Here is a 57,671-nt window from a genome sequence, read left to right as displayed (position 1 = left end):
TTAACAGGAAGATTCCTAACACCAAAGGCCAACGCCGCTTTCGAGGTGACTTAGGCGATCGCTGTGGCAATGGTTGCAACTCTTGACTAGAATCAGTAACAGGAGGCTGTTCTATTTCAACGGGAACGCGAGAGTCAGGGAACTCAGAATGGGTCATCGTTTTTTCGTTTTGTGGATTTAAACTTGGGCAATCTACTTTTTGGCTAAAAAAGCATTATTGGAATCGTTTTTTAGCCTTTTCTCTCTATGTTGGTGACAAATATGTTTGGTATTTGGGCGATCGCTCACAATGTCTAGCACCTAAAACGCACAAATATCTTCTACCACCTGACGGTTAACTTGTACATTACTTAACTCCAATCAGTTTTTTTAATTGTAATTTATAAAACATTTTTAGTCAGTATAAACCCAGTGCCTTAGCTCCTAGAGAAAGCACGGTTTATCTTGTTGTTACAAGGGAATCAACTGAACATCCTGCCTCCTGCGTTGCAAACACCTTAGTTGCTGACTTTATCAAGCGGGGACAAGTTTGTGCCGTCCTTGATCCTAAGTTTTCCATGAGCGTTTGCAAGCGGTTGCTTGCAGATGTAAGTGCTTGCTTGCATTATAACCACATAGAAGAAAATATTCATATAACAGATGAGTTTATCGTTCTTGAGTGGTAGTCAATAGTTATCTTAGGGAAGAAAAGCCTCTGGAGGAATAGCACTAAGAAAAGACCAAAGGCTGATGTCGCCTCGTTTCCAGCCTCTGACTGGGAACGAGGTTTTAAAAGGGTTTTGGCTTAAGTTGACACCAATGAGCATTGCTATACCTCTACCATGTGTTGCATCCATAGATGCGTAGGGGCTACTCTGCGAGTTCTCCAACGGATTACCCGCTTACTTACGAGAACTGCTTTATTAATCAAGGTTGTGAGTTTCATCGACTTATCCTCACGAAAAACTACGTGCAATCATCAATCAGTGTTTTCTAGAATCCTATTTTTGAGTAGTCTCAACTTCCTACACTTAGTTCACCCAATCGGTTGATTTTTAAATCACCCATTTGGGTGATTTAATTTATCCTAATTAGGGTTTTGTTATATGCCCCATGCCCTTCAACCATCGACAACTGATTTTTTAGAATCCAATTTTGCTAAAATACCCACAGTTGGTTTTTGGTTAGCAACAATATCAGAAAACAGCCACTCATACCGATCAAGTGCTTGCTCCAAGGAATAGTTTTCTTCGGCAAACTGTCTTCCTGTCTTACCTAACTTTGCCCCTAGAGCCGGATTAGCATATAATTCATACACCGCAGAGGCCATTGCATCGGGTGATTCTGGCTCAACAATTATCCCACCACCACTGAGTTCGATTGCTTTAGCAGCAGTACCAGTGGCGGGAACTGAACCCACAATCGGGCGACCACTCGCCAACAGCAGTGGTATTTTTGAAGGCATATTGAACGAAATCACATTGCGCTTTTGCACAATTAGCCCGACATCAGATGCTGCTAGCATTTCGGGTATCTTTTCTCGCGGCTGCAACGGTAGCAGCAGAACATTATCGGCTCCATTTAATAGACAATATTCCTGCAACCTCTGCAATGCTATTGATTCGCCAACGATCACAAAAACAATCTCCCTAATATGACGTAAGCAAACTGCTGCGTCTATTACTGTCTCTAAACCTTGGGTGAGAGCAATGTTACCCGAATAAAGTACTACAAATTTCCCATCCAGTTGATGGCTAGATATCCAGGAGTTGTTCTGTTTCGGTAAAGGACGGATGAAATTTACATTCACCCAATTGGGAATACAAACGATTTTATTAACAGGTACTCCCTTATTCACTAAATTCTCACGAAACCCATCGGTGATCACACTAATAGTGTGTGCAGTCCGATATGCAAATTTCTCTAGGGCTGCAAGAGTTCGGATCATCCACTTATTTTTTAATAGCCCAATATTCACAGCAGCTTCTGGGAGAATATCTTGCACATTCAGAACTACTGGGCAGTTGTATAACCAACCAAATATTGTTGCTGGTAAAGTACCTAGTAGAGGTGGAATTGTTAAGATAATCACATCGGGACGTCTGCCTTTGAAGGCTTGAGGTAAGCTCGTGAAAACAAAGCTCAACTCCAATAAAAGCCGATCCACGAGGTTGGGTTTAGACTGAATCCGCAGGTAACTTCGTTGAATGGTTACGCCATTTTTTTGTTCAGTAACGTACCATTTACCCCGATAACCATCGTAAATCTCACGCTGAGGATAGTTGGGCATTCCGGTAATCACCCGCACTTGATGACCTCGCTTTACTAGTCCTTCTGCTAATTCAGTCATTAAGGGAGCAATTCCAATCGGCTCTGGATAATAGTTGTAGGAATAGATCAGAATATGCATGAGCTATTTATAATTATAAATTTTGTGAATACAGCCTGAGATGAGCGGATTTACTGCTAATTTCAGTAGGCGCTCTATTTTTATTGTTTAATTTAGGTTGTGAGCAGGTGATGATTTTTTAAATCACAATTGCAAGCAAGACTGTTTAGGACTTTTCTCGGTGGACTTTAATAGTTATTAGTTGTTAATTATTAATTATTAGTTATCAATTAGCAATTACCAGTGTTCACTGAGAATTGCTAATTGATTTAAGTTTCTTATCATATGCCTGATAAGTTTTCACTAATTTAAATGAGAATCTAATATTTAAATTTACACTTGGGAGATTGTAGCATTATATTTAATCTCGTGTATCAAACCTACATTCCAGCTTGTAAAGTGGCACATGAAGTATTTTTAACCAAGTGATCAGGATTGGATTCAATATTATTACTTAAACAACCTTTTTTGGTAAAAAATGCATACCATGATTAATTTGTACAGTGCGTAAGTCCGATGATTGTCATCGCTCGAATACTTATGTTAAAAAGTATTTCGAGCGATCGCAAACTGATAAGGTTGAATGATCAACTCACCAGTTCAGTGAACTATTGGGGCTAGAATAGAGATTCATTAAACTAAATTTGGCAACCTCTGACTAGGAAGCCCTACTTTCTAGCAAGAGGCTTGCTTTTTTTTCAAAGTTGAACCTAAACCCAACATCCCAAATGCTAGTAAACCCAGGATAGAAGCAGGTTCAGGGACTTTGGATACCTGAATAGAGCCGGAATTTTGATCTAGTTTTATTTCTTTTCCCTGTTGATTGACATCCTGACGTAATGCCAAAGAGTCGCCAACCTTTCCGTTGAAGAAATATTCTCCAATTACACCTGTTCCTCCTGCTATATCAAAGGGGCCAAACAATTTCTGAGTGGAAGTATCAAAGTTGAAAGTAAAGTACTGAGATTGTGACACCCCACCAGCAACGGTATTATAAGTTCCCAGAAGATTTTTAGATGGGTCTAAGAAGGAGACATTCAACGATTGTAAAAATTTGGTTGCTCCACTACCACTTTCTGAAATAATTGTCGGTGCTGTAGCCTCGTCGTAGCTGAATGAACCTACTGCTGAATAACCGGCATTACCTAGCCAGTTAAAGTTTAAATCAACAGCTTGGGCTGGGTTGTTAGCACCAGCAGCGATCGTTACACTAAGAACACTACTGGTTGCTGCGATCGTCGCAATTTTGGCGAAAATGTTTTTCATTGTGATCACTCCAAAGTAGATTGATACCATGCAGATATCAATCTATAAACAAAACTAACTTTACGATAGAAATATGTATAAGTAAATACTGCATGAAACTACGGTAGTAACTGTAAAAAATCAATGAAGAGAAATACTTTTTTGTGAAGTTTTGGAGAAAATGCCAAGTTTATCTAACAAACCTCAGCTCGACTTTATCGATAAAGATGTATCTTGCAAGGCTAACTAAAAATCACGAGCGATCGCCAGATAATAACTGATAAAGTTGAGCTACGCAAAGTTGAAAACAGTATCCTATGCCTGGGTTTTTATTAGAAGTTGGTACAGAAGAATTACCTGCAAGTTTTCTCAGTGATGCTTTAGTGCAATGGCAAAAGCGCATTCCCCAAAGCCTGGAAGCAAACAGTCTCAAGGGCGAAAGTGTCCAAGTGTACGGTACTCCCCGGCGGCTGGCGGTAGTAATTAAAGGTCTACCATCTCAGCAACCAGACCGAGAAGAAGAAATTAAAGGGCCACCCGCCCAAGCCGCCTTTAAAGATGGTCAGCCGACAGCAGCAGCAGCAGGCTTTGCCAAAAAGCAAGGCGTGGAAATAGATGCGCTGTTTCTTCGCCCCACTGACAAAGGGGAATTTGTATTTGTTCTCAAAAAAATTCCCGGTCGTCCTGTGGCGGAAATTTTGACAGAACTTATCCCCCAGTGGATTTGGGGTTTGGAAGGTAAGCGGTTGATGCGTTGGGGGAATGGGGATGCAAGGTTTTCCCGACCAATTCGTTGGCTGGTAGCTTTGTTAGATCAGACAGTGCTACCTCTAGAATTGGTGAATGGTTCTAAAACGATTAACAGCGATCGCATTTCTCAAGGTCATCGTGTTTTGCATCCTCAACCTGTGACAATTGCCCAAGCTACTGATTATGTTACCGCCCTCAAGTCTGCTTATGTCACCGTTGACCCAGAAGAACGGGCAAATCTGATCAAAGAGCAAGTAAATGCAGTAGCAGAGAATTTAGGCGGGTATACAGTAATTTACCCCGATTTGTTAGCGGAAGTAACCAACCTTGTAGAATATCCTTCCACAGTTGTCGGCAAATTTGAACCAGAATTTCTGGAATTACCAACTGAGGTAATTACTGAAGTTATGGTTACTCATCAACGTTATTTCCCTGTATTTAAACCAGGTAGTTTTGAGCAAGAATTATTGCCTAATTTCATCACTATTTCTAACGCTGATCCGAAGAAATCAGATATTGTTGCTGTCGGGAATGAAAGGGTAATTCGTGCCAGATTAGCTGATGGGAGATTTTTCTATGAAGCTGATTTAACTAAGCCAATAGAAAGCTTTTTACCCCAGTTAGAAAAAGTCACTTTTCAAGAAGAATTAGGTTCGGTGCGTGCCAAGGTAGATAGAGTAGTTAAGATTGCCGAGCAAATTAGCCGCCAATTAGAATTAGAGGAAAATCAAAGCCAAAGAATCCAACGTGCTGCTTTATTATGTAAAGCAGATTTGGTAACTCAAATGGTGTATGAATTCCCAGAATTACAAGGCATTATGGGAGAAAAATATGCCTTAGAGAGTGGTGAAGATGCCGAAGTCGCAAAGGCAATTTATCAACATTATTTGCCAACGGGAGCCGGTGACAATTTACCCGAAACACTCACGGGTCAAATTGTTGGCTTGGCAGATAGGTTAGATACATTGGTGAGTATCTTTGGTTTAGGTTTAATTCCCTCTGGTTCCTCTGATCCTTTTGCCTTGCGACGTGCTGCTAATGCTGTAGTTAAAATTGTTTGGTTTGAGAATTTACCGATAAATTTAGATGATTTATTGACGCAAATAGCAACAGACTTTGCAGCAACATATCACAAAGATCAGACAGCATTAACCGCAGCATTACAAGAGTTCTTCTTGCAACGCATTCGCACCTTACTGCAAGAAGAAAAGCAGATTGATTACGATTTGGTAAATGCAGTTTTGGGAGAAAATGACCCAGAATACACAGAACGGACGTTAAAGGATTTATTAGATGTCCGCGATCGCGCCTTATACTTACAACAAATCCGCAACGACAGTACCTTAGATAACATCTACGAAACTGTTAACCGTTCCACACGATTAGCCGCCCAAGGTGATTTGGATACAAAACAGCTAGAACCGACAACCGTAGTTCGTCAAGAACTATTTCAAAAGTCCTCTGAAGTCGCTTTGTATAATGCCCTAATCGAATCAGTACCCCAGACTCAAGCAGCACAGCAGACACGAAATTATCAACTATTAGTAGCAGCACTAACAAAAATTGCTCCAACAGTTAGTAACTTCTTTGATGGGCCAGATAGTGTTTTAGTTATGGACTCCGATCCAGAAATCAAGCGTAATCGATTATATCTGCTGGGATTGGTTCGCAATCATGCCCGTGTTTTAGCTGATTTTGGGGCGATCGTCAAAAATCTGTAGCGTAGGTCAACAAAAACCTGTGTAATTTTTGCCAATAAACGCTAATATAGGGACTGCTTAACCAGGGACACTCTGCTGCAATCTATGCCTAGAGCTTCTGTGATTGGATTGGGAAAGTCCGGTGTTGCTGCGGCGAGATTGTTGAAACGGGAAGGTTGGGAGGTGGAACTGAGCGATCGCAACACCTCCGAAACCCTCCTACAACAACAACAACAACTCGCTGCCGAGCAAATAACCGTTAAACTAGGCCAATCCCTAGAATTGAATGGTGCTAATTTACCGCAATTAATAGTCGTTAGTCCGGGTGTGCCTTGGGATATTCCTGTATTAGTTGAGGCACGCCAATTAGGTATTGAAACCATTGGGGAAATGGAACTCGCTTGGCGAAATTTGCGTAGGCGCAGCCAGCCGCAGGCATCGCTACCTTGGGTAGGAATTACAGGTACTAACGGCAAAACCACTACCACAGCTTTAATTGCTGCCATTTTCCAAGCAGCGAATTTAAATGCACCCGCCTGCGGTAATATTGGCTACGCTGCTTGTGAAGTTGCTTTATCTCAGGTGGGGAGGAGAGATGAGGGAGATGGGGGAGATAAGGGAGATGGGGGAGATGGGGGAGACAAGGGCGAAAATTTTACTTCATCATCCCCCTCATCCTCTTTACTCGATTGGGTAATTGCCGAAGTTAGCAGCTATCAAATAGAATCTTCAAGCTCTCTTGCTCCCCGTATTGGTGTTTGGACGACTTTCACACCAGATCACCTTAGTCGCCATCAGACTTTAGAGAACTATTACAACATCAAAGCTAAGTTATTACGTCAGTCCGAATTGCAAGTGTTCAATGGCGATGATGCTTACTTGAGGCAGCAAGGTTTAAGTAATTGGCCTGATGCTTATTGGACAAGTGTGAAAGGAAAAGATTTCCTGATTAGTGAAAAAGGCTTTTACATCGAAGACGACTGGGTTGTGGAAAAATTGACTGCAACCTCTGCACCAAAACCGATTGTGAAAGTATCTACTTTGCGGATGGTGGGAGAACATAACCAACAAAATCTCTTGATGGCAGTAGCAACGGCACGATTAGCGGGAATTAATCGTGATGCGATCGCGCGTGCTATTCTTGAATTCCCCGGTGTTGCCCATCGTTTGGAACATATCTGCACTTGGGAAAGTATTGATTTCATTAACGATAGCAAAGCTACCAATTATGATGCTGCTGAAGTTGGTTTAGCATCTGTAAAAAGTCCAGCGATTTTAATTGCTGGTGGAGAAGCCAAAGCAGGCGATGATACTGGTTGGCTAGCAAAAATTCACTCTCAAGCTGCTGCTGTGTTATTGATTGGCTCTGCTGCACCCGCATTTGCTAAACGTCTCCAAGAGGTAGGGTATTATTCTTACGAAATTGTAGAAACGATGGAAAGCGCAGTCCCCAGGTCGGCAGAATTAGCCAAGCAGTATCAAGCGCCTGTGGTGTTGCTATCTCCGGCTTGTGCGAGTTTCGATCAATATCCGAATTTTGAGGTGCGGGGCGATCGTTTCCGTCAGTTGTGCCTTGCTTGGCAGAAAGACTGGAAATATACCACAAGAGAAATTCTAGATGCACCAGTGGGTTAAATAAACCATCGACTATTAGGCTAGATCATTTGATGACAGTTCGGAAATCGCTGATTCAGCGTGAACTGGGTACATTGTCATCGGATATGCAAGATTTGATTGCTAAAATACTGTGCAAGTTATTGACATAGCGGTTCTCTCTTTGATGCAACAGGCGTTAGGGAATATTGCTGTACCCCTATGGTACGCTGGTTTGCTCAAGTCTCTTAACCCGCCCATGCGACTTGCTCCTGTATTGCACGCAACTAAAAACACAACAGCGATGACTCACTACATTTTAAAAGCTACTAAAGAAACTGTACATTTAGGTGGTTTCTCGCATCTACTAGAACCAGCACTGATTATTGACTCTGGCGATACCGTTGACGTAGAAACTTATACTGGTTACTACGTTTATGACAAAGCACCACCTGAGTTTCTCACACCAGAATTTCTCGACATCTGCCAAAATCTTCTACCAGAACGCAAAATTGCTGCGGGGCCGCATTTACTCACAGGGCCAATTTATGTGCGCGATGCCGAACCAGGGGATGTTTTAGAAGTACAATTAGATGCGATCGCGCCTAGTTTACCTGTCGGCTTCAATGCCATTCGTACAGGTTGGGGAGCATTACCACATCAGTTTCCTCAACCTGCTTTGAGATTCATTCCTCTAGATTTAGCAAATAATATCGCGGAATTTCCGGCGGGTGCTGGCATAAAAATTCCCCTCAAACCGTTTTTTGGGATTCTTGGTGTTGCTACTCCAGAAACCTCTCGAACTTCTGTCCCACCAGGTTCTTACGGCGGTAATATCGACAATCGGGAATTACAAGCTGGTTCTCGTTTATTTTTGCCGATTTTCGTACCAGGTGCATTATTTTCTATTGGTGATGGACATTCTGCACAGGGAGATGGCGAAGTAAACGTCACCGCCATTGAAACTTCTATGAATGGTAGAATCACCCTCAAACTTCGCAAGGATTTACAACTGACAACACCAATCGCCGAAACTCCAACTCATATCATCACAATGGGCTTTGCTCAAACCTTAGATGAAGCCTTAGAACTGGCTTTAAAAAATATGATTGATTTCTTGGAACGCTTCACCAATTTGTCGCCAGAAGATGCTTATGTATTGTGTAGTTTAGCTGTGAATTTTCACATTACTCAAGTTGTGAACAGTCCCCAAAAAGGTGTGCATGGAATGCTACCAAAATCAATTTTTTCCCAGAAAATTAATTTATCGAAACAGAATTCAGGAGTCAGGAGTCAGAATTCAGAATCAATTAGAGTCCGATTTCGTTAGCAGCGCACCAAAGATCATATTTTTGTTGGAGATTTAACCAAAGTTCAGGAGTAGTTTGCAAGGCGCTAGCCAAACGAAGCGCCATATTAGGCGTAACACTTGCTTGCTCGTTAACTATCTCAGATACAGTTTTACGAGACACATTAAGAATATCAGCAAAGTCAGTAATTGTGATATTTAGCGGTTCCAGGTACTGACGCTTGATTAATCCGCCAGGATGTCTAGGTTTTCTTTTTGTGATCATCGTTAACTCCTAATGATAGTCTTCGTAATTTACGTCGTAAGCATCTCCGTCTTGAAAAGTAAAGTTTAATTACAGGTGTTCATTATCTACTGAACACCTCAAGAGTTTAATTAAGCTTCAGCAATATCTTTGTTAAGCCATCGCCTAGCTTTTCAATAGATTCTTGCTGTTTCGGATCTTTTAATGTGCCATCAGCGTTAAAGGCTTCGTAAGCTTTGGGTACAGCTATTTGGTCGGGAAGTACTAAAACTTTGATGTTTCCGAGGATAGACCGCAGGTGAACCAACCCCCGCAAACCACCAAGAGCGCCTGGGGAAGCGCTCATAATGCTAGCAACCTTACCTGCAAAAGCAGCCAATGGTGCTTCATTTGGAGATGGACGGGATGCCCAGTCAATAGCGTTCTTCAAAACTGCTGTGAGTGAACTGTTATATTCAGGCGAAGCAATCAGCAATCCTTGATGAGAAATCATCAAATCCTTGAAAGTGCGGGCGTTGGCTGGTAGTCCTTCTTGAGCTTCCAAATCTTCATCAAACAGAGGTAGGGGCAAATCGCGGAGGTCTATATAAGTCACTTCTGCACCTGCTGTCTTAGCACCAGCCGCCGCGATTTTTACCAATTTTTTGTTGTAAGAATCAATCCGGGTGCTGCCAGCAAAGGCGAGGATTTTGGGTGTAGATGCCATAGTTCTAGGTTGAATGGGAAGCGATTGGCCAGTTCAGCTGCATTATCCTGTTTCCAGGCGATCGCTATTTGCTACCTTTAGATTTTCTTTACAAACTTTCTCTAAATTTGACACCCGCTAACAAAACCTGTATCTTCAAAGTATATACGTCAGATAAAGTTTTTAAAAGTGTTTCACTCCGAAAATCTAAAGTTCGGGCGTGTAGATCACTAACAAAATATTTGGAGATAGCTATGACCGCAGTTGTTGCTAAATGGGGAAATAGTTTAGCTATTCGGATTCCAAGAGCAGTAGCTGAACAAGCACATATAACTGAAGGGACAGGTATGGATATTACTGTGGAAGGTAACAGTATTATATTTACACCACGAAAAAGAAAAAAGTATACGCTTGATGAATTGCTTGAAGGTATGACTCCTGATAAATTTCATCCAGAATTTGAAACTGGAAATGCTGTGGGGAATGAGCATTGGTAGTTAATCAATACTTTCCCAAAAGAGGAGATATTATCAAATTAGAATTTGGCTCAGAACAGCAGTTTACGGTTGATTCAATTCAGCGTGCATTTGCCCTTTACAACTCAGGAATGTCATTTGATGACATTGCGATGACATTGAACAATGAACTACAACAGCAAGGGCGGGAGCAAAGGGTCTACCGCCCTGTTCTTGTTATATCTCCAATTCAATACAATCGATTAGCTTCCTTAGTTTTAACGTGTCCTATAACCAGCAACGCAAAAGGGCTTAGGTTTGAAGTTCCACTTGTTGAGGGAATGCAAACAAAAGGAGTTGTGTTAGCTGACCAAATTAAAGCATTATCTTGGTCACCTAGAAGGGCAAAATTTGTTGAAAGTGTTTCACAGGATTTAATAGAAGAAGTACAGGCAAAGCTGGAAACATTGATTTTATAAAACTAATTTTATTTAAATTTAGAAGTGCGATCGCCACTTCAGCTGCATTATCCTGTTTTCAGGCGATCGCTATTTGCTGCCTTTAGATTTTCTTTAGAAACATTCTCTAACGATTATGGCGAATTGGTCAGACTCTTATCTCGGCAAGTTACGACAAGTTGTAGGTGAGCGCCTACTTCTATTATTTGGCGCACGCGTAATTATCGAAGATAACTTGGGGCGCATTCTCTTGCAAAAGCGAAGTGATTTCAAACTTTGGGGGCTACCTGGTGGCTGTCCAGAGGTAGGTGAATCTGCGGAAGAATCTTCAGCACGAGAGGTTTTTGAAGAAACTGGTTTAACGGTTAAGCATTTTGCAGCTGTGGGGTTTTCTTCCAACCCAGTCTTTGAAACTGTAACCTACCCCAACGGCGATCGCGTGCAAAATTTCATTTTGATTTTGCGAGCTGTTGAATGGTCAGGCAGTCTCGCTTGCTTAGATGGAGAATCGCTGGCGCTGGAATTTTTTGATTTGGCAAACTTACCTGCATTAATGCCAAATGATCGCCCTGTTTTGGAAAAGTTTCAGGAATACAAGAAAAGCGGTGAATTTCTGATGTTCTAAAGCATTTTTTCTAAGAACTGCTTGGCGCGATCGCACTGAGGATTTTGGAAAAACTCACTAGGAGTAGTATCTTCTGCTAAAATTCCCTGGTCGAGGAACATAATCCGATTAGCAACTTCTCTTGCAAAGCCCATTTCATGAGTAACGATCGCCATTGTGATTCCAGATAGTGCTAAAGCTTTCATCACTTCCAGCACATCTTTAACCATTTCTGGATCTAGTGCAGAGGTGGGTTCATCAAACAAAATCATCTCTGGTTCCATTGCTAATGCACGAGCGATCGCTACTCGCTGTTTCTGTCCCCCGGATAGTTTGGAGGGATAGACAGACGCTTTTGCCTCTAAACCTACCTTAGCAAGCAATTCTAAGCCTTGTTCTTCTGCTTTTTGCTTGTTTATTCCTTTCACCTTTATGGGTGCGTAGGTGACATTTTGCAGCACACTCATGTGGGGAAACAAATTAAAATGTTGAAATACCATCACCAAATGTTGGCGCACCTTAGCGATGTTTGCTTTGGGATTAGTGATTTCTTGGTCGTGAAAGTAGATTCTTCCTCTGGTGGGTTGTTCTAGCAAGTTTATGCATCGCAGAAAGGTAGACTTACCTGAACCAGAAGGGCCTAATATAGCAACCACTTCCCCTTGGTAAAACTCAGTGGAAATATCTTTGAGTACGTCGAGTTTGCCAAAGGATTTACATAAGAATTCCGTGCGAATTACTACATCACTCACTTTCCCGTAACCTCCTTTCTAAAGCGGATGCACCCAAGGTCATACCCATTACTAAAACATAGTAAATTAACCCTGCAAATAGCAGTGGTTCAAAATAAATATACTTATTTGCACCAACGATTTGGGCGCTGCGTAATATTTCCACCACCCCAATCGTTGAAACCAGTGCGGAATCTTTGAGCAATCCGATAGTTTCATTTACCAATGCGGGGAGAATGTTCTTCAATGCTTGGGGAAAAATCACATCCCACATCATCAACCAATAGGGAACACCCATAGACATCGCCGCTTCACTTTGCCCTTTATCCACCGCCTGAATTCCACCCCTGATGGTTTCCGACATATAAGCGCCAGAATTCAGGGTAAAAGTTAGCACCCCTGCCTCCAATGCTGAAATGTCATAGCCTGTAAGCTGGGGTGTTGCGTAGTAAACTAACGCCAACTGTAATAACAATGGTGTGCCTCGAAAAACAGAGGTGTAGGCGTTAGCAACCCAGGTAAGCGGCTTGATGCCGAGAATTTTTAATAGAGAGAGTATTGTTCCCCAGATTAACCCCAAGGATACAGATAATAGCGTAAACAACAAAGTTAAAGGGATTCCCCGAAGAATAAAGGGAATGTCTGGAAGAATTCTAGTGAAGTCGAGATTCAATCCGCCTTTGGTAGGAGTTGAGGATGCAGGATTGGCGGTAGTATTCTGTGAAAACCACTTGGCTACAAGTTTAGCTAATGTGCCATTGTCCTTCATTTGTTGAAGGACTTTATTAAACGGTTCTGCTAAAGAAGAACCTTTGGGAAAAGCGATCGCTGATCCACTTGCCTCCTCTGAGGGAATAATATTAAACTCTAAATCTGGGTTAGCTTGGGCGAATCCCTTAGCAACGGTATCCTCAACAATTGCTGCATCAATTCGCCCAGATTTGATTTCCTGAACTACTTCCGGCACTTTGTTGAGTTGCTTTAGCTGAATACCTGCAACTTTTTGAGAAATTTTCTGAGCATTTTGTTCCTGTATCGTTCCTAGTTGTACCCCAACCTTTTTTCCTGATAAGTCTTGGGGCTGCTTCAGGTTGCTACCTTTAGGGGCGACAATAGTATCTTTAGCTTCGTAATAAATAATTGAAAAATCAATATTTTTCTGACGTTCTGGAGTTGGAGTCATCCCAGCCATTGCAAAGTCAGCGCGATTTGCTTGGAGTGCAGGGATTAATCCATTAAAATCGGATTCCATTATCTGAAGTTTAAACCCTAGTTTTTGAGCAAGGGTCTTGGCAATATCTATATCAAAGCCAACGATTTGGCGATCGCTTCCTTTAGTATCATAAAACTCATAAGGAGGATAATCTGGGGAAGTAATCATCGTCAGCGTGTCTTTACCTAAAGATGAAGCAGCTTTTAGATAATTGCTATCTCCTGTAATGATGCTGATTCCTACTACTGCTACAAACAGTATTGTTAATAGCCATACTTTTTTTTTCTTCATAAACTTGATAATTATATAATTTACATTCCGCACCTTAAGGCAATACACTTCAGTTAAGCATTTATTCCTTCTCTTCCTTCTCTTCCTTTGCGTACTTTGCGTACTTTGCGGTTCGTTAAAAAAATTGATTTTGACAAAGAGTTTTAGCCTTAACCTAAGCGTATTGCAGCTTAAGGGACTTCCAAATAAAAAAATATCCCAAAGCTGACGCAAAAATCCTCTCTATTTCTCCTCTCTCTGTGTTCTCTGCGCCTCTGTGGTTCGTCAAATTCTTACTTTAGTCGCCTCCAGCAACTTAACGCTGGCATAAATAGCATCAATATAAGGTGTGGGAATTTGAGTGAGTTTTCCCAATTCTGCCACCGCGCCCACAATAGCATCTATCTCCGTAACGCGTCCGGCTTCAATATCTTGTAGCATTGAGGTTTTATGGGCACCAACATTTTCTGCCCCATTAATTCGCTGTTCCAAAGTGATGCCAAACTTTATACCCAAATTTTCCGCGATCGCCTGAGTTTCAGTCATCATTTGCCGCGCTAATTCACGAGTCAGGGGATAGCGACAAATATCCTCTAGAGTAGCACCAGTGAGCGCACTGATCGGATTAAACGCCACATTACCCCACAACTTGATCCAAATTTCCGTGCGAATTTGATTGCGGATTGGTGCTTTGAATCCTGCCTGTTTTAAAGTCTGTGCTAATAATTGGATGCGTTCTGTTTTAGTGCCGTCGATTTCACCGAGAGTAAAGCGATCGCCTTCAATATGCTTAATTACACCTGGTTCAATTATCTCAGTTGCCGGGTAAACAACACAACCGATGGCACGTTCAGCACCGATATTAGCTTCAATAATCCCATCTGGGTCAACAGATTGAATGCGTGTACCTTCATATTCACCGCCATGCTGACGAAAGTACCACCAAGGAACGCCATTTTGGGCTGTCACCACCATTGTGTGAGCATCATAGAGTGCAGGGAGAGAGGGTGCGATCGCAGACAAACTCTGAGCCTTGACAGTTAAAATTACTACATCTTGTCGCCCTGCTTTCTGAATATCGCTAGTTGCCAAAGATGGAGTAGCAATTTGGCTAGAACCGTCTGCCATAAGCAACTTCAGCCCATTTGTTTGAATTGCTTCCAAATGAGAACCACGCGCAATCAGCGTCACGGCTTCACCTGCTAGTGTCAGTTTTGCCCCTAAATATCCACCAATCGCACCCGCGCCAACAATACAGATTTTCATAAAAATATCCCCAAATTGGCGATCGCTTAAAGATAATTAGCTGGGTTCACGGGTGTGCCATCTCGACGAACTTCAAAGTGGAGGTGAGGCCCAGTTGATAAACCTGTGGAACCGACAGCAGCGATCGCTTGTCCGCGTTCAACAGCTTCACCTTCGGTTACATACAATTCGCTGGTATGTCCGTACAATGTCGTAATGCCTTTACCGTGATCGATAATTACCGCTCTGCCATAACCACCATACCACCCAGCAAAAATGACTATTCCCGAATCGGCTGCCCGAATTGTACTACCATAACTAGCGGCAAAATCCAACCCGGCATGAAAGCGACGATAGCCGAGGATTGGATGCATTCGCCAGCCGAAGGGACTACTAGTAGGAGCATCACTAGGATATACCATTACACCAGTTCCCCGAATGATGAAACTTGTACGGCTGTTGGTTTTTGCTTGCGCCTCTTCTGTTGCTCTGGCTGCTGCTACCTTTTGTTGAATCAAGACTTCCAGATTTTGGGATTCCCTCTCTAGCTGGTTTTGCGCTGCTTCCAAGGCGAGGCGATCGCTATTGAGGCGTTGAATCAATTCTGATTGTGACTGCGCCTGAGTTTGATAATCGGTTTTTTGTGCCAACAGTTGCTCACGCATCAAGGCGATTTCATTTTTTTGCTGTTCAACTTCCGTTTTTTGTTTATTGATCAGGTTTGTTTGGGCGTTGAGTTTCACCAAAATTTGTTGGTCTGCCTGATACATTAACTTCAACTGATAACGGCGGCTGATAAAATCGCTAATATTTTCACTTTGGAGCAAAACTGCCCATCCAACAGATGCTGGCGATCGCTGGAGATAACGCAATCTTGCTACTGTTGCTATTTGACGAGCTTCATAGTCAACCTCCGCTACAGCTAAATCAGTTTCCAACTGTTGGAGGCGTTGGCTAGCTCGTTGTAATTGCAATTCGCCCTCTTGAATATAGCTATCTGTGGTTTGCAGATTTTGCTTTAAACCAGTCAGGTGTTTTTGCGCCTCTTGCTGGATATTTGTTAAGCGATCGCGATCGTTAGCCCCACTCTGATACTGCTGGTTCATTTGTTGCTGCTGTTGCCGCAGAGTATCAATAGACCCTGTGGGCGTTGCCTGGGCTGGAATTAATGCCAAACAAATCCACAAAATGCAGCAAAATGCAATAGATAAACAGCAATAAATAAATCGCGCTCTCATCGTGCGAACCTAACCAAAACGATGCTTTCAAACACTATGAGGATTATTCCCAAAATCTGATTCACCCACTCCAACACTATGTATCAAATTGGTCTGCCAAGTTGTAGCACAAAGATTCCATTTGTGTCAGCATTCAGCAGGTATATCAGCCGATCAGATGTGCCAACTATTTTTTAGTAAAATTTTATACTTATTATCTGTAAATATATCTTCTAATCTTACAGAAAAAAATTTAAGATACATTCCCCTTCAGTATAATTTCTGTTAATTTTTGTGTGATAAATCATAAATTAATAGTAAAAACTTTGACATCATATTTAATACAAGAGTATTATTTCAAACAGCATCAATCTTCAAAATGATGTTTATACTTAGAAGGAAGCAAATGAAGGTAGGTGCATAATGAAACTACAAGATTTCTTAGGAAAAGATGAGAAATGGGGATTTGAGGCGATCGCTAAAGATGCAGACTTGGCTCTTCAGGTTCAGTCCAAAAGAATACAACATTTTTTATATAGAGGGTATAAATAGGGACTGGACTCTCAATAGTGATACACCCAATCAATTTAATGATCGGCGGATTGTCATTGAAGTAGTAAATGGTGTTCCCAAAATCGTAGATCACTGGGAAGCTACTACAGAACCAGGGAAGTACTATACTTATAATCCGATGAATTCTAAAGGAGCAGCTAGGATTCAGTTTGGAGAATACATACAAAGCTTGGGCTGTTGGCATCCACGGCACAGCAGAGCCTCACGAAGCATTAGTGCAAGTTGGAGATATAACTGTTTGTAGAGATTTCAACAAAGATTTTAAACGGACTGGGGACAAACTTGATACAGGTGATGATTTTTATGTGAATCAACACTACGGCTTTGATTTTCCCCAGAATGATATTCGCCTCGCCAGTGCGGGTTGTTTAGTAGGACGTAGCCGTGAAGGACATAGAGAGTTTATGGCGATTATTAAACAAGACCGTCGCTATCTCGCTAATCGCAAATATGTTTTCTACGCTACCGTGATTCCTGGGGATGATTTACTCAAAACGTTTCCAGGATGAGGTAATAGGTAATTGGTAGGAGTTGTTGTTGTGATGGAAGGTGTGGTAGGGTAGCACATCTGTGCTAACCTACTTTGTGTAAGACAGGAATTTTGTCTAACTTTGTTCTTGTGGTTGCCCTATCTGTGCCGTCAGCTTCTCTTTATCTTGCCTGCGTTTTTTGGCGTAAAGTTGAATAGTAACTGCCATCAAAAGAATCATGGCAAAAATAGCCCAGGCAGCGATATCTGTAGGTAGATTATTCTTAAACACAGCCAGCAGGACGATCGCTACCAACATAACTGTCGGTGCTTCATTTAAAGCACGTAATTGCTGACTATTCCAGCCACATTCATCTACTGCTAACTTCTTCATCAGCCGAGCGCAGTAATGATGATAGCCAATTAAAATGGCAACAAACAGCAGCTTGATATGCAACCAACCCTCTTTTAAAACGTCCGGTTCAGTGCTTAATAAACCGATGGCCATTGCGATCGTCACGAACATTCCTGGATTAGTGATGATATGATAGAGCCGCTTTTCCATAATTTGATACTGATTTTTCAGTATCGTTCGGGCTGGTTCAGGTTCAAGGTTCGCTTCAACGTGATAGATAAAAAGACGTACCAGATAGAACAAACCAGCGAACCAAACTACAAATCCGACAATATGAAATGCTTTAAACCATGAATAAGCCATGAATTCTAATCTCCTTTACTTGTGGTTGTGATGCCTTTTTAATGGTAATAAAAAGTTCACAAATGCCGGCGGGGATAACATTTATAAATCTAGCAAAAATCCTGAATTTATTTTTTACCACAGAGAAATGATAGATATTTCTCTGTGGTAATATTGGTTTCATTTTTATAATATCGATTTTTGCCAAAGGTATATTGTCAATGAGTATCTTTACGACGCACAAAGGGTAAAAGGTCTTCTAAAATCGCCTCATGGTAGTGTTCTTGAGGATAATGTCCGACGTTATTAAGTTTTATTAATTCGGTATTTGGTACGGAATTGGTAAAATTTTCGGCAATGTCTACAGGTAGCCAAGGGTCAATCATGCCCCATTGTATAAGAATTGGCTGTTGCCATTCTTTAAAACCAGATTGGATTTCTGTCATTGCGGAATCAAGCTGTAAATTGCGAATACTTGCTAAGAGACTTCGACCAGATGCAGAAGTTTTCAAAAATGGTTTTCGATAAATATCTAAATCTTTATCTCCGATGCGATAACGGCTACCACCTTCTAGCGTCCGGTCAACCAAAAGTGGGTCTTGGGTCATCACTTCACCCGCCAAAGGTAAACCCATTTGTTTAATTTTCCAGGGTAATTTGGCAGCAGTTGAAATTGGTGTATTTAAGATAGCTAAATTGGCAATTTGTTCTGGATGACGCAAAGCATATTGTAGTCCTACAGAACCTAAAAAGCCTTGGACAACTAAAGAAAAATGTTCAAGTTCTAGGGCTTTGATAAATCCTTCTAAAGCTGTGATAAAAGTATCGGGAGTGTAAGCAAAATCTCGTTTTTCTGGTTTTGCAGAAAAGCCATAACCAATCCAATCTGGAGCGATCGCTCTTGTCCCCTGATTGGCTAAAGCAGGTATAATATTACGCCAACTGTAACTTTGTGAAACTAAGCCGTGTAGCAACAACACAGGCGCTAAGTCAGTTCTGCCGATTGGTAAAGATTCCCGATAAAACCATTCCAGTGAATCTACATTGATTTGATGTTCTGTTATTGACACGCTATTTTCCTATATTCGCATTGGGCATTGGGCATGGGGCATTGGGCATGGGGCATTGGGCATTGGGCATTGCATGAGTTATTCTTCCTCCCTCATCCCCCTCATCCCCCTCATCTCCCTCATCTCCCTCATCCCCCCACTCCCCACTCCCCACTCCCCATTCCCCACTCCCTGAGAAACAATCATCTCACGAATTGCATAAGCTGTGGCGGGTGCTAGTAAAACGCCGTTGCGATAGTGTCCGGTAGCTAGGAGGACATTACTAAACCCTGGTAACTTACCAATAACTGGGGCTGGGCGTCCTTCAGGACGGGGACGTAACCCCGACCAAGTGCGGAGAATCGTTGCTGTGGCTAACTCTGGGCAAAATGCGATCGCTTGTTCTCTAATAGATTCCAGCAGTTCTCGATTTGGCGGTATCTCATCGCCATTGCTGGGAAATTCCACTGTTGCACCCACCCAATAATCTCCACCGCCCACAGGAACAATATGGACATCGTTACCCGTTATCACTGGCTGGAAGTCGGCATTGCCTAACGGATGACCCACACGCATTTGCAACGCTTGCCCAAGTACGGGGCGGATATCAAGCATCTGATTTAATTTTGCCGTCAGTGGTGTTGAACCTAGCCCGGCGGCGATTACAAACCAATCTGCGGTTATTTTTCCTTCTGTAGTCTCAAGTTGCTGACAAAATTGAGGATAAGATTCAGGTGTTGAGTTTGGGGCATCCAAAACAGCCACACCAAATTTTAAAGTCACACCATTTTGCTGGGCAGCCTCAACTAAAGCTAATGTCAGGGCAGTTGGATCAAGCTGGCGGTCTTGGGGAGAATAGACAGCGCCAGTAATTTTTTTGTGTAGGCGCAGCCCGTCGTAGATATCAACTTGAGGACAGATATTCTGGAGTTTAGCCGTGTCCCAAATTTCTAAATGCCAGCCTTGAGAGTGGCGAATTTCTACTAGCTTTTCCCATGCTTGTAAATTCTCGTCTTCCAAACAAAGACTGAGAATTCCCTGGCGATTAAAAGGGATTTTGCGACCTGTTAAAGCTTCTAATTCAGGAATCAAAGTTTCATAGCGTTGGATGCTAGTATGTCGCATCTGCCAAGCCTTGCCCTTAACTTTTTGGCTGATTGCGCCCATCAAAACGCCAAGTGCAGCACCCGTAGAAGCTTGTGCTGGTGGTTGCCGATCGCAAACTGTGATTTTTAGCCCTTTTACTTGACTCAGTTCATAGGCGATCGTAGCCCCAATCACACCACAACCGATAATAACTACATTCATAACTTTTATCTGAAGTGAGGAGTGAGGAGTTAAAAACAGGACTGACGCAAACAATAGCCGAAAAGAATGATTTTCTTCTTAGGGGCAATTCATGAATTGCCCCAGATGGCGTTTAGTTTTGCGTAAGTCCTAAAAAATTCCTAATGTACAGACGCGATTAATCGCGTCTGTTAACTCTCTTCTGCTTTCGGAAGAAGCTGGAGGAATTTGTCAATGTCTGCGAAAGCAGCTTGGGAGTTACTCAAGGCAACTTGAGGATTGCCAGCACTAGTAGCTTTATCAAGTTTAACCAGGTCGTTAAACAAATCTCGCGTTATTTGACGTGCTGTGGGTTGGTCTTTGGGTAGAAGGTTGGGAGTGACATAAGTCAGGTTCAGCCTTGCTTCTGTTATGGGACCATGTATAAAGTTACGCACATTGATCCAATCACCTTTTTGGATCAGAGTTTTCAACTCTTGTGAGCGATCGCGCACAGCCTGAATTTCAGGAACATATCCCTGAATTCTTTCAAGTTGCGTTGCCGTGTAAGTTGGAGGTGCCACCGCGACACCAGGACTGCCACAACTCAAGAGGAATGTGGCCAATAATACTAGAACAAATGAAAAAATCGAGTTTTGACGCACCATACACTGAACTTAATTGCTTTTTGTTTGCCGATTAACAGTGTCATTTTAGATCGCTAGGGCAATTTATCGTTCACTCTCAAGTTTTAAACAGAAAGCGATCGCCAGCCAAAAGCCAAATCCTAAGCAGATAACTATGTATTTTCTGTTTGATTTCTAGCCAGTTGTGGTGAAGCGGTGACGCTTGCGCTGCATCGACCATTTCCGATGGTTGACAGAGCGTGAGCGTCAACAACTGGCCATTGGGTGGGATTTTTGAGACGGGAATCGATCCCTTGTAGAATTTTCTCAATCTCCCTGTAACCCTGCTGATATCTCAATTAAAACTGCAACAGAAAAATTTTGGATGCCAAATTGCCAAAAGCACTCAATATAATTCGTAATTCGTAAGTCCTGATAACTAGCCCTTTCAAGGTGGGTAAAATTTTTGGATAATAATCCCTCTTTTCTCTGTGTCGCGCCAGTTGCTTCTCCCAAGGGGAGACGCTGCGCGAACAAGTCGGGGAGCCCGACGCCAGGTGCAACAAGAGTGGCTCGCCGCCCAACGCACTGGCTCCCCAACGCACTGGCTTCTCTGCGCCTGGAGTGGTTCAATAAATAACTTTTAAACCGCTCCAGGCACGGAGAACGCAGAGAGGAAAGCAGAGATTTTATCAGTGACCTTGAAAGGGCTAGTCCTAAAAATAATTAAATACTCACTCAGCAAAATTAGGCTGTATTCCAAAATGGAATATGGAAATGAAATTTAAGTATATCGAGTCACGACATCGGAAAAATTATCGTGATAAAGTCTGATACATTAATAACTACGGTAGCACGGTCGAGTTATGGTATATTGCCACTATCACATCTTGAGATTGTCTACTTATAAAGTCAGAGTAGTTTCCAGGCGCTCTCAAGCTTTCGATTTTGACTAAGATTTTGCCGAATCAAGTTTAGCTGATTTGTTAGTGATCAAAAATTAGGCTTTGTTGGATTACAAGCAAACTTAGACAAATAACCAAGCAGTTTCAATTACAAACGCACAATTATGGTAGATATTAAGTTCGCATACTGGATTCCCAATGTTAGCGGGGGGTTAGTTGTTAGTAAAATCCCCCAACGGACAGATTGGACTTACGAATACAATGCTCAACTAGCTCAGACGGCTGAAGAAGTCGGGTTTGAATATGCTCTAGCACAAGCCAGATTTATCGCCAGCTATGGCGCTGAGTACCAGCTAGAGGCACTTACAATCGTGTCAGCCCTAGCTCCTGTCACCAAGAAATTGAAGCTAATTGCAGCAGTTCACCCTGGATTGTGGCATCCGGGAGTAGTTGCCAAAATCGGTTCCAGCATTGATTTTCTCTCTAACGGACGGTTTGCACTAAATGTGGTTAGCGGCTGGTTCAAAGATGAATTCACTATATATGGTGAACATTGGTTAGACCATGACGAACGCTATCGTCGTTCAGAGGAATTTATCCGCGTTCTCAAAGGTTTGTGGACAGAGGAGGAGTTTCACTTCAAGGGCGACTTTTATCGCATTAATGGTGGTTGGGTGAAGCCCAAACCGATTAATCAGAATCCACACCCGGAGATATTCCAAGGTGGTAACTCGAAAGCAGCGCGGCGCATGGCTAGTCGGGTGTCTGATTGGTATTTTATGAATGGCAACACTATAGAAGGGGTGCGATCGCAGATTGAAGAAGTGTCTGCATTAGCGAGTCTTGAAGGACGCAAAATTAAGTTTGGTCTGAATTCCTTTATCATTGTGCGAGATACGGAAGCAGAAGCCCATGAAGTATTGCGCGATATTATTGCTCAAGCAGATGTGGAAGCGGTAAAAGGATTTGGTGAAGCAGTGAAACAGGCGGGAGCTTCTACTCGTGAGCGTGATGGAATGTGGGCGAATTCCAATTTTGAAGACTTGGTGCAGTATAACGATGGCTTCCGTTCCGGCTTAATTGGTACGGCTGATCAAGTAGCTGACAAGATTCGCCAGTTTTATGAAGTCGGAGTTGATCTAATTCTCGGTGGCTTCTTACACTACTCGGATGATTTGCCTGCATTTGGTCGGACAGTAATTCCGATTGTGCGCGAACTAGAAGCTAATCGTCGTAAGGCTGATGAGTTAGTTGTGGTCTAGTAGATTCTTGACAGTTAAGACTTCTGCAAGTAGTTGTGTAATTTATCCGGGCTTTATTTGGGAAGTCGTTCAATGGTTAAACCCATTCCTACAAAAAGTTGATCATTCAAAGAATGTTACCAGATTCAATCTGTGTATTGGCATATTGCAATCAGCCCTATAAATTACCACTAGCCAATGTATTTAGATCATTGTCTGGTTAAATACTTATCACAATCAAGGAGTTATATTATGACATCAGTAATTGATACGGAACAGAAGGCGCATATCATTCGGGATGACAAAGAAGCGATCGCGATCGCTCATGAATTGGCAGCTGAGTTTGCCAAGGGAGACTCAGAACGCGATCAAAATCGGCGTTTGCCTGCTGAGGAAGTGCAAAAGTTCTCCCAGAGTGGATTGTGGGGGATCACAGTCCCCAAAGAGTATGGTGGGGCTTTTGTATCTAATGTCACCTTAGCAGAAGTGATTAAAATCATCTCCGAAGCTGATTCTAGCCTCGGTCAAATTCCCCAAAACCACCTCTACATGGTGGAAGCAGTTCGCTTGGATGGTACAGATGAGCAGAAGAAGTTCTTCTTTGATTTGGCTTTACAAGGTAAGCGCTTTGGTAACGCCTTCTCGGAAATTGGCACTAAATCTGTTACTGATGTCCAGACAAAGTTAGAACCAGATGGTTCTGACTACGTACTCAACGGACGTAAATATTACTCTGCCGGGGCATTACTAGCTGATTGGGTTCCCGTAATTGCTAGTCAAGATGGTAAGACAGTGGTGGCATTTGTCGAAAGAGATGCCGCCGGATTGACGCTACTTGATGACTGGACGAGCTTCGGACAGCGTACCACTGCTAGCGGCACTACCATTATTGAAAATGTGAAAGTGAAGGCAGAACACGTCATTCCGCACTACTTAGCCTTTGAGAGGGCAACACCAATGGGTGCGATCGCGCAAATCATCCAAGCGGCTGTAGACGTGGGGATTGCCAAAGCAGCAGTTCGTGACACCATCTACTTTGTCCGCAACCATACCCGCCCTTGGGTTGACAGCAATTTAGAAAAAGGATACGAAGACCCCTTGACGCTCTATAACTTAGGCAATGTGCAAATTCAGGTTCACGCTGCTGAAGGATTGTTGCGACGTGCGGGTGAGTTTATTGACATCGCCAACGAGTCAGGTTTAGAAGAACCTAAGGTAGTGGAAGCATCGATCGCAGTTGCGGAAGCCAAAGCATTGGCCACCGAAGCAGCATTACTAGCTACCAACAAATTGTTTGAACTAGCAGGTACTAAGTCCACATTGGAGCAATTCAACTACAATCGCCACTGGCGAAATGCTCGCGCTCACACACTCCACGATCCCGTGCGCTGGAAATATTACGCTGTTGGTAACTACTTCCTCAATGGGGTTTATCCTCCACGCCATCCTTGGCTGTAATTGCCGCATTCTCTATTGGGGTCAATCAATTTTGGATTTTGGACTTCGGCTACGGTTCCATCGAGCGAAGTCGAGATGCTCAGTCGAACGATTTTAGATTGACCCCATGCATTAATGCAGTTGCTCTGAATAAAGAATTGTAGATTAAATTATACAGCTATGATTACGATCGCCTCCATTCTCTTGTGGTTATAGTTTGAAAACACGCCCTAATCCTGCCTACCCTACGAAAATACACTGCGTCTAGACCTTTGGCTCTTGTTAATATCCAAATTCTGTGACAATAGTTAACAATAAACCGGAATACTGAATCTAAACTACTCATGAGCCAGAGTTCTCAAAACACCCCTTTGCCACCCAAACCCGTTCAATCATATTTCCATTGGTTATACGCTTTCTGGAAATTCTCTCGCCCTCACACGATTATTGGTACAAGTCTGAGTGTTTTAGGTTTATATTTAATTGCCATTGCCATTAATAATCATACTGATTCCCCACTCCCTACTCCCCACTCCCTACTCCCTCTCTTCGGCGCATGGATTGCTTGTTTGTGTGGAAATGTCTACATTGTGGGGCTGAATCAATTAGAAGATGTGGAAATTGACAAGATTAATAAGCCTCATTTACCGTTAGCATCAGGTGAGTTTTCCCGACAGACGGGGCAATTAATTGTCGCTTTGACTGGGATTTTGGCACTAGTTGTGGCGTGGCTAACTGGGCCATTCTTATTGGGTATGGTAGCAATTAGTTTGACCATTGGTACTGCTTATTCTTTACCGCCAATTCGCTTAAAACAGTTTCCCGTTTGGGCGGCGCTGTGTATTTTTTCGGTGCGCGGTACGATTGTTAACTTAGGATTGTATCTGCATTATAGTTGGGCATTGCAACAAAGCCAAGTAATTCCGCCCGTAGTGTGGGTGCTGACGTTATTTATCTTGGTGTTTACCTTTGCGATCGCGATCTTTAAAGATATACCAGATATGGAAGGCGATCGCCTCTATAATATCTCTACTTTCACGATCAAACTCGGTTCCCAGGCTGTGTTTAATCTGGCTCTTTGGGTGATAACTGTCTGCTATTTGGGAATAATTCTAGTTGGTGTGCTACGTATTGCCTCAGTTAACCCCATATTTCTGGTAGTTACTCATTTGGGGCTGCTAGTTTGGATGTGGTTGCGGAGTTTGGCAGTAGACTTACAAGATAAAAGTGCGATCGCTCAATTCTACCAATTTATCTGGAAACTCTTTTTTATGGAATATCTAATTTTTCCTATCGCCTGCTTTTTGGCTTAGACAATGCTAGAAACCTTTCCCATTACTTCTATTATCGCTGCTCTTGTAGTTGTTCTCAGTCTCTCAATCCTGGGCTATTTCGCTTGGAAAACTTTGATTACCTCAGACTTGTTTCAAAAAGGAATGAATCTGGCTCAAGCAAAAGATTACCAAGGTGCAGAAGCAGCGTTTCGCAAAGTGATTTCTCTTAACTCTACAAATGATGTGGTGCGCTTGTTTTTAGGAGATGTTTTAAACCATCAAGGTCAAGTGGAGGAAGCAACAGAATTATTCCGGGAAGTGATTCGCCGCAGTCCGAAAAATCCTGATGCTTACTTGCGTCTAGCAAATATTCTCATGCAGCAAAAGCGAGAAGAGGAAGCTAAAACTAACCTGCTACAAGCTAAAGATTTATTACAAAAACAGCGCCAACCTGAAAAAGCTAAAAAAATCACTCAACTTTTAGATAAAATGAGTGCTAAGTTAAGTGAATCTTAAGTTGAATGAGAATTGCGGAGATTAAATTTTCTTGTTCCGTCTCCTAATTTTATTTTTTTACCATTCCCATCATGATGGTGAGAATGGTTTTTATTTTGGAATTTATCAGTGTCTGCCGTAATTATGCCAGGGTAAGGTTCAGTTAAAGTTTAACTCTTTGTCAAGGTCAATTTTTTTACCAACCGCAAAGGACGCAAAGAGCGCAAAGGAAGAGAAGGAAGAAAAAGAAGAAATGCTTAACTGAATTGTCTGGAATTATGTCTGCCATTTTCGCAAGTTTGATCACTCCCTTCATAGCCCTTACTATTACAATCTGAAAGAGCATCCAAATTTTCCAAAAATTCATGGTACTGAGACAAAAACCCTTTACAAACCTCTTACCTTTGCGCTCTTTGCGTCCTTTGCGGTTCGTTTACTCATTCTCTTATTCCTATCTTCAGACAAGATATTATTAAATTTTATCGATTCAAAACAATCAAGTATTTATGTCAGACATAATATCAGAATTGTGGACTAATTTTTTTACATCAGGATCATTTATTCCACATGGACACTGCTATCTATGGCAAACAAATTTAGTTTGGTTACACATATTATCTGATGCGTTCATTGCACTAGCTTATTACTCGATTCCAGCTACACTCTTCTACTTTGTCCGCAAGCGGCAGGATTTGCCCTTTGATTGGATTTTTCTACTATTTAGTGCATTTATTGTAGCTTGTGGCACTGCTCATTTAATAGAGATTTGGACGCTTTGGCATCCAACCTATTGGCTGTCGGGGTTTGTCAAAGCAATAACTGCAATCATATCTGTAATTACAGCAGTAAATCTTGTGTTTTTAGTTCCACAAGCACTGGCACTTCCTAGCCCTGCTCAATTAGAACAAACAAATCAAGAACTTCAAATACAAATAGCCGAACGCTTAAGGATAGAGGAAGAACTGCGAAAATACCAGAATCATCTCGAAGAAATGGTTGCTGTTCGCACCAATGAAATTACCAAAACCAACGAGCAATTACAACAAGAAATCCTTGAACGCCAACGCATCTTAGAAATTCTCCGACAAAGTGAAGAACGTTACCGTTACTTGGCTGAGGCAATTCCTCAACTTGTATGGACAACCGATGCTAACGGTGAATCTGATTATTTTAATCAAAATTGGTGTGAATACACTGGACTAACATTAGAGCAGTCCTTGGGTTATGGTTGGTTGGCGGCATTGCATCCAGATGATGTCCAAACTGCTGATGAAATCTGGTCTAATGCTGTAAAAAATAGGACTATATATAATAATGAATATCGCTTCAAACGGGCTTTTGATGGCTCCTATCGTTGGCAGCTAGCGCGAGGTTTACCACTCAAAGATGAGCAAGGTTTTGTAGTGAAGTGGTTTGGAACATGCACGGATATCCACGAACAAAAACAAATACTTGAAGAACGGGCGCATCTACTGGAATTAGAACAAGTAGCACGAGCGAAAGCAGAAACAGCCAATCGAATTAAAGATGAATTTCTGGCCGTCCTCTCTCACGAACTACGCACCCCACTAAACGCAATTCTCGGCTGGTCAAAGTTGTTGCAAACCCGCGCTCTTGGCCAAGCAAAGACATCTGAAGCACTAGCCACAATCGAGCGGAATGCCACCTTACAGGTTCAACTCATTGAGGACTTGCTGGATATCTCCAGAATTTTACAGGGCAAACTGACGCTGAATATTACGAAGATTAACCTAGAGTCTACAGTATTGTCTGCGTTAGAGACAATGCACTTAGCGGCAGAAACAAAGTTGATTGAGGTGAATACAGCATTTGCACCGGATGCGGGACAAGTTATGGGCGACTCGACTCGTTTGCAGCAAGTCGTCTGGAATCTCGTTTCTAACGCTATCAAATTTACACCCAAGGGTGGAAAGGTAGAAGTACGAATAGAGCAAGCTGATAGCTATGCTCAAATCATCGTTAGCGATACAGGTAAGGGAATTAGCGCTGAGTTTTTGCCTTATGTGTTTGATTACTTCCGCCAAGCAGATGGCAACTCTACTAGAAGTTTTGGTGGATTAGGACTAGGATTGGCAATTGTGCGTAATATCATCGAAATGCATGGCGGCATCGTCAAAGCAGAGAGCGAGGGTGAGGGTAAAGGGGCAATATTTACTGTTAGCTTACCGCTTGTGCCAGATGAAAGCCCAAGCCTGACGGATGAACAAAACTATCCTGCATTCTTAGCTACTAACTCCTTACTTCTCGCTGACGTTCGGGTTTTAGTTGTCGAGGATGATGATGATTCGCGAGATTTTATTACTTTTGTATTAGAGCAAGATGGGGCTTTTGTCATTGCGGTATCTTCCGCATTTGAAGCATTACAAACCCTAGCAGAGGTAAAGCCAGATGTGTTGGTCAGCGATATTGGTATGCCCGATATGGATGGCTATATGTTAATACATCAAGTGAGAACTCGGACACCAGAACAAGGTGGAGAAATTCCAGCAATTGCCTTGACTGCCTTTGCTAGAAACGATGACCAGCAAGAAGCTCTAAAAGCTGGGTTTCAGTTGCATTTATCCAAGCCTCTTAACCCAGAACAATTAATTGTAGCCATTGTTCAACTTCTCGAAACAAAAGCGTCAGGAATTACCTAAAAAAGAAATTTTTACTCCTAATAAAGCCGCACCTATTGTCTACAAATGGACAATTACAGCAGAATTCAGAATTCAGAATTCAGAATTCAGAATCCAGAAGTAAAACAGGGTTTATACCTTGCTTTGGAACGAATCTTTGTATACTTCATATTCCTTGAAATCTGCTGTATATTATATGAGAGTACACTGGTATGAAGTTAGGTTAATCACTTATAATTTCTGTTATAACCCAATACGCTTGGGTTAAGAAAAATAGTCGGTTGTGTTTTGATGATGGCAATTAGCCGAACTCGATATTACACGTAAACCAAGCAGATAAGGTAATAAAAATGCTGAAAAACAAGAATCTACTGGTAGCAGCTATTATCTGCTTGGGTTTGAGTAATGCTAGTACTGCCTTTGGTAGAGATGTTGGCGTTGTTTTATCAAAAATTGATGACTCGGCACAGCCCGCAGTTCCTCAGAACAAAAACGCAGTTGCTCACTTCGAGCAAGGAACCAATCTCTACAAACAAGGAGATTTAAAAGGAGCAGAGGCGGCTTTTAGGAAAGCAATTGAACTGGAACCGAACTTTGCACAAGCTTATATTGCTTTGGCAAATACTCTCGACGATCAAGGCAAACCACAAGAAGCGATCGCACTTTACAAAAAAGCCATTAGCCTCGATCCTAAAGACTCTGAAGCATACTTTAATTTGGGTTTGACTTTCGCAAGACTGAATCAGTTAGAAGCAGCGATCGCTCAATATAAGCAAGCCATCAGCCTTGAACCAAAATATGCTGAAGCTCACTATAACTTAGGAAATGCTCTGTATGCTCAAGGCAAGCTAACAGAAGCAGTCACCGAATATACAGCAGCCATTCGCCTCAAACCCAGTTATGCCCCAACTTACACGCGTCTGGGAAATGCTCTGTACGATCAAGGTAAGCTAGCAGAAGCAGTTAACCAATACAAAAAATCCATTAGCTTTGATCCCAACTATGCAGACGCTCACTATTACTTAGGGAACGCCTTGTACGCTCAACGAAAGCCAGCAGAAGCAGTCGCCGAATATACAGCAGCCATTCGCCTCGAACCGAAAAATCCAGTAGCTTATAATGCTTTGGGTAATGCTTTTTACGCTCAAGGCAAACTAGAAGAAGCGATCGCGCATTACAAAAAAGCCATTAGCTTCGCTCCCACCTATGCAGACGCTCACTATAATTTAGCAAGCGCTTTTTACGCTCAAGGCAAGCTAGCACAAGCAATCGCCGGATTTACCGAAGCGATTCGCCTTGATCCCAAACATGCACAAGCTTACGCAGGTTTGGGAAATGCAATGGACGATCAAGGTAAACCTCAAGAAGCGATCGCACATTACAAAAAAGCCATTAGCCTCGTACCCAACGATGCATTCACTTACTATAATTTGGGAATCACTTTAGGAAGACAACAACAGCCACAAGAAGCGATCGTTAATCTCAAAAAAGCCAGAGAGTTATTTCAAGCTGACGAAAACAAGGAGATGGTTGAGCAGGTTGATCAGTTAATCCAAAAAATTAATCCCCAGACGAATTGAATAATTGGGCATTGGGCATTGGGCATTGGGCATGGGGCATTGGGCATGGGGCATTGGGAAAGAAACAGAGGAAGCAGGACTATTAATTATTGACAAATGGCCATGATTCAAGAAAGGGGCAAAGTCTACCTCGTGGGTTCTGGGCCTGGAGATGTGGCATACCTAACAGTAAAAGCTTACAATCTCTTAGCTGTTGCTCAGGTGTTAGTCTACGATGCTTTAGTAGATGCTCAATTATTGCAGTGTGTACCACCTGATTGCTTGAAGTTGGATGTCGGGAAACGCGGTGGTAAACCCAGTACAACCCAAACAGAGATTAACAAGTTACTGGTAAAGCATTGCCATCAAGGAAAACAAGTTGTACGGCTCAAATCAGGCGATCCGTTAATTTTTGGGCGTTGCACTTCCGAAATTGAAGCGTTGAAAGCATCTGGTTGTGATTTTGAACTAGTACCAGGAATTTCCTCAGCCCTTGCAGCACCTTTGTTGGCAGGAATTCCCCTGACAGATCCGGTGTTGAGTCGTACTTTTGCAGTGCTTACAGCTCATGAACCAGAGGTTTTAGACTGGGAGGCACTCTCACGCTTAGAGACACTGGTAATTTTGATGGGAGGGCAACATCTGCCAGAGATTGTAGATCAACTGGTGCGACACGGGCGATCGCACTTAACACCCATTGCCATCATCCGTTGGGCAGGAACTCCTGATCAACAAATTTGGACAGCGCAACTGGGCAATATTCTGGAACAAACCAGCGAATTATCCCTTTCTCCATCGGTAATTGTGATTGGCGAAGTTGTTGAGCTACGCAAGTACTTACAACCTGAGAATATATATTTAGACGAAATTATCAGGCATTCCCAGGCTGAACCTGTGAACGAGAGTACTACCACACCCCAACCTATGTTAAGTAACTTCCCCTCATCCCCCTCATCCCCCTCATCCCCTCTTCCCCTGACTGGCAAAACAATCCTGGTGACACGTTCAGTCGGACAATCGAGCCAATTTAGCGATCGCCTGATCGCATTAGGTGCAACAGTCATCGAAATGCCTACTTTAGAAATCGGCCCGCCTTCCAGTTGGGAAGCTTTGGATAATGCGATCGCTCATTTATCTGACTTCGACTGGTTAATTCTCACTTCTACCAATGGCATAGACTACTTTTTTGAAAGGCTAATCGCGCAAGGTAAAGATACCCGTGCCTTAGCAGGCGTTAAAATTGCCGTTGTTGGCGAGAAAACAGCCCATAGTCTCAAACAACACTCTCTCCAACCAGATTTTATTCCCCCCAACTTTGTTGCCGATTCTTTAGTGGAAAATTTTCCAGATCAACTGGATGGTAAAAAGGTTTTATTTCCCAGAGTTGAAAGCGGCGGCAGAGAAGTTTTAGTTAAGGAATTAACTGTCAAGGGAGCAAAGGTGATAGAAGTTGCCGCATATCAATCTTGTTGTCCTAGTGGTATTCCACCTGTGGCAGAGTTAGCTCTCCAAAATCGCAAGGTAGATGTAATTACCTTTGCCAGTTCTAAAACTGTGCAATTTTTCTGTCAACTTACTAACCAGATATATTCCAACAACTCTGATGCTAGCCAATTATTAGAAGGAGTTTGTATTGCCTCTATCGGCCCCCAAACCTCGAAAACTTGTCATGCTTTATTTGGGCGTGTGGATGTAGAAGCCCAAGAATATACTTTAGATGGTTTAACCCAAGCACTGATCACATGGGCGACAAATTCTTAATATCAAACCCCCAATGACAAATGACAGATGACAGATGACAAAACGCATAATCGGCTTAACCGGAGGTATTGCCACAGGCAAAACCACTGTCACCAATTATTTAGCTAGCGCTTATAACCTGCCGATTTGGGATGCAGATATTTATGCTAGAGAGGCAGTATCTTTAGGTTCGCCTATTCTGGGTGCGATCGCTCAACGTTATGGCGAACAAATTTTACTACCAGATGGCAGCCTCAACCGCCAAAAGCTAGGCGAAATTATCTTTAATCGTCAAGATGAACGCAACTGGATAGAGAATTTGATTCATCCTGATGTGCGCGATCGCTTCCTGAAAGCAATTGTCCAATCCTCCTCACAAACACTGGTGTTAGTAGTGCCTCTATTATTTGAAGCAGGAATGACTGATTTGGTTACAGAAATCTGGGTAGTGCGTTGTTCCCAAGAGCAACAGCTACAAAGATTGATACAACGAAACCATTTAAATAGAGAACAGGCACGAGCTAGGATCAATAGCCAATTATCTATCGAAGAAAAAGTGGCTCGTGCAGATGTCGTTTTAGATAACTCCTCCACCCTAGAAGTATTACTAGAGCAGGTAGATGTAGCTCTAAAAACCACAAATAGGGAATAGATCCTATTTGTCTTAAAAAATATACTTAGACGACATTCTTAAGACATAAAATATTTATATAATAATATTATCTAATTAAGGAAAAATACTCCTGTCTGACCAAGTATTGTTTAATAATTCGGTGATTTTACAGTTGAAGCTGCGGTTAATAGTACTGTAAATTTAAGTCAATAATAAAGGCGAGCATCTCAGTTTTACAAATATACCAGATGAGAAACAAGGTTCTTGCTCCCTCTCCTTAGTAAGGAGAGGGTTGGGGTGAGGTTTTACAAGGCTTTTTACGAAAGTGAGATGCTCCCATAGTAAAGTTGTTAAGCTAAAAAACATCTAATTTGCTGGAAAAATAATTCTGATTTGATAAAATTTAGTATAAATTAAACATTCATATCTCAGAATTATGTCTTAAAAAACTGACTTTTAAATTATTAGTTATATTTTTAAATTGTTGTTGAGTGCCTTATCTTAAATCAGAACAGATATGAGTTTAAGTTTTAGTTTTTTAAAAAAAATAGCTCTGGTTAACTCTCCAGTAACCAAATTAAAAAAGAAGCATAAAATACACGATTACAGCCAACAAGTTTGGGGAAGCGACTATGTATTTGAGCGTCTCAACGAAGGAACAATCGGGTACATGATTGGAATAGGGAAAGGCATCAAACCCGGCGATCGCATTATTTTACGAGAAGGCAGTGAATCTTATCAATATCAAGTTGAAGAAATTGATTACTACTCCGATCCATCTGATATGTGGATGGCTTTACTTAAGCAAGTACTGGTTGAGTAAATATTAAAATCAACCAGTTATATCAAGTCTGGCTAATTAGTTATATAGCAGTCCTAAATCATTTGTAAAAATAAATTAACCGCAGAGGCGCAGAGAAGGCAGAGAGAGGAATCGGAGATTTTCACGACTCATTTAGGATTGCGATAATATCACTTGAATTCGATATAGCGTTTCCTAATCACATAAGGTACATCATAGCCCCCTCTCGAAGAGCGGGGAGAGGGTTGGGGGTGGGGTTCAGTACCTACTCAATCAAGAACCGCCATATAGGACTCCTATTTGATTTTTGAACAAATTAAGTACTAATCGAAAAGGCTTATTCCCTACTCCCCACTCCCTATTCCCTACTCCCACCCTACGCAAGTCAGTTCAATAATCAAAGCGGATTACTATATCTATTTTAAATTGATCAAAAAATGAGCTATTAAAGTATTCCTTTCGTAGGATAGCAAGTAAAGATGCAAAAGATTTGGGTTATCTTTATCAAGATGCATCACTGAACCATCAACTGCTAAGTGGTGATGATCTATCCAACGCTGCTGTGAATCTAGTAAAAAACTGAAGTAGGGACTGACATCTGGATGATTTTTCGTTAATTCATCGTAGCTTTGATAAAAAGGAGGTATCCCAATTCCCATCGGCATATATAAGCCTTTAGGATACTCTTCTACAGGCAATTGAGGAAGCGTTTTTAGATTAACCCCACTAATGAATAATTTATTTTGTTCACTAGTCTTAATATCAGTGAATACTAACTCAATTTCCTGTAAATTGGTTTCAACACCAATCGGTTTAATGTTCCTTAAAATGGCTTTGTCAAATTTGCCTATTCTCCAGTATTCATTTCCCCAAGGCTTATTTTGATCGTAAAATCCTGGGGATCGAAAACTTGCAAATTTAATTTCATTGTTAGCATCGTAAAAATCTCTCCATTTGGTGATATTGGTCGCTAGCGTAGTTCTAACTTTTCTACTTTGTTCTGCCGATACAATTATCCTTTCATCAAGGGGGAACTGAGTAGCAACTTCTTTTTCATCAATTACGTTTCTCAGAAGATTAGTCTTTACTATTGTGCCACTTGGATCTTGCCAGTGTTCTAATTTCCACCAATGCTGCCAATAAGAAATCTTATTAATATTTTCAAAAATATTTTTATAATGTCCCATCGGGAAGGTAAACCAACTTTGATAATAAAGGGATTTATTACCATCGTCTTTAGTGAAAAGTAAAATTTCCCAAAGTCCTGCATTTAAGCAATTATTAGCCAAAGCGACCTCTACGAGGTTTTGCTTTTCAAAACCATCTCCTCCGACAATTTCTAGATTTTTTGAATTAGCAGGAAAACTAATCTGTTGTCTGTTCCACTCGCGGTCTGTAAAAGCGATTGTTTCTAAACCTTGATCTTTTTTAACCCATTCGGGTGCTTTAGGGACTAATAGCCCTAAATCAACATTTTTTATGACTATTTGTGCCGTTTTTTTGTCTGTTGGGTTAAGCACAAAATCGAAATGTGTATTATCTCTCTTAATAATTGTTAGTTTCCTATGAGAATATCTTTGAAAGTTTTTGCCTAAAGGCGCGGGATTTGCTGGATAATCGACATTAGATAATTCTTGTAGTTTTACACTCATCTGATTATCAAATTTATATCTGGATTTAAACCAGAAACCACTCAATCCAAGTAAACTAAGGCATAGGATGAGGGTACTAAATAAAATCTGTTTCTTCGTGACTCTGAAATTAGGGTTGCCAAATCGGAAAATGCCTGCACTTATTTCCTTCGCAGAGGTATTTTTCATGGAAAAGTTTCTTTTTATGAAAATGCTGATCAACAGCATAACCTTTCTGTGAAAGTAATTCCTGATTTCTATTAGCAAAGCTCACATTAATAAATAGTTATCTGGAATTAAAGGGTTTAACAAATTCTGAGAGTTTAAGTCAAAAGCTTCCTAAAGTGAGCTACTTTCCTTAATTGGATAAAGTCGAACTAAGCTGTCGAAGAAACTCAATATTCAAATCTAGCTTTTTTCCTAACCATAGGGAATAAACCGCGTGGTCTGCCACAGCATCGCCTGTCTCAGGGTGGACGAGAATATCCAATCCCTCACGATTGAGCATTAACCAAGGAACGACTTTATCAAACTGATTTGGTAAGAAGGCAACTTGATACATCCCTTGTGGGTGAGGCCCGATGGGCTTGTCAAACCAGCGTCCGAGTTGCACATCAAATCTAGCGCCTAATCCTTCACGTACACGCGCAGCTACATCCCGACTCGCGCTATCGAAGTAAACATGAGCGTGAAAACCAGTGATCTCGATAATATCTTCTTTCATAAATCCACTTTTCGCTCTCAATTCTAATTTTAGGTTGCAGACTTTTTCTTTCTCACTCAAAAGAACAAAGCAACTCTACTCTAGCCTGAGTTATTTAGAAAAACTGGGGCTACCGATTTGGCTGGATTTGTCTAGTGCTTATAGCGATCGCTAACCAAATAATTTTTGAAGAATAATTCAGAAGCCAGAATTCAGAATCAAGGGTACCCCTTCTCTAAGCAAGCTACTTTCACCGTCTGGTAGAGAAGCGACGTAATGGCGATCGCTGGTTTTGCTGAAATAATCTAAATTTCGTAGTACCAAATTTCTTCTTCTCGCAGCACAATTCGATGCAGGGAGAGACGATTAATCAAGCCTTCTTGCTCAAACTGCCCAAGAACACGAGTGATGGTAACACGAGTTGAACCGAGCATTTCCGCCAAATCTTCATGAGTTAGACGCATATCTATTAAACGTCCCTTCTCAACTTCCGAACCAAACTTTTTGGATAACCATGCCAACAGCTTGATGAGCATAGTATCCACTTTTCTATGGCTACGAATGATCATCAATTCTTGAGCCTGTTGGATATGGGCAAGTAGAGTTTCTGTTAGTTGAGTCCATTCCTCTAAAGGTAAAACTGTCGCTTCCACTTTAGTTAGGCATTCCATCTGATAAGGTTCTAATTTTGACAAAGCCTTACCAACGATATCTCCAGGACCCCACAATCCCAGAGCGACGGTTGTACCATCTTCCAGATAGGTAAAAGTCCTAACAAAACCCGTTTCAATCTTCCAAAGTCCGTTTTTATGCTCTGGCAGAAATGATCTACGGGCAAAAATTTGCTTAGTATTATTACTAGTTAAGCTAGATAAGCTTGTGTACAAAGACACCATATTCTATAACACTATTCTCCGATAAATTAACCGTAGTATTATATTTATATCAGGTTCTAAGAGCCTATGGGTATTTTAAAGATTGGGAGTGGGGAGTAGGGAGTGGGGAGTGGGGAAGAAGGGGGAGATGAGGGGGATGAGGGAGATGAGGGGGACAAGGAAAATAACCATGCCCAATGCCCAATGCCCAATGCCCAATGCCCAATGCCCCATGCCCCATGCCCCATGCCCATTTTCTAAATTCCCGCACCATCAAGAAAATCTTCAATCATCCCATCAGAATTTCTGCTCTTAGGTTTGTCGGTTGGTTGGTCGCCAAGCTCAGTTGGAGACAAACTTGATTGATCTTCCAACTGCTCGAACTGTTTCTCTAGAGCCTTGACGCGTTCAAATAAAGCGCGGATGACTTCAGCTTCTACATCGCGTACTTTATCATGATCCAGAACATTTGTAGCCAAGTTGTTCTGACGAGTCACGCGCCCTGGAATCCCAACTACAGTAGTGTTACTGGGCACATCTCGCAGCACCACAGAACCGGCTCCAATTCGGACGCGATCGCCAATTTGAATATTCCCCAATACCTTCGCACCCGCTCCCACAACTACATGAGAGCCTAAAGTGGGATGGCGTTTGCCGCTTTCTTTCCCAGTGCCGCCAAGGGTGACACCTTGATAAATTAGGGCATAATCACCCACGATCGCAGTCTCACCAATCACAACTCCCATACCGTGGTCTATAAAAACTCCCTGGCCAATTAATGCCCCAGGATGGATTTCAATCCCGGTTAAAAACCGACTAATATGAGAGATGAATCTTGGTATAAAGGGAATGCCAATTTTATGCAGCCAGTGTGCCAATCGATGAAATATTAGAGCTTGGAGTCCAGGGTAACAGAACAATACTTCTAGCCAGTTACGGGCTGCTGGGTCACGCTCAAAAATCGTTCGCAAATCAGTTAGTAGCATACTCTGTTGAGATTTTTGTTGGTAGGTGAGGCTCTGAAAACAGAAACTCAGGATAATTTCCCCAAAAACATTAAGTCATTCATGGGAATTTTGTCAGATCATAATCTACGGTAAGTCGATAGAGTATAGTGTTTTTGTGGGCAATAAGTGGGATGCTATCACATTCCACAGTTGGAAAAAATTAATTTGGCATAAACCGCGATCAATCCCCCAATTCACCGTAGTATATTGAATACAGTCTTGAATAGCCAAAACTACGCTCTTTTGGATCTGTCTTCCAAAGTGGAATACGCTCTGCTAGCACTCTTAGAACTGGCAAGTAACCACGGAAAAAAAGTTCCCCTGACCATGAGCGAGATTACCGCCAAGCAACCTATACCTGAGCGCTACCTGGAACAAATTTTGACCAACCTCCGGCGTGCTGGTGTGGTGCAGAGTCAACGCGGCTCTAAAGGAGGTTTCGTTTTAGTTCGTGAACCTTGGCAGATCACTTTGCTAGAAATTGTCACTTTAGTCGAAGGTGAGCGGAAAGAGAAAGATACCTCTGACTCTCCGACTCTGGAAAAGACTCTGATTTATGAAGTTTGGGAGCAAGCTAACGCTGCCTCAATTGAAGTTTTGGGTAGCTATACACTCCAAGACTTGTGTGAGGAAAGAGAAACTCGCGCCCAGCAGAGTCCAATGTATTATATTTAGACACGACGGAGTACCCACATGCGGATAGCGAAAGATATCACAGAGTTAATCGGACGAACTCCTTTAGTTCAATTAAACAAGATTCCCCAAGCTTCGGGAGCGGTTGCTCGGATTGTGGTGAAGCTAGAAAGCATGAACCCAGCATCTTCTGTGAAAGACAGGATTGGCGCGAGTATGGTGGAAGCGGCAGAAGAAGCTGGCTTGATTCACCCCGGAAAAACGGTTTTAGTAGAGCCGACTTCTGGAAATACAGGAATTGCGCTGGCGATGGTGGCCGCTGCTAAGGGTTACAATCTTATTCTAACGATGCCTGACACAATGAGCCAGGAAAGACGATTGATGCTCAAAGCTTATGGCGCTCAACTAGAGTTAACGCCAGGGGTAGAAGGGATGCGAGGGGCGATCGGTCGTGCAGAGCAGATTTTAGCTCAAACGCCCAATGCTTATATGTTGCAGCAGTTTCGCAACCCCGCTAACCCGAAAGTTCACGCCGAAACCACAGCAGAAGAAATTTGGAATGATACCGATGGAGAGGTGGATATTCTCGTGGCGGGAGTCGGTACTGGTGGGACGATTACCGGAGTTGCAGAAGTTATTAAAGGGCGCAAGCCGAGTTTTCAAGCGATCGCAGTTGAACCAAGCAACAGCCCAGTATTAACAGGTGGTAAATCAGGGCCTCACAAAATCCAGGGTATTGGTGCGGGATTTATCCCAGCAATTTACCGTCCAGAACTGGTAGATGAAGTGATTCAGGTAGCAGATGAGCAAGCGATCGCTTACAGCCGTCGCCTAGCAAAAGAAGAAGGATTGTTATCGGGGATTTCTACTGGCGCTGCTTTATACGCGGCTATTCTAGTGGCACAACGTCCAGAAAATGCCGGTCGCCTAATCGTCATGATCCAGCCTAGCTTCGGCGAACGCTATCTCAGTACCTCACTGTTCAAAGACCCAGAGGAGAATGAGTGGTTGAGTAAAGTTTGATTCCCTATACCAATTTGGGATTTTAGATTTTGGATTTTAGATTTTTAATCTAAATCAAAATCTAAAATTTGCATGGTTATCTACTAGAATTTTCGCCAATTTCATCGACACTTTGATTATTTTTTACCAAAATCATCAAACAGAAACAACTAGCAGCTAGCTTTATTAAGCTCAAAGCTTCACTTTTTAATACAATAAAAGCGCCTAATCCTATCAGAACAAAAGGCACAAGATTATTAACATACCGAGTTAATACATCCGCTATGACTCTGTTGTTAGTTAATTTGTATGCAGCGTAGCACCAAACTCCTAACAAGAAATAAAATAATCCGATAATTATCAAAAAACTCTCTAAGTTGCTGCTAGCAAATAAAGGCACATAGACACTAATATTATCGCTACCATTAGCAATTGTAACGGCTGCCACACTATAAGCTTGGGGAGAAAAAAAATTAGTAATTGTTGATGCTTCAGCTTCTTCTGTTGTAGCTACAACTTCTTTTGATGAATCTTCTTCCCGATTCACTAAGCTACTGATACCTATGGACATTGGTAATAAACCAAGTAATCCAATCCAGCTTTTTGATAAAACTAATCCACCAAATAAACCAGGAAGACTAAGGATTAATAGAACCGTAAAACCTAGAAACTGACCAGCAACTATATGCCGGAGGCGAAATTGAGCATTTATTTGAGAAAAAAACAATAATAGAATGACAATATCATCTATGTTAGTGGCAATGAACGCGATCGCCCCGGTAGTAATTGCAGTAACTAACTCGTTCATATGAAAATGGCTGAAACCGTAAGTCTAGGCATTGAAAAAATCCTCTCATTGCAAATAATTGCTTTGTCATTTTAAAGTTTAGTTGTGCCAGAAGGTTAAAATAATTCGTAATTGATCATGACGATCGCAGACTCGCTAACGTAATTCGTAATTGAATTAGTTTCGGATTTAGACCCCAACTTTCTTCTAGGCCACCAAGAGAGACAATTATGCGCGAGTGTTTCGCCAATAATTACGAATTACGAATTACGAATTACAAATTAGTGAATTTGCTATGGTGGTAAATCGTAGGTTATAAAAATCCAGCATGAGTAAGCTAGGGACACTCTTCAGTGAAGGGATAATTGCCTTCATAGCCACTAACATAGATGACATCTTTATTTTATTAATATTTTTTACACAGGTAGATGTTAATTTTCGCCCCCGGCATATCTTACTCGGTCAATATCTGGGTTTTGCAGCCATTATCATCGCTAGTTTACCAGGATTTTTTGGTGGATTGGTTATCCAGCGAGAATGGATAGGATTGCTAGGACTGCTACCAATAGCAATTGGTCTTCAGCAATTAGTATCTAGAAAAGAAGAAACTATAACAGTTCAGACAGTCAGCAATGATTTTAGTCAGTCCACACCTACTAACCCCATATTGTCTTTTATTTTGAGTGTTTTGCACCCCCAAACCTATAAAGTAGCGGCAGTAACGATCGCTAATGGTGGTGACAATATTAGTATATATATTCCCTTATTCGCTGGTCACGATCTTGCCAGCTTGGGAGTAATTCTAAGTATATTTTTTATCATGGTAGGGGTTTGGTGTGCGATCGCTTATTTTTTAAGCCGTCAACCTACCATTGCTTATATTTTAAGTCGCTACGGTCAAGCCGTCGTACCTTTTGTGTTAATTGGCTTGGGTCTGTTCATTATGTATGAACGAGGTACATTTACTCTACTACCTTGGGTGAGAAGTTAATCAATGTTAGATGCTGGATTTAGGTAGGACTTAGGCACGAGTTACCGAATAACGAACCGCAGAGGCGCAGAGTACACTGAGAAATCAGAGTTTCAGAGATATTTTGCGTAAGTCCTATTAGGGTTGAAAATCTCAAATTGCTCACACCTGATGAACTAATTTCCAACTTACCATCATCAAAATGGCATAAATGATAAACCGTAACGGGCGTTGCGGAGCTACTTGGCAGACTTTAGCACCTAGTAACACCCCTGGAACAGAGCCTAACCATATAGGCAGTACCAGACTCCAATCAACTGTTCCCAGACTGAGATGAGCGAGGGCTGTAAACAGCAGTAAAATTGCTGCGTGTGAAATATCTGTACCCACTAACTTCCGTGCATCAAGGCGGAAAAAACCAATCAGCACTAGGGCAAACATTGAACCTGATGAGACGCTAGTTAGACCAACCAAACAGCCTAAAATTGCTCCCAAACTGATTGTTAAGAAACGACCAAAATTAGTTTCTAAGTCTAACTTTGGCAGTTCGGGTAAATTAAATTTGGGCAAAAAAGTCAATAACAACAATTGCACTAGTGCTAACACTGTGACTAACAAAATCATCCCGCCAAGCAAACGGAGCAAGATGTTATCTAGGTTATACTCACCTGTACGTTTAATGAAGTGCAAAATTCCCACCCCAAACAGTGAGCCTGGAACACTCCCGAATGCCAGCCATTTGACAACTTCTGTATCAAGGGTTTTCTGTTCCCAATGCTTGACGCTACCAACAATCTTCATCAATGTGGCAGCTACAACATCAGAACTCACAGCGATGGAAGGCGGAACCTGAAAAACAAAAATCAACATTGGAGTGATCAGAGAGGCTCCGCCAATTCCCGTCAAACCAACGATGATGCCAACAAAAAAGCTTAAGAGCGGTAGTAATATATAGTGCATACTCTTCGGGGGTTTCAAGAATCAGTTATCAGCTATCAGTTATCAGAGTCTTGTTGAGTCTCCCACTTCTATAAGTGAGCAGCATCGGTTAGGGTTTAAATCTCCAAACGAAGCCTTGATAACTGTTCACTGACTTAACTACGAGCAGCTAGAACCGAAAGTTAGCTAAAGCTTCACCGCTAGAGAGCAGCCAAACTATAGCCCAGTGATAGACGGAGCTAGTGATGGCAAGTTATTGTGTTTCTCAAGGGATGAGTGACACAAAGGTTATCCAGCTAAAGGTTAGGGCAGAGGATTCCTGGACAACTTAAAACCTGTCTGGAAGTTTTTGGAAGCATGACAACTGGCATTTAGCTGAAACAGGCTTTGATAACTGCTTATGGGTCAGTTGCTCTGCTAAACTCAACTTCTAACTGGTTTTTTTGCGGTTTTACATGTAAAAGCACGTAAGGCGATGCACTTACCGTATTTTACTTGTAAGCATGAGCAAACGTCCAGCGTATTCGCGTTGTATATCGCTAAATTCTCTGGATAATACACCGCAGTCGGTTAAACTTCTGAGGACTGGTTGCTAAAAAAATTACCTACAAGTCAATAACCATAGGGATAATTCAAACCCTTGTAGAAAAGATATATCGAGTCTCTAGACTGGATTCATACTGCAATTCGGCAACGCCGTGAAAGTGATTACAATACTCAAAGTCAAATCCGATTCCCTAGCCTAAATCTTGTTTGGTAAAGGTCAAATCGCCAAAATTGCTGCTGAAATTCCTGCTGATGCCAAAATCCTCATTACTTGCGGTGGGGGTAAGCATCAAAACTAACGGTGTTTATGACTAGGTGAAGTCTGCGTTGGCTTGCTTTACCGCGCAAGCAGTTAGCGCTAGGAGTTATCACTAACCTTATTGCAAGAAAAGCTAATAATTTGTATTCAATAATTAATTCAAATATATTGACTGTGAGGAATTGATCATGATAATCTTAATCAGACCATTCGGTCGGAAAAATTGATGTCCAAAGGCGAAGAAACAAAAAGCAGAATTCTCCACCAAGCAGCCGAACTGTTTAATCAACAGGGTTATGCAGGCTCATCGATGTCAGATATCATGCGTGTCACTGGATTGCAGAAAGGAGGAATTTACAATCACTTCCAAAGCAAAGATGATCTGGCGCTACAGGCTTTTGACTTTGCGATCGCTCGCATCAGGCAGCATACTAGATTTGCATTACGAAGTAAACGCCACGCAGTAGAACGCCTGCAAGCAATCATTGGCGTATTTAGTAGCTTCGCAGAAAATCCACCTATCAAGGGAGGGTGTCCACTGCTGAATACTGCTGTGGAGAGTGATGATGCTCATCCAGCGTTGCGAGAACGCGCTCAACAGGCGATGAACTCTTGGCTGCATCTGATTCGTCGAATTATTGAAACCGGAATTGAAAAGGGTGAAATTCGCCCAGAAGAGAGTGCTGATGAAATCGCTACCATCATAATTGCAACACTCGAAGGAGCCGTAATGATGAGCAAGCTTTATGGAGATTCAATTCACATGCATAGAGTAATTAATCACCTAAATCAATACTTAGAAACTCACCTTTAGATTTACAGCAGATTTCAAGGAAGCTGAAGTACACGAGTTAAGTCTCAAAGCCAGGAATAAAGCGTGTTTTAATTCTGAATTCTGAATTCTGACTCCTGAATTCTGCTATATTTTCCTATTTTACAGACCGAGCAGTATTAAAAAATAATTTACCCTGAGAAATAATGCTAGTAAATAACAATTTGCATAGACCATTAGAAGTAATATTAACAATTCCTGTAAAAACTTATGACATTGACTTTATGGGAATCGTGAGTAATATTGTGTATATCAGATGCCTAGAGGATTTACGTTTAAAGTTTTTAGATGAACATTGGCAACTAAATCAACAAATTGAGCAAGGATATACACCGATTCTAGCTGGAACTGAAATTGAATATAAACGTCCGATAAAGATTATTGATCAAGTAATTGGACATTTATGGCTGAGTAACTTAGGACGGTTGAAGTGGACTGTGCAAGCGGAAATTTTATCTAATAATGAGTTAGCAGCAGTGGCTACACAAAAAGGTGCTTTTATTAGTTTACACAATGGTCGTCCTATTAAAATTCCAGAAGAATTGCAAAAGAAATATTTCCAGTGTCAGCAAGTGACTCAGGAAATTTGAATTTGATAAAAGCTGAAATTTTTTTAACTATTTTCAGACTGAACGGTTTTATTTATCAAGGATTCACCATGCTGAAATTTTACTACAATCCGCTCTCGCCAAATGCTCGTCGTGTATGGCTGACCTTACTGGAAAAGGAGATACCCTTTGAATCAGTTTTGATTAATTTGGATGGCGATCAATTACAACCAGAGTTTTCGACAATTAACCCCTTTCATCACATTCCGGTTGTGGTGGATGAGGGTTTTCGAGTTGTAGAATCACTGGCAATTATGGACTATTTAGAAAGTAAATATCCTACACCTGTAATGTTACCTTCTGAGCCTCAGGCATTAGCAAAGGTAAGGATGGTGCAATTAGTCACTGCTAATGAATTATTTCCACAAGTGATTTCACTAATTTATGAAAGTGAAGATTCACCACAAGCTGCACAAGCAAAGCAGCATATAAATAAGGTACTGAAATTTTTTACACAAGTGCTTGGCGATCGCGGTTTTTTTGGTAGTCACCAGTTAACTTTAGCAGATATCGTTGCGGGAATAGGTGTACTTTCATTACCTAATTTAGGTGTTAATCTCAGTGATTACCCCAGGCTAAATGAATGGTCTGAGCGCTTAATGCAACGTCCAGCATGGCAGAAAACCAAATTGAGCAACGAAGAATTTGAAGCATTTAAAGGGCGAGTTAGAGCTTTAGTGAGGTTGCGTAGGAGTAAAGCGAATAAGAACAAATAGCAAGAATTAGCGAGTTTGTGCGTGTTGAGGCGGGATATCAAGAAGTAATTGCGATCGCTAACGAATCAAGTATACTCTATAACAATCTCCAAAATTGGCATCACTACTGAAGTTGTCATATCTTTAAGAACATGAGGAGTGAGGAAAATTTATCCTCATCACTCCTCATAAGCTACTCCTTCCACCAATTTACTTAGCATCAACCAAGATACTTTTGATGTCTGCTAGCTGCACCACTCCTGAAAAAGCTGGACTATTAATTATAAAGAAAGGTGTACCAGAAACAGCCAATTTCTCAGCTAGCTGGATATCTTTCTTAATTGCAGAAGTGGCAAGAGTCAGGTCGCGTTTAAATTTACCCAAGTCCAGATTCAGTTTTTTAGCAATATCTAAATATAACGCCTGACCGAGTTGCTTTTGATTAGTAAATAGCGCATCATGATATTCCCAAAATTTGCCCTGTTGATATGCTGCCCAAGCTGCTGTTGCAGCTGGCAATGCTTCAGCATGAATTGAAGTTAGCGGGAAATTCTTGTAAACTAATCTTAGTTTATCTGGATAGTTTGCTAACAATTGTTTCAAGGTTTTATGCGCCTCAGCACAATAGGGACATTGAAAATCTGAAAATTCTATTAGCAAAGTTTTTGATTTAGTTGAACCTATGATGGGAGAATCACCAATTACTATTTGAGGATTCGTTTTTAAATCCTGTAAAAATGCTTGCTGTGCTTGGTTTACTTTCTCTTGTTGTAGCTGCTGATAGGCTTGAACAGATTCAATAATTGCCTCTGGGTGTTCCCGGATAATTTGTAATACTTGCTGTTCCAACTGCGGATCAATCGTGTTGGCAGCTTGTGCAGGAAATGACCAGGTGACAACCAAACATAGCAAACCTATTGCTGTCCAAGTACGCAGATATTGAAATAAGGGACTAAAACAATTAAAGAATGTATCCATAGAAAAACTCATAAATATTTGTTCAATTATTAAAAAGATCCAAGAATCATCCCAGCAAGTAAAATAAAACCAATCCACACGTTTTGCCGGAACATCTCACCATAAACAGGGTTAGGTAAGTCTTGCTTTCTTAATCGCAGAGACTGCCAAACCCATCCGATAGTAGCAATTGCAAGGCTAATCCAGAAAGCTAAGTGCAGATGTATGACTACACCTAACCAAGCCAATAATAAGATTGTGCCAGCAAAGAAAATTCCAATGGCTACAGGGGCATAATCACCAAAGAACAAGGCGCTAGAATTAACACCAATGCGGCGATCGTCTTCCTTGTCGCTCATGGCATAAACTGTATCAAATCCCAATGTCCACAATACAGTTGCGCCCCAAAGTAACCAAGTTGGTTGGGAGATAGTTTGTGTGACTGCACTCCAACTAATCAATACACCAAAACCCCAAGCGATGGAAAGCACCAGTTGCGGTACGGGAAACACCCGCTTTGCACCTGGATAAAGCAGAATTACAGGCACTGCTGCCACACATAACCAAAAACTCAGGGGGTTAAGATAAAAGGCCAGAACTGCTGCACATGCTAGTGATACGATCGCAACTACAATTCCAACTTTCACAGACAGGGCGCGAGAAGCGAGGGGGCGATCGCGTGTTCTCTCCACTTGTGGATCAATATCCCGATCCCACAAATCATTGACAACACACCCAGCCGCACTCGTGGCCAGAGTACCCAATATAATCACACCAACCAGAGGTAAAGGCGGTTTCCCAGAGGCTGCCAAAAACACAGCCCAAAGAGCAGGAATCATTAAAATTAACCGTCCTTCTGGTTTATGCCAGCGCAAAAGCCGGATAATCACAAGCCAAATTGGTGACTGGGGGCGTTCTGGCGTTGTTAACATAGGATTGAGCATGGGGCATTGGGCATGGGGCATTGGGCATGGGGCATGGGGCATTGGGCACTTGTACTGAGCGACATCGAAGTAGCGTTGTCGTTGGCGCAGCCTCTCGTAAATGAAGTATTGGGCATTGAGAATTGGGAATTAGTTATTTCTCCCCTTGCTTCTTTGCTCCTATGCCCAATGCCCAATGCCCTATTCCCTATTCCCTAATTCACACATCTTTACATCTATAGAATAACGTTATTTGTTATTTGTAAAAACATAATCTCAAGTGGCAACTTTAAATATCTTTAAATAGTCACTAGGTTAGAAACAGCAGGGTGAATATACTTAGCTCAGTTACCCTTGACCAAAGATGAAGAGTGCTAAGTATTTTTTAATTTACTCAGCACTCAGTCTGAGCAAGTATGTTGCAACAAATATCAGTGCCAGCTACCCCGACATACCACCGTTTGCCATCATTTCTTATAAAGAGAGAAAACTAGATGCTGAATTTAGTAGCTTCGGCTAGCTGGGAGAGTGTTCCAACTCAACCACTTAAGCAAGATCGGATTATTGCTGCCATTGACCTGGGAACAAATTCTCTACACATGGTAGTAGTCAAAATTGACCCCACACTACCAGCTTTCAGCATTATCGCTAGAGAAAAAGAAACCGTGAGACTAGGCGATCGCAATCTTAGTACTGGGGAACTCAAACCGGAGATAATTAAAAAGGCGATCGCTTCTTTAGGACGCTTCCAAGAAGTTGCCAAAACTATCAATGCTGAAACAATCATTGCTGTAGCAACTAGTGCTGTGCGGGAAGCCCCCAATGGTAAAGATTTTTTGCACAGGATAGAAACGGAGTTGGGTTTAAGCGTTGACTTGATTTCTGGTCAAGAAGAAGCGCGACGAATCTACCTTGGCGTGCTATCGGGGATGGAATTTCACAACCAGCCCCAGATGATTGTTGATATTGGCGGTGGTTCCACAGAATTGATTTTAGGCGACAGTAACGAACCGCGTACTCTCACTAGTACCAAAGTCGGTGCAGTGCGACTCACTAGCGAGTTAATCACTACCGACCCCATCAGCAACACGGAGTTTCAGCAGCTGCAAGCCTATACAAGCGGGATGTTAGAACGTTCCGTGGATGAGGTACTAGGAAACCTCCAACTTGGGGAATCTCCGCGTTTGGTGGGTACATCTGGCACAATTGAAACCCTGGCGATGATTCATGCACGAGAAAAGTCGAGTGTTATTCCTTCCACTCTCAATGGCTACCAGTTCAGTCTGAAAGACTTGCGAGAGTTGGTAAATCGCTTGCGGAAACTGAGTAATTCAGAAAGGGCTGCAATACCTGGGATGCCAGATAAGCGGGCTGAAGTTATACTCGCTGGCGCAGTAATATTACAGGAAGCGATGACCCTTTTGGGTAGTGAATCGGTAACAGTTTGTGAGCGTTCTTTGAGGGAAGGTGTAATCGTAGACTGGATGCTAACCCACGGTTTAATTGAAGATAAGCTACGCTACCAAAGTTCCGTTCGGGAACGCAATGTTCTAAAACTCGCTAATAAGTACCACGTTAACTTAGAATATAGCGATCGCGTCGCCAAATTTGCCGAGAGTTTATTTGATCAAACTCAAGGTACCCTACACCACTGGGGAGTTGACGAGCGACAACTGCTGTGGGCTGCTGCAATATTACACAATTGCGGTCATTATATTAGCCATTCGTCTCACCACAAGCACTCTTATTACCTAATTCGCAATGGTGAATTACTCGGTTATACAGAAACCGAGATTGAAATCATTGCCAATTTAGCGCGTTATCATCGCAAATCGCCGCCCAAGAAAAAACATGAAGATTACCAGAATTTGCTGACTAAAGACCAGCGACAAATGGTCAGTCAATTGAGTGCGATTTTAAGATTGGCAGTGGCATTAGATAGACGACAAATTGGTGCGATCGCTCAAGTGCAATGTGAATATTATCCACAATTTCAGCAGGTAAACTTGCTAATTTTTCCATCTAAATCTGATGATGATTGTGCTTTAGAACTCTGGAGTTTAGATTATAAAAAAGGAGTGTTTGAGGAAGAATTTGGTGTGAAATTAGTAGCGACTTTAGAAAAGTCTAGCGTTGCTAACTTCTCCTAGAAACAAGTAATTAGGGTGCGTTAATGATGTGTAACGCACCTGCTGAATAAAGTATAAGCGCACATATATGCGCCACTACAAATTATCTGTGATTTACAAGTATGCTTTCAAAATTCCAGTTAAATTCTTATATATGTATACTTTTTCATCCTACTTAAGGATGAATTGATAAACTACCCAAAGAATGTAGTTTAAAAACACAAATTAGAATTATAATTAGAGCATCGTTAATAGTCTATTTAATATAGGTTATGTTGCTATTGGATATCTAAGCTGGGAAAACTTAGATATCCTTATATAAAATTTCACTAAAGCAGGCTAAATTGCTCAGTTTTCTGCACTGGAGAATACTCCGGCTTCAGTATATAGCTTGCATATATAGATTGTGAGAATTCCTCAGCTTTGAGAGCTATCATCGATATCAAAGCTTGAGGTAAAAAATCTGATGAATTTATCAGTGACAACTTCCCTTGCTAAAATTGCACCTAAGTTAAGTTACGATGTGCTGATTGAGAATCAACAAGATGGTATGGTTAGTGCGATAGTGCTAGCCTTGCCAGATTTTAAAAGCTCTGGTGCAACTAAAGAAGAAGCGCTAGAGAAACTAATTCAACTTTTACAAGAGCGAAAACCAGAAATAGTGACTTTGGAAATTCAACCTCGCCAAACCGAACATCTCTGGATGAAATTTACAGGTATGTTCAAGGATGATCCGCAATTTGAGAAGATGCTGACATTTCTAAAACCTATTTTGGGTTTATCGAACAGCAATATTGGTGCCAGTCGTCAGAATACAGGAAAGGTATTCTATGCGAAAAAGCGGATGAATAATCCGCGTTTTTGCACCCCCACAAAACTAGAATTTTTGGTGGTGCAACAATTCAGTCGCGGATTGGGACCCGCGACTGATGGTTACGTAGCTCTGCCGAAGTATTGATTTTGACGCCAAGCCGCAGAACGTCTCCGGCTCCGCTCCTGAATTCAGAATAGCTGAATTCTTCTTCAATCTCCCACCAATATGGTCTGTTTATTTCCGCCGTGCTGTACTAGAGTGTTGCTTGTTTACTTTCGAGGATTTCTGTGGCAATCTTTGCAGAAAGTGGCCGGTAGAATAAAAAGCCCTGTACATCGTCACAGTTGATCGCTCTCAAGAACGCCAGTTCCTCTTCTGTTTCTACCCCTTCGGCTGTTAACTTCAATCCCAAGCTCTGTCCCAAGCCAACTATGGCCTTGACGATATGAGCAACTTTGACATCGTGCGTCAAATCTTGAATAAAAGATTTATCTATTTTCAGATTGTGGAGTGGCAAAAGCTGTAGGCGCGAGAGCGAGGAATGACCCGTACCAAAGTCATCAATAGAGATGCAAACACCCATCTGCTGTAGATTCTCTAACACCATTCTAGTAAAATCTAAATCCTCAATGGCTATGCTTTCGGTAATTTCTAATTCTAAAAAGCGCGGCTCCAGCCCCGTTTGCTCTAAAACTTCGGCTATAATCTCCAGCAATTTGGGTTGGCGGAACTGCTTCAGAGAAAGATTGACAGCGAGCGTTATCGGTGGTAATCCCATATCTTGCCAGGTTTTATTTTGGCTACAGGCTGTCCGCAGCACCCATTCGCCGATGGGGACAATTAATCCACTTTCTTCGGCGAGGGGAATGAAGACACTGGGTGCGACCAATCCCATCTCTGGGTGCTGCCAACGTAACAAAGCCTCCATACCAGTAATTTCTTCTGTGGCAATGTTCACACGAGGTTGATAATACACCGTAAATTCTTGGCGTTCTAGGGCATAGCGCAAGCTCTTTTCTAAAGTCAGGAGTTCAGGATTTTTCGCGCTCAGGGAAACACTATAGAATTGGTAGTTATTCCGCCCTTTGTCCTTGGCGTAGTATAAAGCGGCATCTGCGTGCTGGATTAGTGTTTCGGCATCAGGACTGTTGCTATCAAGCAACGCAATACCGAGGCTGGCAGTCACATAAAGTTCATGCCCTTGGAGATAGAAAGCATCCTCTAAGGCTTGTAACATTCTATTCGCTACCAGCGTTACCTCTTCAATATCATTGACTCGCGGGAGTAAGATAGTGAATTCATCACCTCCCCAACGGGCGATGGTATCTCCGCCTCTGAGTGAGTCTTGTAATCTTTGAGCGACGCTTTGTAACAATTGATCTCCTAGAGTGTGCCCCAGAGTGTCATTAATCACCTTGAAACGATCTAGATCGAGGAAGATCACAGCTAAACTTTCGCCATTCCGAGTAGCGTTGAGCAGAGTTTTACTGAGCAGTTCGTTAAATAGTAGGCGATTGGGCAACCCTGTCAGCAGGTCATGGAGGGCTTGATAGCGAATCTTTTCTTCTACTTGCTGACGCTGCTGCGTACCAATGATACTGGCGGCCATTGTCAAAAGTGTAGATTCTTCATGCCTAGACCAATGACGCTCAACGGTGCAGTCTGCCAAGCCAAGATAACCCCAGAACTCCTTCTCGAAGCAAAGAGGCACTAGGAGAAGGGATTGAATGCCATCTCGAATCAGGAATTCTTGTTCGGCGATCGGAAATTTTGGGGTGAGTCCGCTAATCGACTGGCCGCTAGAGAGAACAGTATACCAACGGGCTAATCCAGAAGGTTGATAAAGCTGATTCTGCCAATGGTGGTGGGTAGATTCAATAGAGGTGTGTGTCCATTCAAACCGTAAGCTGACTGCCATTTCCCCTGTAACAGGATGAGGATGGTTCTGAAAGAGATAGGCACGATCTGCCTTGGCAGCTTCGCCCAGTACAGCTAAGGCTCGATGAATACCAGTTTCGTAATTGATTTCCCCCAGCAAATAATTAGCGGCTTCCGCAACTGCTTGTAGCAAGCGATCGCGCTGACGCAATTCAGCTGTAGCTTGTTTTTGTTCTGTAATATCCCTAATAATAAAAGTTCTAATTAAATCACTTTCAGGAAGGTAGAGAACGGATTGTTCAAAAACTTCTGCGCCTACTTCCACCTCCCGCACAAAAGAATTTTTTTCTAGATTGTTAACTCCACTCAATAGTCCTGTTAAGATCGGGTGTTGTGTCCCAACTTCCCGAAGTTTGGGAAACTTGAGAGCGGCGGCTGGATTGAGATAAGTCACTGTTCCCTCGAAATCCATCTCAATAATTGGATTGGGAATCAGTTCAGGGAAGGATGCTAGGCGAGCTAGGGCGGACTCACTAGCTGCTTCAAAGCTGAGATCGATAGCTAGGGTTTGAAAAGGATTGGCAGGACTGGCTTGCTGTAATAGGAAACCAGATAAGTCTTCAACATCAGAAGATTCTGAAAATGCTTCTTCTGAGAGGTTGGAAATAGCATAATATTTAGCTTGAGCTTTATTACCGCCAAAGGCAATGACATCTCCATTTCTGAGATTATGAGAAAAGCATTTAGTGCCATTGACAAATAAGCCATTAGTACTTGCTTTTCCTTTGTAGTTGCCATCAATAATCTGGAAGCCGTATTGGTCAGTTTGTGGAACAGTTACTCGCAATAAAATCGCATGTTGCATTGATACTGACCGGGAAGCCAAGACAATAGTGTTTGCGGGATGCCGTCCCAGAGAATAAGTAGTCTCTTGTAAGGGGACAGTTCGCTGCCCTTCTAGGTCTTGAATGACCAACAGATGGCGTATTTTTTCCCGCTCATTTCCTAGCATGGCTGTTCCTTAAATTCTTATATCTTTATGTCTTAGTCTGAAAAATACTACTAAGAGAAGTGCAGACTTTCAGGCTGCACTTCTGGGGAAATTTTATCAATCAAAGTTGTCACCGTCTGTGATTTCAAAATTGGTTTGAGGGTGCAAACTAGCCTTTATCTTGATGATTAACCGCACTCAGTCGTGAGTCCTGAGTAAATTAAAAATTACTCAGTAGTTATCTATTTGGTACATACTCCGCACAGCAATTACTCCGCTTGTAGGCGGTCTTTTAACCCACATTCCGCACGGGCTAAACGCCCCGCTAACGAAATTCAGCACTCTTCATCTTCTGGAATGAGATGGCTAATTGTTCAGTTAGTTTTTGCGGTAGAAGTTCTAGCCGTTTTCTCCACTCATACATAAGTTATAAACTTTTTCCCTTCGTCTATATCATCCAACCTTGTCTTTCTTAGGATACCCAGATTAACAATTCAAAATTCAAAATTCAAAAAGGATTATAGAATAAACTGAAATACAGACCGTTTTCTTGTAATGTTCTCTCATTTGAGTCAACAGATATTAAAGGAATGCCCCAGTCAAGACGAACGGTGAAGCGATCGCTCTGTGACCAACGCAAACCCAGTCCAACAGCAGCTAGAATATTAGGATCGGGATTCTCTCTACCAGAACTATTCCAGCCAACACCAAAATCCGCAAAGGGGACAACCTGTAAGGTGCTATCTATCTGGGGTAAGCGCAGAATCGGTACTTGAACTTCAGCAGAAACAAAAGTGCCATTATCCGTCAGCAAGTAATCTTGACGATAGCCTCGAACGCTATCCTGTCCACCTAAGCCAAATTGCTCTAAAGGTAATAGTGTTCTGGATGCGAGTTGCGTATTTAAACGAAGTAACAGTAAGGTTTCAGGAGCTAAAAGGCGTGCCCACTGCGCTTGCCCTTGCCAAGCAAAAAAACGGCTATCGGGAGGACTTTGATTAATCGTGGGACTCAACGCATCTATGCCCAAATTAAATTGAGAGCGGAGGGCGATGACTTCATGGCTGTTACGACTCGTCCATTCTTGAAAAAATCGCAACGCAGATACCTTGGTGCGTCCCTGTTCATCAGCACCTAAACCGGGGAAAGGTAGTCGCTCTCCCAAGGGGGAATAGGAGGCATCACTTTCCCGTCGGGAGGCTGTCAACCCCACGGCGAATTCTTGTGTAGGAGTTTGAACTATGGGCTGGCGAAATGTTATTTCGTAATAGCGAGAAGCCGATTGAATATCTAAAATGTTGAAAGGAGGTTCAATGACATTACTTGAGGTAGTGCCATAGTTGAAACTAAGGGTTCCGTTGTGGGGATTGAGTGGTAATGTATAGCTGGCGTCAAAGGAGTTGCTACCATCGGTATTAGTGTATCCTAAGCTCAGACCATCTCCGAATCCGAGTAAGTTGGCTTCATTTAATTGTAATCGGCGGCGGAAACTGCCAACGCTAGGCGATCGCCCATTATCAAGAATTATTTGGCTACTAAAGGTTTTTGCCTCACTGATCTTAACTTCTAACAGACTCACACCATTCCGCGATCCTGCCGAGAGTTCAGCAGACACGTTTTGAATCAAAGGATTAAGTTGCAAAAGTTGCAGTGCCTCTAGTAGACGCTGGCGATTCAGAGGCGGTGATGTCGCTATTGCTAGTCGGCTACGGACATAATTCGGATTCAACCGCCGAGTCCCAGTTACCTGGATATCTTCTAATTTACCTTCGACCACCTGAATTTTGACAACACCGGATTGGATTGTTTGGGGTGGAATATACGCACCAGAAGTAATGTAACCATTTTTTATGTATAGATCAGTGATTTTAGAACGTGCTTGATACACTTCAGTTAGTGAGATCGGTCGTTTAGTAAATTCAGCAGTGGCTTGGGCTAACTCTTCGGGACTGAAGACTGTGCTACCAACAACTTCAAAGCGTTGAACAACAATAGTTTCAGGAAGGTTCCCAGGAAGTGGTTCCTCAGGTGTGGGAGTTGGGGCAGATGGGGGAAATAGTTCTGCTGGTGGGGGGAGTAGCTGTGGTAGTTCAGGTGAGGGAAGTGGCGAAGGTGCAGGTGGTTGGATATCCTGTGGTGGTGGGAGTTTTTGCGACAGGATGAAATTACTAGCTGGTAATTGTGTAGTATCAATAGCCTGAGCTTTCTCTGGACTAGAAGATATGCTGCTGAGTGATAGAAGCATACTCAAAGGTAAGCAGGACACTATAAGATTCTGAGGATATTTATCAATCATCGCACTAGACTATTTTTTGTTAGGAACTGTGGGATTATACGGCGACTACTTCAGATATGAATCTTACTGTTGCTAAAGTTGATATCTTGGGCAATTCTCAATTTACTCAGCACTGATACCGTTTCACTTCAATAATGATACAAATACGTTGGTAGGGGCACAGCATTGCTGTGCCCCTACGAGAAATCTATAGGTATCAGGGTTTGTCTGAAATGGTATGAGTAAGGTAAATGTCATATTTGTTCAGCTAAAAGAGTGTCAATGCAGACTTAAAAGTATGATGGTATTCGAGCCCCATCAGCAAGCAGATATGTTGGAATTATCTGTGGCTGCGGGAGAAATAGACCTAAAATATTTGGATAAATCAGGGTTTTGTCTATGACGCGATCCAGGTTACACTTATTACTTCCGAAGGTAAGCAAGTAGGCACAAATAATTAGAAGATACTGTCGGGTGTGTACCCTACAGATCCATACCCCTTTGCTTAAACATTCCCATCAATTTATGTTTACGAGCGTGGGTTTGCATCAAGTTTTCCCGATAGCTTAACCAGTCAGCTTTCTTGCCAGATTCTAAGTAGGCATTACGTGCCTTTTTCAACCATTCAACGGCGTAGTAGTAGTATTCGGCTTTACCTGCATCTATAATCTTTTCGGCACGGCGACGAGCATTAGCAATCACCCAATCAGGATTGTGAGGGATAGCAGCATCCATGACTCGGTGAATCAACTCGGAATAATAAGAACTGAGTTCACTAACGATCGCAATTGCATCATCAATTAGCCCTTCATATAAGAATATATCCACTTTGTCTGATTCTGTTCCCCAACCACTATCAGTACGGACAATTTTCAGCAGGTCTGTTTTGAGACTTTCCCAGTTTTCCCCAGCTAATTCTGTCATCTTTTGGTAGTCTACAAAGCAAGGCTTGACTTGAAAAGCCGCCTTGATTGCTAATAAAGCAGCTTGACTATTACCCCATTCCAGAGCCAAATCACTTGTCCAAATTCCCAATTCGTACTGACAATTACCCGGTAAATTTAATCCACTCTGGGCTATATCTAGTGCCTGCTGTAATGCCCCCTGAACGCTGAGTGTTTTCGCAAGAGCAAAGGCTTCTTCCATTGAGTTCATCTGGGTTTGAGCAGCATCAATTGCTTCTGCCACCATGCCTAAACGCCCTAGCATTGTGAGATACTGCTGCGTTTGTCCTTCCGCTTCTGCTAAATATAGGTATTCTTGGTAACGTTCCTGACGTTCGAGAATTTTCAGGCGAATTAGTGCCAAATCATCTGCATAATCTGGCACGTCTTCTTCCCAAGCTCCCCTTTCGGTGATATGACCTTGGATAACTTGCACCAGTGGCGGATAATCCCAACCTTGGCGTAAAGCCTCCATAACTAGGCCAAAATCAGCATTCCATTCATCTTGCCAAGTTTCCAAATTTATTTGAATATCAACTTTTTCTTCTGGGGTCAAATCGGCACTGAGAATTGCTTCACACCAAGCATTATTTAATTCTCCGACAATTTGATCATTTTCAGCGCCATATTCTGCAACCTCATGCCAATTTTCCACACAGGTAGAGGTAATCACTTCTAAAATAGCGATCGCATTTTCACCCTCTCCCTGTTCGCTAAAATCTACCGCAGTATGCACTACACTCAGCAATTCCCCGGCAATCGGGTCTTCTTCGCAGCCCTCCTCAAAGTAACGCACGGCATCCCGGAGAATCTGCCGTACTTGTCCCCGAAAGGGAGCCGGATCAATACTACTACGGCGCAGAGATTTTGTGGTTGTTTCCTCGACAGCAGGATTGATCATCCAATTAACATGGCGGTTAATCGCCTCGATTAGTGGTGGGTATTCTGTTACCAAATTTTGCAGCAGCCTTTGAGTTTGGATATGATCCAAGCGATCGAGTAGTTGTTCTAAGGTAGGGCGCTGCTGAATATTTTCGGAGTTACGCGCACAGACAAGCATCGTTGCGACAACGTGTTTACACCAAACTTCAAAGTTATAACCACAGGTGCAGTTGACTGAGGTTAACCCACTGCTATCGAAACTCAGATTGACATGATAAGGTCTATTTTGATTGCCCATAACATCTGCCTGAAGCAGATGACCACGTTGGGTAACAGCATTAACAGCACCAGCCGCATAGTATGCCTCGCCCTGTTGGAAAGATTTGGCGTTGGCATGACGGCGGATAGTAAATTCACTAATTTGGGGAATAGACATCGAGCGATCGCCTGTGTAAATCCTCTGGATAAATCTTAAATCCAGCTTAGGTGTTAGGCTAACGCGCTGTAAAGAAATTCAAAGGAATGGGGTATTGGTATTGGGCATTGGGCATTGGGCATTGGGCATTGGGCATTGGGCATTGGGGATTGGGCACTTGTACTGAGCGTTGCCGAAGTATTGGGCATTAAATATTAGTTATTCTTTCTCCCTCATCTCCCTCATCTCCCTCATCTCCCTCATCTCCCTCATCCCCCTCATCTCCCTCATCTCCCTCATCCCCCTCATCCCCCTCATCTCCCTCATCCCCCCACTCCCCACTCCCCACTCCCCACTCCCTGTCTACACAAATAATTTCAAAAATCAAAACAGACTGCTATATATAGATTTGGTTGAGTCGATGGGGGATATTATTCCCCGCACCTCTCAGTTAGATCCGTGCGTACCCGTTTCCGTGTACACGGCTCCCGATGTTCTTAGCTT

The 57,671-nt window shown here is 42.2% G+C and carries 55 protein-coding genes and 1 pseudogene (1 of these 56 running past the window's edge); 26 read left to right on the top strand and 30 right to left on the bottom strand.

Annotation, left to right across the window (positions count from 1 at the left end; all coding sequences use genetic code 11):
- The 4 genes from V7L05_RS11980 to V7L05_RS11965 form a co-directional block, all read right to left on the bottom strand.
- On the bottom strand, positions 1-157 hold the start of the coding sequence (locus V7L05_RS11980) for an efflux RND transporter periplasmic adaptor subunit (protein ID WP_335164365.1). 1,481 nt of this gene lie to the left of the window's left edge; 157 of the gene's 1,638 nt are visible here — the first part of the coding sequence; its start codon is at positions 155-157; its stop codon lies off the left edge, out of view.
- A gap of 520 nt (positions 158-677) precedes the next feature.
- Positions 678-836 (bottom strand): hypothetical protein, encoded by a 159-nt coding sequence (locus tag V7L05_RS11975; protein WP_335164364.1) that lies wholly within the window; start codon positions 834-836, stop codon positions 678-680.
- Between the two features lie 263 nt (positions 837-1,099).
- Entirely contained in the window at positions 1,100-2,389 is a 1,290-nt protein-coding gene (locus V7L05_RS11970; protein WP_335164363.1) for a glycosyltransferase family 4 protein, read from the bottom strand.
- 654 nt (positions 2,390-3,043) lie between these two features.
- The gene (locus V7L05_RS11965) at positions 3,044-3,634 is read right to left on the bottom strand and encodes a PEP-CTERM sorting domain-containing protein (RefSeq protein WP_335164362.1); all 591 of its coding nucleotides are present in this window, start codon (positions 3,632-3,634) and stop codon (positions 3,044-3,046) included.
- Between the two features lie 296 nt (positions 3,635-3,930).
- Between V7L05_RS11965 and glyS the strand changes: the two genes are divergently transcribed.
- The 3 genes from glyS (at position 3,931) to V7L05_RS11950 (ending at position 8,986) form a co-directional block, all read left to right on the top strand.
- Positions 3,931-6,084 (top strand): glycine--tRNA ligase subunit beta, encoded by a 2,154-nt coding sequence (gene glyS / locus V7L05_RS11960; protein WP_335164361.1) that lies wholly within the window; start codon positions 3,931-3,933, stop codon positions 6,082-6,084.
- Positions 6,085-6,168: 84 nt separating this feature from the next.
- A complete protein-coding gene (gene murD, locus V7L05_RS11955) occupies positions 6,169-7,698 on the top strand; it encodes a UDP-N-acetylmuramoyl-L-alanine--D-glutamate ligase (RefSeq protein WP_335164360.1) in 1,530 nt (509 codons plus the stop codon).
- Between the two features lie 262 nt (positions 7,699-7,960).
- A complete protein-coding gene (locus V7L05_RS11950; protein WP_335164370.1) occupies positions 7,961-8,986 on the top strand; it encodes an acetamidase/formamidase family protein in 1,026 nt (341 codons plus the stop codon).
- Here V7L05_RS11950 and V7L05_RS11945 read toward each other — a convergent pair.
- Both V7L05_RS11945 and V7L05_RS11940 read right to left on the bottom strand, forming a co-directional pair.
- Entirely contained in the window at positions 8,967-9,230 is a 264-nt protein-coding gene (locus tag V7L05_RS11945) for a HigA family addiction module antitoxin (protein ID WP_335164359.1), read from the bottom strand. The two genes, V7L05_RS11950 and V7L05_RS11945, sit on opposite strands and share 20 nt — an antisense overlap.
- A gap of 106 nt (positions 9,231-9,336) precedes the next feature.
- Positions 9,337-9,915 (bottom strand): NADPH-dependent FMN reductase, encoded by a 579-nt coding sequence (locus tag V7L05_RS11940; RefSeq protein ID WP_335164358.1) that lies wholly within the window; start codon positions 9,913-9,915, stop codon positions 9,337-9,339.
- A 233-nt stretch (positions 9,916-10,148) separates the two neighbouring features.
- Between V7L05_RS11940 and V7L05_RS11935 the strand changes: the two genes are divergently transcribed.
- The 3 genes from V7L05_RS11935 to V7L05_RS11925 all read left to right on the top strand — a co-directional run bounded on the left by V7L05_RS11935 (position 10,149) and on the right by V7L05_RS11925 (position 11,432).
- Entirely contained in the window at positions 10,149-10,391 is a 243-nt protein-coding gene (locus V7L05_RS11935) for an AbrB/MazE/SpoVT family DNA-binding domain-containing protein (RefSeq protein WP_335164357.1), read from the top strand.
- The gene (locus tag V7L05_RS11930; RefSeq protein ID WP_335164356.1) at positions 10,385-10,828 is read left to right on the top strand and encodes a type II toxin-antitoxin system PemK/MazF family toxin; all 444 of its coding nucleotides are present in this window, start codon (positions 10,385-10,387) and stop codon (positions 10,826-10,828) included. The genes V7L05_RS11935 and V7L05_RS11930 overlap by 7 nt, the downstream gene beginning before the upstream one ends.
- 115 nt (positions 10,829-10,943) lie before the next feature.
- On the top strand, positions 10,944-11,432 hold the full coding sequence (locus V7L05_RS11925; protein ID WP_335164355.1) for an NUDIX hydrolase: 489 nt from the start codon (positions 10,944-10,946) through the stop codon (positions 11,430-11,432).
- Here V7L05_RS11925 and V7L05_RS11920 read toward each other — a convergent pair.
- The 4 genes from V7L05_RS11920 to V7L05_RS11905 form a co-directional block, all read right to left on the bottom strand.
- Complete coding sequence (locus V7L05_RS11920; RefSeq protein WP_335164354.1) at positions 11,429-12,163, bottom strand: amino acid ABC transporter ATP-binding protein; 735 nt, start codon at positions 12,161-12,163, stop codon at positions 11,429-11,431. The two genes, V7L05_RS11925 and V7L05_RS11920, sit on opposite strands and share 4 nt — an antisense overlap.
- A complete protein-coding gene (locus V7L05_RS11915; protein ID WP_335164353.1) occupies positions 12,156-13,646 on the bottom strand; it encodes an ABC transporter permease subunit in 1,491 nt (496 codons plus the stop codon). Before V7L05_RS11915 ends, V7L05_RS11920 begins: the two co-directional genes overlap by 8 nt.
- Before the next feature lie 264 nt (positions 13,647-13,910).
- Positions 13,911-14,891, bottom strand: coding sequence for a 2-dehydropantoate 2-reductase (locus V7L05_RS11910; protein ID WP_335164352.1), 981 nt, complete (start codon positions 14,889-14,891; stop codon positions 13,911-13,913).
- A gap of 26 nt (positions 14,892-14,917) precedes the next feature.
- The gene (locus V7L05_RS11905; RefSeq protein ID WP_335164351.1) at positions 14,918-16,108 is read right to left on the bottom strand and encodes a murein hydrolase activator EnvC family protein; all 1,191 of its coding nucleotides are present in this window, start codon (positions 16,106-16,108) and stop codon (positions 14,918-14,920) included.
- 402 nt (positions 16,109-16,510) lie between these two features.
- Between V7L05_RS11905 and V7L05_RS34665 the strand changes: the two genes are divergently transcribed.
- The gene (locus V7L05_RS34665) at positions 16,511-16,639 is read left to right on the top strand and encodes a hypothetical protein (RefSeq protein ID WP_442937853.1); all 129 of its coding nucleotides are present in this window, start codon (positions 16,511-16,513) and stop codon (positions 16,637-16,639) included.
- Positions 16,602-17,169: pseudogene (locus V7L05_RS11900) on the top strand (peptidoglycan-binding protein); the annotation flags it as partial. The gene V7L05_RS34665 and the pseudogene V7L05_RS11900, both read left to right, overlap by 38 nt.
- A gap of 96 nt (positions 17,170-17,265) precedes the next feature.
- Here the strand turns inward: V7L05_RS11900 and hemJ are convergent.
- The 5 genes from hemJ to psbQ all read right to left on the bottom strand — a co-directional run bounded on the left by hemJ (position 17,266) and on the right by psbQ (position 20,809).
- Positions 17,266-17,847: a protoporphyrinogen oxidase HemJ gene (hemJ, locus tag V7L05_RS11895; protein ID WP_335164350.1), complete on the bottom strand. Its 582-nt coding sequence runs from the start codon at positions 17,845-17,847 to the stop codon at positions 17,266-17,268.
- Between the two features lie 197 nt (positions 17,848-18,044).
- A complete protein-coding gene (locus tag V7L05_RS11890) occupies positions 18,045-18,896 on the bottom strand; it encodes an alpha/beta fold hydrolase (RefSeq protein ID WP_335164349.1) in 852 nt (283 codons plus the stop codon).
- A 1-nt stretch (position 18,897) separates the two neighbouring features.
- Entirely contained in the window at positions 18,898-19,050 is a 153-nt protein-coding gene (locus tag V7L05_RS11885; RefSeq protein WP_335164348.1) for a histidine kinase, read from the bottom strand.
- On the bottom strand, positions 18,975-20,183 hold the full coding sequence (locus V7L05_RS11880; protein WP_335164347.1) for an NAD(P)/FAD-dependent oxidoreductase: 1,209 nt from the start codon (positions 20,181-20,183) through the stop codon (positions 18,975-18,977). Before V7L05_RS11880 ends, V7L05_RS11885 begins: the two co-directional genes overlap by 76 nt.
- Positions 20,184-20,353: 170 nt before the next feature.
- A complete protein-coding gene (gene psbQ, locus V7L05_RS11875; protein WP_335164346.1) occupies positions 20,354-20,809 on the bottom strand; it encodes a photosystem II protein PsbQ in 456 nt (151 codons plus the stop codon).
- Between the two features lie 1,027 nt (positions 20,810-21,836).
- Between psbQ and sfnG the strand changes: the two genes are divergently transcribed.
- The 6 genes from sfnG (at position 21,837) to V7L05_RS11845 (ending at position 30,338) form a co-directional block, all read left to right on the top strand.
- Positions 21,837-22,934, top strand: coding sequence for a dimethylsulfone monooxygenase SfnG (gene sfnG / locus V7L05_RS11870; protein ID WP_335164345.1), 1,098 nt, complete (start codon positions 21,837-21,839; stop codon positions 22,932-22,934).
- Between the two features lie 231 nt (positions 22,935-23,165).
- A complete protein-coding gene (locus V7L05_RS11865) occupies positions 23,166-24,371 on the top strand; it encodes an SfnB family sulfur acquisition oxidoreductase (protein ID WP_335164344.1) in 1,206 nt (401 codons plus the stop codon).
- A 323-nt stretch (positions 24,372-24,694) separates the two neighbouring features.
- Positions 24,695-25,663: a homogentisate phytyltransferase gene (locus tag V7L05_RS11860; protein WP_335164343.1), complete on the top strand. Its 969-nt coding sequence runs from the start codon at positions 24,695-24,697 to the stop codon at positions 25,661-25,663.
- Between the two features lie 3 nt (positions 25,664-25,666).
- A complete protein-coding gene (locus V7L05_RS11855; protein ID WP_335164342.1) occupies positions 25,667-26,140 on the top strand; it encodes a tetratricopeptide repeat protein in 474 nt (157 codons plus the stop codon).
- Between the two features lie 485 nt (positions 26,141-26,625).
- The gene (locus V7L05_RS11850) at positions 26,626-28,779 is read left to right on the top strand and encodes a hybrid sensor histidine kinase/response regulator (protein WP_335164341.1); all 2,154 of its coding nucleotides are present in this window, start codon (positions 26,626-26,628) and stop codon (positions 28,777-28,779) included.
- 329 nt (positions 28,780-29,108) lie between these two features.
- Positions 29,109-30,338 (top strand): tetratricopeptide repeat protein, encoded by a 1,230-nt coding sequence (locus V7L05_RS11845; RefSeq protein WP_335164340.1) that lies wholly within the window; start codon positions 29,109-29,111, stop codon positions 30,336-30,338.
- Here the strand turns inward: V7L05_RS11845 and V7L05_RS11840 are convergent.
- On the bottom strand, positions 30,306-30,434 hold the full coding sequence (locus V7L05_RS11840; RefSeq protein WP_335164339.1) for a hypothetical protein: 129 nt from the start codon (positions 30,432-30,434) through the stop codon (positions 30,306-30,308). The genes V7L05_RS11845 and V7L05_RS11840 overlap by 33 nt on opposite strands.
- Positions 30,435-30,440: 6 nt before the next feature.
- Here V7L05_RS11840 and cobA point away from each other — a divergent pair, with 6 nt between their 5' ends.
- The 3 genes from cobA (at position 30,441) to V7L05_RS11825 (ending at position 33,493) form a co-directional block, all read left to right on the top strand.
- On the top strand, positions 30,441-32,078 hold the full coding sequence (cobA, locus tag V7L05_RS11835) for a uroporphyrinogen-III C-methyltransferase (protein ID WP_335164338.1): 1,638 nt from the start codon (positions 30,441-30,443) through the stop codon (positions 32,076-32,078).
- A 34-nt stretch (positions 32,079-32,112) separates the two neighbouring features.
- Complete coding sequence (gene coaE, locus V7L05_RS11830) at positions 32,113-32,709, top strand: dephospho-CoA kinase (protein WP_335164337.1); 597 nt, start codon at positions 32,113-32,115, stop codon at positions 32,707-32,709.
- A gap of 478 nt (positions 32,710-33,187) precedes the next feature.
- Positions 33,188-33,493 carry a hypothetical protein gene (locus tag V7L05_RS11825; protein ID WP_335164336.1) on the top strand — a complete coding sequence of 102 codons (306 nt, stop codon included), beginning with the start codon at positions 33,188-33,190 and terminating at the stop codon, positions 33,491-33,493.
- Between the two features lie 395 nt (positions 33,494-33,888).
- Here the strand turns inward: V7L05_RS11825 and V7L05_RS11820 are convergent, their stop codons facing one another.
- From V7L05_RS11820 to V7L05_RS11810, 3 genes are all read right to left on the bottom strand, one after another.
- On the bottom strand, positions 33,889-35,292 hold the full coding sequence (locus V7L05_RS11820; RefSeq protein WP_335164335.1) for a hypothetical protein: 1,404 nt from the start codon (positions 35,290-35,292) through the stop codon (positions 33,889-33,891).
- A gap of 169 nt (positions 35,293-35,461) precedes the next feature.
- A complete protein-coding gene (locus V7L05_RS11815; RefSeq protein ID WP_335164334.1) occupies positions 35,462-35,827 on the bottom strand; it encodes a DOPA 4,5-dioxygenase family protein in 366 nt (121 codons plus the stop codon).
- A 284-nt stretch (positions 35,828-36,111) separates the two neighbouring features.
- Entirely contained in the window at positions 36,112-36,702 is a 591-nt protein-coding gene (locus tag V7L05_RS11810; RefSeq protein WP_335164333.1) for a Crp/Fnr family transcriptional regulator, read from the bottom strand.
- A 102-nt stretch (positions 36,703-36,804) separates the two neighbouring features.
- Between V7L05_RS11810 and V7L05_RS11805 the strand changes: the two genes are divergently transcribed.
- Positions 36,805-36,942, top strand: coding sequence for a histidine kinase (locus tag V7L05_RS11805; RefSeq protein ID WP_335164332.1), 138 nt, complete (start codon positions 36,805-36,807; stop codon positions 36,940-36,942).
- On the opposite strand, the gene cysE is transcribed toward V7L05_RS11805, so the two are convergent.
- On the bottom strand, positions 36,939-37,667 hold the full coding sequence (cysE, locus tag V7L05_RS11800; protein WP_335214688.1) for a serine O-acetyltransferase: 729 nt from the start codon (positions 37,665-37,667) through the stop codon (positions 36,939-36,941). The genes V7L05_RS11805 and cysE overlap by 4 nt on opposite strands.
- Positions 37,668-37,880: 213 nt before the next feature.
- On the opposite strand from cysE, the gene V7L05_RS11795 reads away from it, so the two are divergent.
- Together V7L05_RS11795 and cysK are read left to right on the top strand one after the other, a co-directional pair.
- On the top strand, positions 37,881-38,363 hold the full coding sequence (locus tag V7L05_RS11795) for an RrF2 family transcriptional regulator (RefSeq protein WP_335164368.1): 483 nt from the start codon (positions 37,881-37,883) through the stop codon (positions 38,361-38,363).
- Positions 38,364-38,381: 18 nt separating this feature from the next.
- A complete protein-coding gene (gene cysK, locus V7L05_RS11790) occupies positions 38,382-39,344 on the top strand; it encodes a cysteine synthase A (RefSeq protein WP_335164331.1) in 963 nt (320 codons plus the stop codon).
- Between the two features lie 76 nt (positions 39,345-39,420).
- Here cysK and V7L05_RS11785 read toward each other — a convergent pair whose 3' ends face one another.
- Positions 39,421-40,131, bottom strand: coding sequence for a cadmium resistance transporter (locus V7L05_RS11785; RefSeq protein ID WP_335164330.1), 711 nt, complete (start codon positions 40,129-40,131; stop codon positions 39,421-39,423).
- A gap of 307 nt (positions 40,132-40,438) precedes the next feature.
- Between V7L05_RS11785 and V7L05_RS11780 the strand changes: the two genes are divergently transcribed.
- On the top strand, positions 40,439-41,101 hold the full coding sequence (locus tag V7L05_RS11780) for a cadmium resistance transporter (RefSeq protein ID WP_335164329.1): 663 nt from the start codon (positions 40,439-40,441) through the stop codon (positions 41,099-41,101).
- A gap of 141 nt (positions 41,102-41,242) precedes the next feature.
- On the opposite strand, the gene V7L05_RS11775 is transcribed toward V7L05_RS11780, so the two are convergent.
- Positions 41,243-42,040: a sulfite exporter TauE/SafE family protein gene (locus V7L05_RS11775; RefSeq protein WP_335164328.1), complete on the bottom strand. Its 798-nt coding sequence runs from the start codon at positions 42,038-42,040 to the stop codon at positions 41,243-41,245.
- A 1,010-nt stretch (positions 42,041-43,050) separates the two neighbouring features.
- Between V7L05_RS11775 and V7L05_RS11770 the strand changes: the two genes are divergently transcribed.
- From V7L05_RS11770 to V7L05_RS11760, 3 genes are all read left to right on the top strand, one after another.
- The gene (locus V7L05_RS11770; RefSeq protein ID WP_335164327.1) at positions 43,051-43,638 is read left to right on the top strand and encodes a TetR/AcrR family transcriptional regulator; all 588 of its coding nucleotides are present in this window, start codon (positions 43,051-43,053) and stop codon (positions 43,636-43,638) included.
- Between the two features lie 164 nt (positions 43,639-43,802).
- Positions 43,803-44,246: an acyl-CoA thioesterase gene (locus V7L05_RS11765; RefSeq protein WP_335164326.1), complete on the top strand. Its 444-nt coding sequence runs from the start codon at positions 43,803-43,805 to the stop codon at positions 44,244-44,246.
- A 68-nt stretch (positions 44,247-44,314) separates the two neighbouring features.
- The gene (locus V7L05_RS11760; RefSeq protein ID WP_335164367.1) at positions 44,315-44,980 is read left to right on the top strand and encodes a glutathione S-transferase family protein; all 666 of its coding nucleotides are present in this window, start codon (positions 44,315-44,317) and stop codon (positions 44,978-44,980) included.
- Positions 44,981-45,169: 189 nt separating this feature from the next.
- On the opposite strand, the gene V7L05_RS11755 is transcribed toward V7L05_RS11760, so the two are convergent.
- From V7L05_RS11755 to V7L05_RS11745, 3 genes are read right to left on the bottom strand one after another with little or no spacing between them, the layout of a single operon-like run.
- Entirely contained in the window at positions 45,170-45,937 is a 768-nt protein-coding gene (locus tag V7L05_RS11755) for a DsbA family protein (protein WP_335164325.1), read from the bottom strand.
- A gap of 29 nt (positions 45,938-45,966) precedes the next feature.
- On the bottom strand, positions 45,967-46,848 hold the full coding sequence (locus V7L05_RS11750) for a 4-hydroxybenzoate solanesyltransferase (protein ID WP_335164366.1): 882 nt from the start codon (positions 46,846-46,848) through the stop codon (positions 45,967-45,969).
- The gene (locus tag V7L05_RS11745; RefSeq protein ID WP_335164324.1) at positions 46,842-47,036 is read right to left on the bottom strand and encodes a hypothetical protein; all 195 of its coding nucleotides are present in this window, start codon (positions 47,034-47,036) and stop codon (positions 46,842-46,844) included. Before V7L05_RS11745 ends, V7L05_RS11750 begins: the two co-directional genes overlap by 7 nt.
- 297 nt (positions 47,037-47,333) lie before the next feature.
- On the opposite strand from V7L05_RS11745, the gene V7L05_RS11740 reads away from it, so the two are divergent.
- Complete coding sequence (locus tag V7L05_RS11740) at positions 47,334-48,989, top strand: Ppx/GppA phosphatase family protein (protein ID WP_335164323.1); 1,656 nt, start codon at positions 47,334-47,336, stop codon at positions 48,987-48,989.
- Between the two features lie 445 nt (positions 48,990-49,434).
- Positions 49,435-49,926: a type II toxin-antitoxin system HicB family antitoxin gene (locus V7L05_RS11735; RefSeq protein WP_335164322.1), complete on the top strand. Its 492-nt coding sequence runs from the start codon at positions 49,435-49,437 to the stop codon at positions 49,924-49,926.
- Positions 49,927-50,035: 109 nt separating this feature from the next.
- Here V7L05_RS11735 and V7L05_RS11730 read toward each other — a convergent pair whose 3' ends face one another.
- From V7L05_RS11730 to V7L05_RS11710, 5 genes are all read right to left on the bottom strand, one after another.
- Positions 50,036-52,672 carry an EAL domain-containing protein gene (locus tag V7L05_RS11730; protein WP_335164321.1) on the bottom strand — a complete coding sequence of 879 codons (2,637 nt, stop codon included), beginning with the start codon at positions 52,670-52,672 and terminating at the stop codon, positions 50,036-50,038.
- Positions 52,673-53,159: 487 nt separating this feature from the next.
- Positions 53,160-54,947: a ShlB/FhaC/HecB family hemolysin secretion/activation protein gene (locus V7L05_RS11725; protein WP_335164320.1), complete on the bottom strand. Its 1,788-nt coding sequence runs from the start codon at positions 54,945-54,947 to the stop codon at positions 53,160-53,162.
- A gap of 462 nt (positions 54,948-55,409) precedes the next feature.
- Positions 55,410-57,188, bottom strand: coding sequence for an SWIM zinc finger family protein (locus tag V7L05_RS11720; RefSeq protein WP_335164319.1), 1,779 nt, complete (start codon positions 57,186-57,188; stop codon positions 55,410-55,412).
- 53 nt (positions 57,189-57,241) lie between these two features.
- Positions 57,242-57,376, bottom strand: a complete 135-nt coding sequence (locus V7L05_RS11715) for a hypothetical protein (RefSeq protein WP_335164318.1) — start codon at positions 57,374-57,376, stop codon at positions 57,242-57,244.
- The gene (locus V7L05_RS11710; RefSeq protein ID WP_335164317.1) at positions 57,376-57,516 is read right to left on the bottom strand and encodes a hypothetical protein; all 141 of its coding nucleotides are present in this window, start codon (positions 57,514-57,516) and stop codon (positions 57,376-57,378) included. The genes V7L05_RS11715 and V7L05_RS11710 overlap by 1 nt, the downstream gene beginning before the upstream one ends.
- Between the last annotated feature and the right edge of the window lie 155 nt (positions 57,517-57,671).

Origin of the sequence: Nostoc sp. (assembly GCF_036917755.1) — a bacterium.
Lineage (GTDB): Bacteria > Cyanobacteriota > Cyanobacteriia > Cyanobacteriales > Nostocaceae > Nostoc.
Note: the sequence above shows the minus strand (reverse complement) of the source record. Positions and strands in the feature narration are given on the sequence as shown.

What these genes read in the sequence shown, in the direction of transcription:
- V7L05_RS11740 (WP_335164323.1), top strand. Translation starts at nt 47,334, where the DNA reads ATGCTGAATTTAGTAGCTTCGGCTAGCTGGGAGAGTGTTCCAACTCAA.
- V7L05_RS11850 (WP_335164341.1), top strand. Translation starts at nt 26,626, where the DNA reads ATGTCAGACATAATATCAGAATTGTGGACTAATTTTTTTACATCAGGA.
- V7L05_RS11925 (WP_335164355.1), top strand. Translation starts at nt 10,944, where the DNA reads ATGGCGAATTGGTCAGACTCTTATCTCGGCAAGTTACGACAAGTTGTA.
- V7L05_RS11825 (WP_335164336.1), top strand. Translation starts at nt 33,188, where the DNA reads ATGAGTTTAAGTTTTAGTTTTTTAAAAAAAATAGCTCTGGTTAACTCT.
- glyS (WP_335164361.1), top strand. Translation starts at nt 3,931, where the DNA reads ATGCCTGGGTTTTTATTAGAAGTTGGTACAGAAGAATTACCTGCAAGT.
- V7L05_RS11720 (WP_335164319.1), bottom strand. Translation starts at nt 57,188, where the DNA reads ATGTCTATTCCCCAAATTAGTGAATTTACTATCCGCCGTCATGCCAAC.
- V7L05_RS11975 (WP_335164364.1), bottom strand. Translation starts at nt 836, where the DNA reads ATGGATGCAACACATGGTAGAGGTATAGCAATGCTCATTGGTGTCAAC.
- V7L05_RS11810 (WP_335164333.1), bottom strand. Translation starts at nt 36,702, where the DNA reads ATGGTGTCTTTGTACACAAGCTTATCTAGCTTAACTAGTAATAATACT.
- V7L05_RS11750 (WP_335164366.1), bottom strand. Translation starts at nt 46,848, where the DNA reads ATGTTAACAACGCCAGAACGCCCCCAGTCACCAATTTGGCTTGTGATT.
- V7L05_RS11760 (WP_335164367.1), top strand. Translation starts at nt 44,315, where the DNA reads ATGCTGAAATTTTACTACAATCCGCTCTCGCCAAATGCTCGTCGTGTA.
- V7L05_RS11755 (WP_335164325.1), bottom strand. Translation starts at nt 45,937, where the DNA reads ATGGATACATTCTTTAATTGTTTTAGTCCCTTATTTCAATATCTGCGT.
- V7L05_RS11915 (WP_335164353.1), bottom strand. Translation starts at nt 13,646, where the DNA reads ATGAAGAAAAAAAAAGTATGGCTATTAACAATACTGTTTGTAGCAGTA.
- V7L05_RS11965 (WP_335164362.1), bottom strand. Translation starts at nt 3,634, where the DNA reads ATGAAAAACATTTTCGCCAAAATTGCGACGATCGCAGCAACCAGTAGT.
- psbQ (WP_335164346.1), bottom strand. Translation starts at nt 20,809, where the DNA reads ATGGTGCGTCAAAACTCGATTTTTTCATTTGTTCTAGTATTATTGGCC.
- V7L05_RS11730 (WP_335164321.1), bottom strand. Translation starts at nt 52,672, where the DNA reads ATGCTAGGAAATGAGCGGGAAAAAATACGCCATCTGTTGGTCATTCAA.
- murD (WP_335164360.1), top strand. Translation starts at nt 6,169, where the DNA reads ATGCCTAGAGCTTCTGTGATTGGATTGGGAAAGTCCGGTGTTGCTGCG.
- V7L05_RS11780 (WP_335164329.1), top strand. Translation starts at nt 40,439, where the DNA reads ATGAGTAAGCTAGGGACACTCTTCAGTGAAGGGATAATTGCCTTCATA.
- V7L05_RS11765 (WP_335164326.1), top strand. Translation starts at nt 43,803, where the DNA reads ATGCTAGTAAATAACAATTTGCATAGACCATTAGAAGTAATATTAACA.
- cysK (WP_335164331.1), top strand. Translation starts at nt 38,382, where the DNA reads ATGCGGATAGCGAAAGATATCACAGAGTTAATCGGACGAACTCCTTTA.
- V7L05_RS11725 (WP_335164320.1), bottom strand. Translation starts at nt 54,947, where the DNA reads ATGATTGATAAATATCCTCAGAATCTTATAGTGTCCTGCTTACCTTTG.
- V7L05_RS34665 (WP_442937853.1), top strand. Translation starts at nt 16,511, where the DNA reads ATGAAACTACAAGATTTCTTAGGAAAAGATGAGAAATGGGGATTTGAG.
- V7L05_RS11820 (WP_335164335.1), bottom strand. Translation starts at nt 35,292, where the DNA reads ATGAAAAATACCTCTGCGAAGGAAATAAGTGCAGGCATTTTCCGATTT.
- hemJ (WP_335164350.1), bottom strand. Translation starts at nt 17,847, where the DNA reads ATGGCTTATTCATGGTTTAAAGCATTTCATATTGTCGGATTTGTAGTT.
- cobA (WP_335164338.1), top strand. Translation starts at nt 30,441, where the DNA reads ATGATTCAAGAAAGGGGCAAAGTCTACCTCGTGGGTTCTGGGCCTGGA.
- V7L05_RS11770 (WP_335164327.1), top strand. Translation starts at nt 43,051, where the DNA reads ATGTCCAAAGGCGAAGAAACAAAAAGCAGAATTCTCCACCAAGCAGCC.
- cysE (WP_335214688.1), bottom strand. Translation starts at nt 37,667, where the DNA reads ATGCTACTAACTGATTTGCGAACGATTTTTGAGCGTGACCCAGCAGCC.
- coaE (WP_335164337.1), top strand. Translation starts at nt 32,113, where the DNA reads ATGACAAAACGCATAATCGGCTTAACCGGAGGTATTGCCACAGGCAAA.
- V7L05_RS11845 (WP_335164340.1), top strand. Translation starts at nt 29,109, where the DNA reads ATGCTGAAAAACAAGAATCTACTGGTAGCAGCTATTATCTGCTTGGGT.
- V7L05_RS11815 (WP_335164334.1), bottom strand. Translation starts at nt 35,827, where the DNA reads ATGAAAGAAGATATTATCGAGATCACTGGTTTTCACGCTCATGTTTAC.
- V7L05_RS11775 (WP_335164328.1), bottom strand. Translation starts at nt 42,040, where the DNA reads ATGCACTATATATTACTACCGCTCTTAAGCTTTTTTGTTGGCATCATC.
- V7L05_RS11880 (WP_335164347.1), bottom strand. Translation starts at nt 20,183, where the DNA reads ATGAATGTAGTTATTATCGGTTGTGGTGTGATTGGGGCTACGATCGCC.
- V7L05_RS11860 (WP_335164343.1), top strand. Translation starts at nt 24,695, where the DNA reads ATGAGCCAGAGTTCTCAAAACACCCCTTTGCCACCCAAACCCGTTCAA.
- V7L05_RS11910 (WP_335164352.1), bottom strand. Translation starts at nt 14,891, where the DNA reads ATGAAAATCTGTATTGTTGGCGCGGGTGCGATTGGTGGATATTTAGGG.
- V7L05_RS11970 (WP_335164363.1), bottom strand. Translation starts at nt 2,389, where the DNA reads ATGCATATTCTGATCTATTCCTACAACTATTATCCAGAGCCGATTGGA.
- V7L05_RS11950 (WP_335164370.1), top strand. Translation starts at nt 7,961, where the DNA reads ATGACTCACTACATTTTAAAAGCTACTAAAGAAACTGTACATTTAGGT.
- V7L05_RS11785 (WP_335164330.1), bottom strand. Translation starts at nt 40,131, where the DNA reads ATGAACGAGTTAGTTACTGCAATTACTACCGGGGCGATCGCGTTCATT.
- V7L05_RS11735 (WP_335164322.1), top strand. Translation starts at nt 49,435, where the DNA reads ATGAATTTATCAGTGACAACTTCCCTTGCTAAAATTGCACCTAAGTTA.
- V7L05_RS11940 (WP_335164358.1), bottom strand. Translation starts at nt 9,915, where the DNA reads ATGGCATCTACACCCAAAATCCTCGCCTTTGCTGGCAGCACCCGGATT.
- V7L05_RS11935 (WP_335164357.1), top strand. Translation starts at nt 10,149, where the DNA reads ATGACCGCAGTTGTTGCTAAATGGGGAAATAGTTTAGCTATTCGGATT.
- V7L05_RS11715 (WP_335164318.1), bottom strand. Translation starts at nt 57,376, where the DNA reads ATGCCCAATACTTCGGCAACGCTCAGTACAAGTGCCCAATCCCCAATG.
- V7L05_RS11905 (WP_335164351.1), bottom strand. Translation starts at nt 16,108, where the DNA reads ATGAGAGCGCGATTTATTTATTGCTGTTTATCTATTGCATTTTGCTGC.
- V7L05_RS11945 (WP_335164359.1), bottom strand. Translation starts at nt 9,230, where the DNA reads ATGATCACAAAAAGAAAACCTAGACATCCTGGCGGATTAATCAAGCGT.
- V7L05_RS11865 (WP_335164344.1), top strand. Translation starts at nt 23,166, where the DNA reads ATGACATCAGTAATTGATACGGAACAGAAGGCGCATATCATTCGGGAT.
- V7L05_RS11855 (WP_335164342.1), top strand. Translation starts at nt 25,667, where the DNA reads ATGCTAGAAACCTTTCCCATTACTTCTATTATCGCTGCTCTTGTAGTT.
- sfnG (WP_335164345.1), top strand. Translation starts at nt 21,837, where the DNA reads ATGGTAGATATTAAGTTCGCATACTGGATTCCCAATGTTAGCGGGGGG.